Below are 57,671 nucleotides of genomic sequence, written 5' to 3' on the forward strand. Positions count from 1 at the left end.
TAAATATAGGTTCCAACCCACAGTAAGGAAAATTATACTTTCAGGGGCAAAAGGTCATACTATGGCATAACAAGCCATGGTATAAGGAGGATATGCCGTTACATGCATCCTGTAAAACCTCTTGCCCTGCTGCTTACGGTAAGCGTGGCGGTTTCTTCGTTTTGGCATCCGTCCCTTACCGCCGCAGCCCTATCCCACATTACGTTCGATCAGAGGAGGCTCTCCATGAGTGAAATTGTAAAACGCGCTGATGCGCCAGTGGAAAATACATGGAAACTGGAAGACCTGTTCCCCAACCGCAAGGCATGGGATCAAGAATACGAAGAAGTCAAACAATTGGCCAAAAAGGCTGCTCAATTCCAAGGCAAGCTCAATTCAGCCGAAGCGATTGGCAACTGCTTCAAACTCGAAGATGAGCTGTCACTTAAAACCGAGCGTGTATATGTGTATGCCCATCTTCACCATGATGAAGATACGGCTGAACCTACATATCAGGGTCTTTCGCAAAAAGCTAAAAAACTAGGCGTGGAAGTCAGCGAGTCTCTTTCATTCGTGACACCTGAAATTTTGGCGCTGCCCGATCATCAGCTTGATGCCTTCATTGAAGATCCGAAGCTTTCGGATTATAAGTTTACACTTCAAGAAATGAAGCGGGAAAAAGCACATATTTTAGGCAAAACAGAAGAAGCACTGCTCGCTCAGGTTGGCAATCTGGCTCAAGCCCCGCAAACAATTTTCGGGATGCTTAACAACGCGGATCTGAAGTTTCCGAAAATCAAGGATGAGCATGGCAAAGAGGTCGAGCTGACTCATGGTAGCTACATCCAATTTCTCGAAAGTCCACACCGCGAAGTACGTGAACGTGCTTTTAAAGCGGTTTATGACACATATGCCAAAAATAAAAATACGATTGCCTCTACATTGAGTGCTAATGTGAACAAAAATATTTTTTATTCTCGTGTTCGCAAATACCCTTCCGTACTGGAAATGTCACTATACGGTGATAATATTCCGAAAGAAGTGTATACGAATCTTATTGATACGATTCATGAAAGCTTGCCCCTGCTTCACCGTTATATCAAGCTGCGTAAGAAGCTGTTAGGTGTGGATGAGCTTCATATGTATGATTTATTCGCTCCGCTTGTGGACGAATACAAGATGGACATTACGTATGAAGACGCCAAAAAGCAAACCAAAGAAGGCCTTAAGCCTCTGGGCGAGGACTATCTGGCTTCATTGCAAAAAGGCTACGATGAGCGCTGGATTGACGTATACGAAAATGAAAATAAGCGTACAGGCGCCTATAGCTGGGGAGCTTATGGCACCCACCCTTATGTGCTCCTGAACCATAAAGATAACCTGAACAGCATGTTCACGCTTGCGCATGAAATGGGGCATGCGCTGCATTCGTACTATTCAGACAACGCATTGAAGTACCGGGATGCACAGTATACCATTTTCCTGGCTGAAGTGGCTTCCACTACTAATGAAGCCTTGCTGATGGATTATTTGCTGAACAAGTCTACCGATCCAAAAGAGAAAATGTACCTTCTCACCTACTATGCGGACCAATTCCGTACAACAGTATTCCGTCAAACGATGTTTGCAGAATTTGAGAAGATTGTACATGAGCGTGCTGAACAGGGAGAATCCCTTACACCGCAGCTTTTGTCGGAGATTTACTATGATTTGAATGTGAAATATCACGGACCTGGCATGAAGGTAGACAAAGACATAGAAATGGAATGGGCACGAATCCCTCATTTCTATAACAGCTTCTATGTTTACAAATATGCTACCGGCTTCTCGGCAGCAACCAGTTTTTCGAAACAGATTCTGGAAGAAGGCCAGCCAGCCGTTGACCGTTACTTAGGCTTCCTAAAGAGCGGTGGCAGTGATTATTCAATCAATATTTTGAAGAAAGCTGGCGTTGACATGTCCTCTCCGCAGCCGATTCGCGAAGCCATGAGCGTATTTGAAGAAGTCATTACAGAAATGGAAAAGCTAACTGAAGGAAAGTAAAACCGTGCACACTTCGAATCCCGCATAAAAAAGATGCACGGATAAATCCCTTGTCCATGGCGGACAAGGGATTTTATAATGTAACGGGAGGAGGTGGCATTTTGAAAACACAATGGTCTTTGATTGCAGCACTTGTTATAGCTTTGTTAACAGCTGTTTTTGCTGTTATTAATGTCAATTCGGTTCAAGTGAACCTTCTGTTTAGCAGGGTCAGCATTCCTTTGATTCTGCTTATTCTCGGTTGCACTCTTTTAGGTGGACTTATAGTCGGTTCTTTCGGAATCTTCCGTCAATATAGGCTTCAGAGAGAGATCAAGCGTCTGACTAATCAGCTTCATACACTACAAGAAGAGCACACATCGGCAGTGGAAGCATACGCGAATGTGTCCAATGACACGACTGGTTCTTCCAGCACGGTGTCTACATCCGACCCAGGTATAGAGCAACCGTCCTCTAACCCTGATCGGTTGTCCAAATGAGGAGGAGCAACAAATGACAATTCAATTCAATGAAAACTATATCATGAGCTTTTTAAATCAGCTTTTGAACACGCCCAGTCCTAGCGGATATACACATCATGTGATGGAGCTGATTCGTAAGGAAGCCGAAAAGCTAGGGGTACCCATCGAATGGAATGCAAAAGGTGGTGCTATCCTGACTCTGGAAGGTGAAGAAACGGACCATACAGTGGCGCTTAGCGCGCATGTGGATACATTGGGGGCGATGGTTCGTTCGATTACAGCGCAAGGTACCCTACGCCTGACATCTGTGGGTGGCTTCATGATGAACAGCATTGAGAACGAATACTGCCTTATTCATACCAGAAGCGGACAAACGTATACGGGCACTATTCTGTCCAGTCACCCATCCGTACACGTCTATGATGATGCACGAAGCTTTGAGCGCAAGGAGAGCCATATGGAGGTACGGATTGACGAGCTTGTCGAGTCGAAAGAAGACGTGCTTCAGCTCGGTATTTCGGTGGGCGATTTTATTTCGTTCGAAGCGCGCCCAGTCGTAACGCCCAGTGGCTTTATCAAGTCGCGGCACTTGGATGATAAAGCCAGCGTAGCGGCACTGTTTGGTTTATTAGAATCATCTGTACATGGAGGCTGGAAGCCTCGACATACTGTTAAATTGCTCATTTCCAACTATGAGGAAGTGGGGCACGGGGCGGCCTACATACCTGAAGGAATCAGTGAGATGATTGCTGTCGACATGGGCTGCATAGGTGAAGATCTGAGCTGCAAGGAAACGGACGTTTCCATCTGTGCCAAAGACTCCTCAGGCCCTTACGACTATAACATGACGACCCGTCTGATTGAGCTGGCCAAGGAGCTGAATATTCCGTATGCGGTAGATATTTATCCGCACTATGGTTCAGACGCTTCGGCTGCGCTTAAAGCAGGCAATAACATTCGTGCCGCACTGATCGGACCTGGTGTACACGCCTCTCACGCAATGGAGCGCACGCATAAGCAGGCCGTATTAAACACTGCCCGTCTGCTTGCGGCTTATGTAACAGCCTAACCATTTTATGCTGCATGGAAAACAGGTGCACATACTTCTACTTCTACAAAAAAGCAAGCCTCCATCTAAATGGAGACTTGCTTTTATTTTTAAGATTTACTTTGTTCAATTTGCTCGGCTAGCTCATTCAAATAGGTCCAACGTTCCATTTGGTACTCTAGATGCTGTTCAGCCTTCGCTTGCTCAGCCATCAGCTCCTGCAACCGTGCCGAATCGCTGAAAGATTCCTCCATCTGTCGCTGAATGTCGGCCAATTTCTGTTCGGCTTGTTCAATCAGCTCATCAATCTGCTCATATTCCCGCTGTTCCTTAAAGGTAAATTTAAGCTTGGGTTTATTTGCCCCATTGACTGATTCGGAAGGACCCGCAGACTTAGGTGCAGAAGACCGATTCGAGGAAGCTGTACCCGGCGAGACAGACGTATTTGCAGAAAGCTGTGCATTTTTACTGATCCATTCTGCATACTCGCTATAGTCGCCTACATGTACACGTACCTGTCCATTCCCTTCGAATGCCAGTATTTTGTCCACGGTCCGATCCAGGAAATAACGATCATGGGAAACGATAAAAACTACGCCTGGGAATTCATCCAGATAGTCTTCCAAAACGGAAAGAGTCTGAATATCGAGATCATTTGTCGGTTCATCCAGCAATAGTACATTTGGTGCGGACATAAGGACACGCAGCAGATACAAGCGACGTTTTTCGCCTCCGGACAAACGAGAAATAACCGTCCATTGCGCACTTGGTGCAAACAGAAAACGCTCCAGCATCTGCGCAGCTGTAATCGTCGAACCGTCTGCCGTACGAATCACTTCCGCTTCTTCCTTAATATATTCAATGACACGCAAGGATTCGTCCATTTCCTGATGTTCTTGAGTAAAATAACCGAGCTTCACAGTTGGTCCCAATACAACACTGCCGGAATCTGGTTCTACACGCTGGGCAATCATTTGGAGCAGAGTGGATTTTCCACTACCGTTAGGTCCCAGGATGCCCACACGATCACCAGGAACCGCAATGTAACTCAAATCCTGAATCAGCTTACGGGAATCTACCGATTTGGACAAATGCTCGATCTCCAATATCTTTTTACCCAGACGTGTGGAGGCCACGGACATATCTACAGATCCAGAACGAGCTTCCGGTTGCTGATCCCTAAGCTGCTCATATCGGTCAATACGCGCTTTCTGCTTGGTCGAACGTGCCTTTGCTCCTCGACGAATCCAGGCCAGCTCATTACGCAGCAGGTTCTTCCTTTTTTGTTCCGAAGATGCTTCCCGCTCCTCGCGTTCTGCCTTCAGCTCCAGAAAACGGGTATAGTTAGCCTCATAACGGAAAAGGCGACCATGATCCAGCTCTAACATGACATTAGCAACTCTATCCAGAAAATAGCGATCATGCGTGATCATTAACAACGCACCACGTCTCTTTTGCAAATATTGCTCCAACCACGCAACGGAATCATTATCAATATGGTTGGTAGGCTCGTCCAAAATGAGCAGCTCACAAGGTTGGATCAAAGCCGCAGCCAAAGCAACCCGTTTACGCTGACCACCAGAGAGAACTCCCATACGAGACTCAAACTGAGTGATTCCCAGTCGGGTAAGTATATTTTTGGCCTCGCTCTCCAGCTGCCATGCTTGGAACGTATCCATTTGCTGACTTGCTCGCAGCAGGCGGTTTTGGAGCTCCTCGCTACCCGGATTCAATTCCAGTAATTCCATCGTTTCTGTATATTCACGCACTGCTTTCATTTCAGGCTGGTTGCCATGAAAAATATGCTGGAGTACCTTCATTTCAGGATCAAACTCCGGATTTTGTGCCAGATACTGAATTCGCACATCGTTGTTCACTGCAATATTACCGTCATCTGGCGGCTCTAGGCCGGAAATTACACGTAAAAACGTTGATTTTCCAGTACCATTTACACCAACAACCCCTATTTTGTCGCGCTCATCCATACCAAAGGAAACATCCTCGAACAACATTTTCTCGCCGTAGCTTTTGGTTATATGTTCAACGGTCATAATATTCATTACAGATTCCCTACTCTTCCCCAATTTTGTGATGCATCTTGTTTATTTTAACACAGACACAGCCAATGATTAAAAAACCGTTAGCTGAACAAAGCCAGTACGGTTTTAAAAGACCACATGTCAGAATTTTTGTACTCCGGCCTCACAGCCATGCATAAATAAATTAGCTGCCAATGCAGCCGTCTGATCCACGTCACATGCACGGAAATCTTGATTCAACAAAATATCCATTTTTAGGCGTTCCATCATACCAATGAATGCCTTGGCATGAAATTCGGGCTGCGGCACACCCTCTGACGCCAGTTTATTTTTGACCAGATCGGTATAGTCCTGAATAAATCCCCGCATAAACTCCATAAGATCAGGGTCACTATTCGGAGTCATAAAAAATAATTTAGTATGCTGCTTGCGTTTGTAATAATAGTGGAGATGCAAATTCGCCATCCGCAGCAGTCCCTCTCCCAAAGTACGATTGACCAATGCACCTTGCATTTCGGATAGATATTGTTCGCAATCTCTACGTGTGACTGCTGTAAATAACTGCTCTTTACTTTTAAAGTACAAGTATACCGTGCCTTTAGCAACACCCGCTTGTTCTGCAATTTCGGAAATTTTGCTTTCATAAAAGCCTTTGGTGCCGAAGACAGTGTAAGCGGCGTCCAAAATAGCTTCATATTTATCTCCGTGCATATCCCCCATCTTTGCACCTCCTGAAACAATGATTGAAGCACGCAGTTATTCTCTAGAACGATCTCCAGCCTGGCTCATAGCATAAAGAAGATACCTGCAAGAGCGACCAATCCTCCGAAAATAGAGCTGATGCTATTCACCCGATCATTGCTCATCCAATGCCAGCCTCGTAGATAGACTGTCGTTTGCCCACAATGCGAGTCTACCTCTACTTCCCGTTTGCAAACTGGGCAGAAACGCATCAACTGCACTGTAGCACCAAGATAGGAATCAGCGAAGGCTCCAGCACTGCCAGATAACCCTCCGATCAGTGCCCACAGCCATATTGGCAATTCCGGCATACCAACGACGTGTCCAAAACCCCATGCGCCTATACCGATCAGTATGCCACCGGCCAAGGCCGCAGCCGTTCCCAATACAGATACTCCTCCCGAGGTTCCGGGTGCCAGCACCTTCCCGGTAAGCACCGAACGAGGCGGCTTACGACTCAGGCTTCCAAATTCCGTTGCCCACGTATCAGCTGTGACTGTAGCCATAACACCGACAAATGCCAGTTGCCAAGCAACATGAGGCCATATCGCATGACCTAGACATAGCAGCATGCCTAATCCCCCATTGGCCCACACTTGTCCTGCATCCCGGTTACCGGTTTTGGCATATGACTTTTCGAGCTCAGCCTTGCGCTCCTTTTTGAACTTCGACAATAGAGTGGACGTGATAAAAAATAAGAGCAATGTGCCGAACCAAAACAGGTTGCCCGCCCCATAATACACAGTTCCCATCAGTACAGCCGCAGCAAAGCCGGATAAGGTTAAGGATTTTTTATAAAATGCAGCCCCCGCCACTACAGCAGCGGAAAGTAATCCGATGATCCAGTCCATGATATACCCCCGCATTTGAGATGAATCTCTGTTTTTCGCTTTTAGTTCTGTATATCATTGTACAATGCTATACGCTTATATAAAAGCCGTGCCCCATGCTTTCGCACAGGACACGGCCTTCACAAGGCTTTTTAAATCATCTTCATTAATGCCGTCTGTAGATTTAGCCGATGATGAAGCTTCCCTGACGGTCACTCCCCCAATAAAGCTCAAAGCGGTCCCCGCTCGCTGTAGGCCCTACACCCGCCGGAGTGCCTGTAAAAATAATGTCACCCTCACCCAGTCCATATTGAGTCGCTATATATTCAACGATGTGCTGGATGGAAAAGATCATGTCCTTGATATGCCCACGCTGCACCTCTTGTCCATTTTTAAGCAAGGAAAAATCCTTCTGCTCCAGCATGTCCAAGCTCTCTAAAGGCAAGAACGGTGTCACAGGTGCAGACGATTTAAAGCCTTTGGCAGCAGTCCATGGATGACCTTTTTTCTTGAGCGTACTTTGTACATCACGCAGGGTAAAATCAATGCCAAACGCAAAAGCGTTCAGACACGCATCTGCGGTCATGCCTGGTTCGTAGTTACGTCCTACAGCCACCACCAGTTCAGTTTCAAAATGAATATCTCCCTTACCCTGAGGAAGCTCCAGCTTAGCACCATCCAATGGCACAACCGCATGAGATGGTTTCAAGAAAATCATCGGTTCTGAGGGAACATCATTCCCCAGTTCCTCCGCATGCAACTTATAATTGCGTCCGACACAATAAACATTACGAATTTCCACATTCATTACGATCCGTCACCCTTTCTGCGTATGTAGTCCAATTGATTAACGAATAAGTTTACGTATATAGTGCCACAACCGGGGCTTGGAAAGCAAAAAAACCTGCTCCCAGCGATTCGGCCAGTTGGTACAGATCATCAATTCAGGATGTAATGAGGATAATCTCCGCATGATACGCCGGTCATCCACCGTCCATGCCATGACCGTAATCCCCCGCCCGATCAGATCTTTCAAGAGCTTTCGATCTAACCGTGGATAGCCAATAGACAAAAAAGAACATTGTAAATTTTCTAATTGCTTTGCCAAATCGTCTGGACGGGCATCGATAATCAGTCCAGTACGGATTTCAGGTGCAAGTTCTTTTGCTCGGCGCAAGGCCGCACGCTCAAAAGAGGTTAAAACCACCTCACCCTCCATCCCCCTCATTATAATTTCACGAAGGACGGCTTTCTCTAGTCCCGGATACATATCACCAGCAGTTTTGAGCTCAATATTGAGCGATACACGTCCCTGGCACAAATCAAGCACTTGGGCGAGGGACGGAATAGGTTCCCCATGATATTGTGCATTTTTCCAGCTACCTGCATCGAGTCGTTGTAAGTCTTTCCAGTCTGCATCCTTTACTCGTCCCGTACCGTTCGTCGTTCGCTCCAGCGTAAAATCATGAAAGACCACCGGAACACCGTCCTTTGACAGCTGTACATCCAGTTCAATCCAGTGCACAAAAGGCTGTTCCAGTGCAAGCTTAAAGGCTGCCATCGTGTTCTCGGGAGCAATTCCCGAGAAGCCGCGGTGAGCCACGCACATATGATTCATCCCGTTATGACCTCCATTCACAAAGGAGTCGCTCATACGATCGTTCCGTCCATGTCCATATTAACAATTTCTTTCTTACTGCTACTGAACGCTTACCATACCATCCACACCTATCGAGACATTGCTTGGTGACAGTGCCGCTACTTTCTGCAAAATTTTGCTGGCCTCCGCATCCTTCAATGGAATCGGTTGACCCAGGTCCGCTCGGTAAGGGGTCAGCTTCATCTTACAGTCCCCGTTCCGGGTACAGGTGGCCTGAAATATCGCTGTATCCCAAGTGGCTGGCACCGTTGATTTAGAAAAAATAAAATTGCCTGTGCTGTATGCAATCCATTTGCCTTTATATTGCTCCATCCCTTGCAGCACATGAGGATGCCCGCCAATGACCAAATCGGCCCCAGCATCAATAAAAGCGTGAGATAACTCCGTTTGATGAGGTTCAAGTGTAGTTACCCGCTCCTTGCCCCAATGGGCAACCACAATCACCAAATCAGCCTGATTTCGTGCCTCACGAATGGACTTTACGATAGCGGTCGAATCATAAGCCCCTGCTACACCGGGCTGTTTGGCACTCGCATTCCAGTTGGCTTCAGGCATGACACGTGTAGCCCCCAACAACGCAATTTTAATCCCGTTACGCTCAAAATAATGCGGCGCATACGCTTCTTTAGCATTGCGCCCAGCTCCAGCATGGGCTATACCCTTTTCATCCAAATATTTCAGGGTATCCAGTAATCCGCTTGTCCCCTGATCCAAAATATGATTGTTGGCCAAATTTACAGCATTGACCCCTGCCGCTGCCATTGCAGTTAGCGCCTTGGGCGAAGATTTATACACATACGTTTTATTTAACGCACCAACGCCATTAGTGGTCACCGGTGTTTCCAAATTGGCAATCGTTAGATCGTCTTTATGGAACAAGCTCCCGAGATATTGGTATGGAAAATCAAACCCATTCTGCTCCAACCTCTGCTCAACTTTACCAGAGAACTGCACATCCCCTATGAAGTGAAGTGTAACTGCTGGAGAATTGGCATCATCGTTGTTTGCATCCTTTTTTGGCGAATTCTCCTGTGCTTGCCTGTCTTTCTCCGAAGATGATTTTGCTTCTGAAGAGCTGCCTTCGGAGGCATTGGTGTCGGGCGTTGTCACGGGAGAACTGCTTGTGTCTGGAACGGTAGATTCCTTCGTTTCATTAACTTCTTCACTTCCTGAGGGAGTAGGGTACTCATCATCATTAGCAGACCCCGTTTGGATGTTCTTTTCAGTTTGCGAATACTGGGCGTTTTCCGCAAGAGAAGCACTACTATCGCGTTCAAATATGTAATAATAACCGAAAAGACCTACGATCATTAGCAGCAAGACTAGATTCGTAATGATCCAAGCCTTGCCTATTTTTGGTTTTCTCGCTTTCTTTCGACCTTCATTTCTCTGTGACCTGGGAGGGTACATTCTTCACTCCTTCTATGCTACTACATATGCATGAATTCCTTATTAGCTGGCGAATTTTACACCTTCTCCATTATATATCAAATTTCTATATAAATAGAACCCCTCGCCTGGATCGCGAAGGGTTCATTATCGAACATTTATACCTGTACCTTAACGGCTTCCTGCTGTGCCGCTTGAACAGCATGGGAAGCCCATTCCTTGGCCTGACGGATACAGTCCGGCAAACCGATCGCATCATAGCCAGCGCCCAAAACGTACACACCTGGCATCACACTGCGCAGCTCTTCCCGCAGATCAGCTATAGCCTGTGGGTGCCCCACCGGATATTGCGGCATGGAATGACGAAGTCGCGTAATTTCTGTGAATAGCGGAGTTGCTGTAACTCCCATCATCTCTTTCAAATCCTTACGTACCACCGCAATCAGCTCATTATCCGGTAATTCTACTGTTTCTTCAGCACCTGCTCGCCCTACATAACAACGCAACAGTACCTTATCGTCCGGGCTGGTATGTAGCCATTTGGCGGACGTCCACGTACATGCAGTCACGCTACGTCCTTCCTTGCGAGGAACCAGGAAACCGGAGCCGTCAAAGACGTTTTCAATATCTGTTTTATCAAAGGCCATGACTACGTTCGCTACAGATACATATTTTACAGCTTCCAGTGCAGTCACATTTACATGATCTCGCAGTAGCGGCGCAGCAGCGAAGTTAGGAGTCGTTACAAAAATATCGTCTGCCTCCAGCGTCTCTCCATTGTCCAACATAACGCGATAGGAACTTCCTTCATTTTCAGTCGTCTTTGTGAATTCGGTAACAGCAATTCCGGTGCATAAATCACAGTCATACAAATCATTCAGCAATGCATGCACCAAACTTTGCAAGCCTTGACGGAAGGTCAAAAAAGCGCTTTTCTTGGTACCTGTATGCGTTTCAGCAGGTTTTCGACCTGTCATCATTCCGTGAATGAGGCTTCCATATTGCTGCTCCACCTCAGCAAACTGTGGAAAAGTAGCCTGCAAACTTAGCGTCTTCATGTTGGCAGCATAGATTCCCGCCAGCAGTGGCTCGGTTACATTCTCCAGCACTTCTTTGCCCAGTCGGCGTTCAATAAAATCACCCAACGCCTCGTCTCCCGGTTCACGACGAGGCGGAATGACAAAATCCATCATAGCCCGCATTTTTCCACCTAAAGAGATCAAGCCACTACGTAAAAAGGGTTTCAGTTCTGTTGGAATACCCAGCACCAGCCCAGGAGGCATCGGATGAAGCCGACCTTCATGCAAAATATATGTCTTTTTAGCTTCAGGATTCGTGCTTACCAGTTCATGATCCAGCTCCAGCTCTTTTGCCAGGTCGATCATGGCCGTTTTACGGGCCAGAAAAGAATCTGGCCCCTTTTCAATGACAAAACCATCTTTATGCAATGTTTCAATTTTTCCGCCCAGCACGGAAGCTTTCTCCACCAGCGTAATTCGAGGTGTGTAGCCAGCTTCTTTGTACATTTTCCGTGTATAAAAAGCAGTGCTAAGCCCGGTCAAGCCTCCGCCTACAATTACAATATTACGTACCTTTTGCTCCATTATGTCCTCATCCCTTTTTCCATTGGTCTATGATGACATCACTAAGCGTCTCCATATACAGTGGGTCACTGTTGAGTGAATCAATACGCTGAAAACGCATATCCAGTTCCTTTGCCAAAGCCTGTGCTTCAATATCCAGGTCGTATAACACCTCTAAGTGATCAGAAACAAAGCCGACTGGCGCAGCCAGCACATACTCCACTTGCTCTTCCTTCAGACTGTGCATGGTATCCAAAATATCTGGTCCCAGCCATGGTTCTGCTGTACGGCCGGCACTTTGCCACGTAAACTGCCAGTTGGTAATTCCCGCCTTATCCGCGACAGCCTGCGAAGTAGCCATTAATTGCTCCACATAAGGATCACCCATAGCCAAAATCCGCTCAGGCAAGCTGTGCGCACTGAACAGAACACGAACTTCGTCCCGCTTGGCTCCCGCTTCTTCAAAAAGCGCCAGTTTCGCATTCACACGCTCAGTCAGCGTCTTGATTAGCTTTGGATGAAGATAATAGCTCTCCACAAACGATATGGCCAGATCCAGTTCCTGTGCCTTAGCCTGTGCACGCTTGATATAAGAGCCTACACTCATAACGGAATAATGCGGAGCCAGCACGACACCCACCGCCGTACGAATGCCATCTTGCACCATCGCTTCGACACCGTCCTCAATAAACGGCTTGGCGTGTTTGAGCCCCTGATAACAGACAAATTCTATGTCCGGGTTGCGATTTTCCTGGTTTAAGGTTTCCTGCAGGTTGTGAACCTGTCGATCTGTGTTCTGACGCAACGGAAACACGCCGCCCACAATGGCTTCGTAGCGATCTTTTAATTCTTTCAACTGCTCCGGTGAGGGAGCATGACCACGGCGAATATGTGTATAATACGCTTCAACCTGGTCCAGATTCTCCGGCGTCCCGTAGGACATGACCAGTACACCCACTTTGGTTTTCATTGGCAGATCCCTCTTATCTTTTCTAGTTGTATTTAGTTCTTTGACAAAACAGAGCGAGAATACTCATGTACATAATCGGTAAGCTCTCTTAGCTTATCTAGCGAGGCTTCAGGAAATAAGCCGTGACCAAGATTAAAAATGTAGCCCGGCTCCAGAATGCCTTCATCTACAATTTTTTTTGCATACTGCTTGATCACATTCATCGGCGCAGTAAGTACATAAGGGTCCAAATTGCCCTGCACTCCAAAACTGTTACCCAAGCGACGACGGCCTTCAGGTATACTTACCCGCCAGTCCAGTCCAATCACATCGGCTTTTACCCCGCTCAAATGCGGAAGCAATTCACCAGAGCTTACGCCCGGAAAATAAATTTTAGGCACATTCAGATCAGATAACTCATGGAAAATACGTACAATGGTCGGCAACACAAAAGTTTGAAAATCATAAGGCGAGAGTGCACCTACCCAGCTATCAAACAATTGAAAAGCCTTACCACCGTTAGCGATATGGGCCCGCACGTATGTAATAACCATATCCCCTAGCTTATCCATCAAACGACGCCACAGTTCAGGCTCTCCATACATCATCGCTTTGGTGCGAATATATCCCTTGGAGGGTCTTCCTTCTATTAAATAGCTGGCAATAGTAAAAGGCGCTCCAGCAAACGTGATCAATGGCACGTTCAACTCACGGTCTAAAATACGGATGGTTTCCAAAATATGACCCAAATCGCGTTCTACATCAATCGGACGCAAGTTGTCTACGTCTGCATCTGACCGGATCGGATTATCAATAACCGGGCCAATATTTTTGACAATATCAAAACCAACCCCTAGCGAGGCTACCGGATTCATAATATCAGAATATAAAATTGCAGCGTCCACCCCAAGCTTGCGGACGGGCATCAACGTCACTTCTGCGGCCAACTCAGGCTGGCGACAAATTTCAAGCAGCGTATATTTTTCCTTAATTTTGCGATACTCAGGGTCATACCTTCCGGCCTGCCGCATGTACCATACGGGAATATGATCCACAGCTTGCTTGCGGCAAGCGCGGATAAAAGTATCATTGTAGGTCATGACTTCAGCCTCCAGTTCGAATCATAAATACTATATTTTATTATGCCCTTTTTCAAGAGTCGTAACAACCGCCGCTCTCAAACAAACCATGACAAACCCATGACATTTGGATAAAGTTTCAATGAAGTGTGCTATACTAGAGAAATGGCTTTTTTAAAGCTCCGGGTAAGTTATACATGAATAAGTACCTTTACAACAGGATGAGAATGGCAGAAAGGAAGTGAAAGCACATTGAAAACGTGGGAGACGTGGAAAATCAATCTCATTGTGCTTTGGTTCGGTCAGTTTCTGGTCAATGCGGGAATTACAATGATTACTCCGTTCCTTGCCCTGTATTTGGCTCAAGACCTCCATGTGAAGGGCGAGCACGATATAGGACTGTGGGCAGGAGTTATTTTTGCAGCTAACTTTTTGACCTCGTTTATATTTCAGCCATTATGGGGCAAGCTGGCCGACCGATATGGACGTAAAGTCATGCTGCTTCGCTCAGGCTTTGGTATGGCTCTGGTCATCGGGTGTATGGGTTTGGTCACCCACCCATGGCAACTGCTGGCGCTTCGCCTGCTAAACGGTACAATTTCGGGTTTCAACCCGGCTTCTATTTCCCTAGTGTCGGGTACCACTCCCAAAGAGCGAACCGGCTTTGCTATGGGAATTATGCAGTCCGGTCAAATGGCTGGCACAATTCTCGGCCCTTTGCTAGGCGGATTTTTGGCTGACTGGGTCGGGTTCAGACCGATCTTTTACATTACAGGAGCTCTTATTTTCCTAGCCTCTCTAATGGCAATGTTTTTGGTTAAAGAAAATTTCAGCAAAGCGGAGGCCGCGCGAATTCCACAAATTTCGGTTCTTGCCGGATTAAAGGAGCTAAGCCATACGCCCCAGCTTCCGGCTTTGTTCACCGTGACATTCTTACTCCAGTTTGCCATGATCAGTACAGTTTCTCTGCTACCTTTGTATGTGCAAAAGCTATATGGCTCGGCAGAAGGAATTGCACTGGTTGCCGGGTTCGTTACCGCTATTACAGGCGTATCCAATATGGTAGCCGCACCGCTCCTTGGACGATTAAGTGACAAAATAGGAGCACACAAGATCTTGACCATTGCACTACTTGGAACGGCGATTATGCTCATTCCGCAAGCTTTTGTCAATGAAGTATGGCAGCTTGTCATTATCCGTTTTTTCATGGGTGTGTTTATGGGCGGTCTGCTACCAAGCGTAAATGCGCTGATTCGCACCTATACACCTGAAGGAATGGAAAGCCGCTCTTTCGGATTCAATACCAGTTCGCTGGCGCTCGGGAATATGCTGGGTGCGGTCATTGGCGGAGTGCTTTCCGGATTTATCGGCATCGAAGGACTGTTCATTATGTCTGGTGTGCTGCTGATCGTCAATATCATCTGGGTACGTATGAAGCTTTTTGATCGTAAGGCTACGCCTCATTTCAGGTAAGACAACCTTCAGGTAGGACAGCCTGCCTTAACAGACAAGAACCTCCGCTCCACGTTACTGTGGATAAGGAGGTTCTTTTGGTATAGCTTCACTTAGGGACGCCCGTTACTTCACTCGTGCCAATGCCAATCCATCATAAGCTGGCAAAAGCGTACTGACTAGCCGTGTATCCGTCGCTATCGTTTCGTTAAAACGTCTCACGGCCTGCACGGCAGGTCCGTTCTTGTCTGTGTTCAGTGTCCGTCCCCGAAGAAAACAGTTATCTCCGGCAATTATAGCGCCTGGATTGGCCAGTGCAATCGCATACTCTAGATACACTGGGTAATTTTCCTTATCCGCATCAATGAAGAAAAAATCAAAAGTCTTTCCTTCTTCCTGAAGCTTCTTCAGGCTGTCCACTGCGGGTCCAATACGATACTCGACACGATCACCGTAGCCATTGTTTTTCAGATGTTGATGAGCCAGCGCTGCATACGCCTCTTTTAGCTCCAGAGACACGATGCGACCTTTCTCTCCCAGCCCACGGGCTAGGCATAATCCACTGTATCCTCCTAATGCTCCGATCTCCAGTACCTGCTGTGCACCAGAGACTTCAATGAGAAAGGTCAACAACTTTCCATAGGGATGAGCAACCGATACCTCCGGCATCCCTTCTTTAACAATAGCCTCCCTAATGTTGCGCAGCGCTTCATCTTCCTGTACCAGCTGGTCTACATATTGTTCAGGTGTCATATTAGGTGTGATTTCCACGTTTCATCTCTCCTTCTTGCTTTATCATAACGCAGGTTGGACGCGGTGTCCTTCGTAAATTATTTGCCTTAACGATTTGTCTCTTCGAGTACAATGACCTATACTATAGGGATTGAACCAAGCTTACATGATTATGAGACGGAGTGAATACGTTTAATGACTCAACTGCAACTAATTGCAACTGCGCCGATGGGACTGGAAGCCGTTGTGGCCCGAGAACTCAGAGAACTGGGGTACACGGATCTGACCGTCGAGAATGGCCGCGTCGTTTTTTCCGGAGATTATAAGGATATATGCCGATGCAACCTGTGGCTTCGCACATCTGACCGCGTTCTTATTAAAATGGGCGAATTTGCTGCTACTACCTTCGACGAGCTGTTCGAGGGTACCAAAGCATTGCCTTGGCAGGATTGGATTCCTGTAGATGGTGAATTTCCTGTAGAGGGACGTTCACACAAATCACAGCTTAGTAGCGTACCAGCCAGTCAAGGAATCGTCAAGAAGGCGATTGTAGAAAAGCTCAAGGAAACCTACCATACAGACTGGTTTGCTGAAGATGGTCCTCGTTACGTCATTGAGGTCATCCTATTGAATGACCGTGCGCTGATAACGCTGGACACAACTGGTCCAGGACTTCACAAACGAGGCTACCGCAAGCTTGTTACAGAGGCGCCTCTCAAAGAAACAATGGCTTCCGCTCTTATTCAGCTTAGTCGCTGGAGCCCGGATCGACCCTTCTATGACCCATGCTGCGGTTCCGGTACTTTATTGGTCGAAGCTGCTATGCAAGCCTGGAACATTGCTCCAGGCCTGAGACGTACCTTTAACTCGGAAGACTGGCCTGTCATTGGCAGAGAATTATGGAATCAGGCTCGCGACGAGGCGATGGATCTGACTCGTGATGACATTCCTTTTGAGATTGCAGGTAGCGATATCGACCCTAGCGCTATACAAGTTGCTGAAGCAGCTGTAAAAGCAGCAGGCTTTGCTAAAGACATCTCACTAAAGGTACTGCCTGCCAGCAAGGTTAGGCTTGAGGGCCAGTATGGTGTGATGATTACAAATCCACCTTACGGCGAAAGACTGAGCGAGCAAGCCGAGGTGGAAAAGCTGATCCGTACACTTGCACGCACGGCAGCCGAAATGAAGACTTGGTCCTTCTTTGCCATCAGCTCCACCAAGCAATTTGAGCATTATTGGGGCCGCAAAGCCGACAAGCGCCGTAAGCTGTTTAACGGCCGAATTGAATGCCAATACTATCAGTATCTGGGTCCTCTGCCTCCGCGCCGCAAAGATACTTCACCGTTGCAGTCCTAAATGTTCGAGCTATAGGCCAGGAAACGAACCCTTTGTTCGTTGTCCTGGCCTCATTTGTGCTGTATTTTCTTTACTTAATCATTGAAATGCGCAGGATGAGCGCTATAATAATTAAAGGCATTTCGGTTTTAACATTACGTTAATGTGTAGTTTATACTAGCCGAACATTTCTGCCGGAGGGGGTAAAGTGTTGGTTATTCGCACGACCAGTGCAAGACGCACTGGTAACATGTTCAGCAGACTGCTGCTGTCTCAATATTTCGGTTTAGTTCTGTTTTTTGTACTTATGATTGGCAAGCTTGTACTGATTCACTATAACCTGCATGCCCAAAATATCGACATGAATCCGCTGGATTATGTCATTGCTATTGGGTCGCTGTTGCTTGTAAGCTTCTGGACCTTGTGGTTGCCACGTCGCGGACGTTTGATTGCTCTTGTGGTGCTCGATATATTGCTCACCGCGCTCATTTATTCCGACATGGTTTATTATCGGTATTTCCAGGATTTCATTACGATTCCCGTTTTGCTTCAAGCTGGACAAGTTGATTCTCTGGGTGGAAGCATCGCATCCCTTATGTACTGGTGGGATATTTTCTTTTTTGCAGACTGGATTTTATTCATTCCGTATGTCATATTCGTGGCTTCGTTACGGCGTCGGTTTACAACGAATGATCATTACTTGGAAGCATCACGAAGCTCTTTCACAAAAAAATTTCTGTTTCGCTTCTCCAAGGGGGCATTGGCTTTCCTGATTGGCTATGTTTTGACATTTGGACCGATCAAAATATATACCTCTACTTGGGCAACCGGCATATTTGTCGGCAACTGGTGGTCAATGGCCTTGTACAACGTAACCGGATTGATCGGATTTCATGGATATGATATCTACCGCTACGGTCAGGACCATCTTGGGCCACAGCCTACATTGGCTCAGGTGGAATCCGATAAAGATAAAGAATGGTTCAATCAACACCAGAAATTACTTCAGGTAAAAAATGATCTCTACGGCAAGTATAAGGGCAAAAATGTGATGGTCATCCAAGCTGAAGCGTTCATGAACTTTTTTATCGGCAAACAGATCAACGGTCAAGCAATTACGCCTAACTTTGACAAACTGACGAAAGAAAGTATGTATTTCAATAATTATTTCCATCAAACTGCACAGGGTCGTACATCGGACGCAGACTTCTCTACCCACGCTTCGCTGCATCCGCTCCCTACGGGTTCTGTATTTATCCGTTATGCGGACCATAAATTCGATACGTTGCCTTCCATCTTGAAGGATACAGGTTATAGTCCTAATGCGTTTCACGTGTACGACAGCAGCTTCTGGAACCGTTACACAATGTATAAGGCGATGAACTATGACAAGTTCTACAGTAAAAAGGATTTTAAAATAGATGAGCCCCTCGGCTGGTCCCTGGGAGACAAATCCTTTTTTAGACAAACGCTCAACGATCTCACAACCGAAGTGAAGCAGCCGTTCTACGCCTATATGGTCGGTATTTCGAGCCATCATCCGTACAACCTGTCACCTGACGCTGTAGATTTGGATGTTGGCGAGTTTGAAGGTACGATGTTCGGAGACTATCTGAAATCCGTCCATTACGTGGATGAGGCTTTGGGTGAATTGGTAGATCAGATGAAGAAAGACGGATTGTGGGATAATACGATCCTGATGTTCTATGGGGATCACGACAATTCCATTAAAGACAAAGCACTGTATGAAAAGTTTTTGGGCAAGCCACTTACAGATTTGGACATGCAGAAAATCATGAATCAGGTGCCATTACTTGTGCATCTTCCTGACGGAAGTCAGGCGGGCACGTATACAGAACCGGCAGGACAGCTGGATCTAACGCCTTCTGTAATGCATCTACTTGGGATTTCTACAAAACCATATCATTTTATGGGTAACGATTTGTTTAGCGGAAAACCTCGTATGGTTGTGCTGCGTACTGGTGCTTTCACGGATGGACGAGTGTATTACATTCCATCTGAGGATGGTACATTCTCCAAGGGAACCTGTTACAATCTGAGCACAGGACAACCTACAGATGTGAACGCCTGCGGGCCGGGCTATACTGAGGCTCTCAATCGATTGAACATATCCGATCAGGTCATCACATATGATCTTATTCGCGAATGGGAGACTGAAGCCAAGAAATAACAAAAATCCCGATCCATCAGCTTGTTAGGGCTGTGGATCGGGATTTTTGTATTGACAGTCATTGGACTGCGCTTGTTACCATTAACAAATACTCAGGAACGCAACGTTTTTTTAGCCTGATCAAGACGTTGTACCTCTTCACCAAGCATTTCCTCAGCAACTTCTACTGCATCGTCACCAAGGCTATCCTTTGCCTGCTGTATAGCATGCTCTGCATGAGTGCGAGATTGCTCCGCTTGCTCAATCAGCTGCTCAGCCGGATGTGACAATGCCTGAGACACGGCATTATGGAGCTTGTCCACCGAGTTTTGTGTTTGAGCCTCGACACTGTGATTGTCGAGATTGGAATCATATTGGGCCATGATTCACTCCTCCTTCTGGGCATGGTCTACATCCATTAGCATGGATCAGAAGGAGGGGAACTATTCAAAAGATAAAACGCTGCGCACTCTAACTATTTTATAAAGCGTGCAGCCTTCTCTAATACTTCATCCTCTGTGGCCGCACTCACATAACGTCCATTTACATACACAAACGCCCGTTTTCCACAAGGACCGCAATACGATTTGCAACCGATCTTGATCTCGGCATCGGGTGCCATCTTTTTCAACTTAGGCAAGATCGTTTTTAAGCGGATATGATTGCACTCATCACATACGCGAATATCATTGGCCATCTGTCATCCCTCCGAACTCCGGCTTAGTGGTCGCCGTGATTACCTTGGGAAGGGTTAGTAATAACAAATCCTTCTTCGGGGAAGTACAAGTAATCAATTTTCACACCATCCAGCAACGGCTGACCGCTTTCCAAAATTACATCAATGCCTTTATCTGTAGATACAACAGTATCTGTTTCCTTAGGCGTGTCCAAATCTAGCCCATAATGAGCATGATCTCCATGAGCATGAGTAATAACAACGCGCAGGCTCTTCCCTTGGTTCTCTTCTTTATCCAATTCAAGCTTCAATACTTTAGCTGCATTACGAGTAATTTTGCAGTTCATTAAACTTCATCTCCTTCATATTCATTAAATGAAATGTGGTTCGATGGAAATATATCCACACCACACAACCTAGCGGATAAAATCAACAATTCCAAAAATTAGCCCCTCTCCTTGATGAAAAGAAGTTGTGCAGCATAGCACAAGGCAATATTCCTATTGTAAAGAAAATCGCAAAAAATCGCAATCACGAAAATCATAAGTTTACATCTATCGAACACGTACGTGCTGTTTTTCAATCACATCAGGATATTTTCGTTCAGCACGGGTGACGAACCAATTCATAAGCAATAACGTCACACCAATGTCGTCGATGGGCATAAATGGCATGACATCAGGCAGTATCCAATAAAGCAATACAGGCACCGCAAAAAGTAGTTTTTCACCCAAAGGAATCCTCGAAGAGGTAATCAATCGGGGGATACGACGAAATACATGTGACCACTGACGGAGAGATAGTAGTTTTTTCCACTTCATAGGTTGTTCACTCCATTTCCAATGCTCCTAAGTATATATACCCTATGGAAGGGACAAGTAAAGAGGAACACGTGTAAAAAACGTGCTCCTCCTAATACGTGTAAATGATGCAATACGTTTCAGCAGGCCCGATCTGTTACCATGACAGCACCGTCGCCATTAACATGCCAACTTCTGCTGCAATATCCTCATAATCACGCATAGGCAGCGGATTTACGCCCAGACCGACTTCAACGGTAAATCCCGGTTTACCAAACCGCTGTATAAACCAATCCTTATACCCTGCATCGCTTCCCCCCAGCTTTACCGCCCGATACCCTGTTGCGGCAGCCAGCTGCAATGCCCAATCTCGGCTCTCCTTAGGCTCTAGATCTCGATAATTCCAATAGATTTCCTGTCCCTGGCTGTGTATGGATAATACCATGTCGAACTGTTCGCGCTCCGTTAGATCGGCAAGGGCCTTGGACTCTGGCTCAGACAAAGGTGCAGGTCCTGCATAGTCTCGTCGAGACGGACCTGTTTTACCGCGTCTGCGCACCTCCTCCTCCCAATACGCCGGAAACTGATCGTTGAGGTCAACACCGCGAATATTGGCCTTCCAGCCACGAAAATCAGCACGTCCTTCATTCCATTTTCTGAGTTCATGATACAGCGGATGAGTTGGGAGTACACCCTGTTGCACCAGCTCCACTCCATCTGGATTGACCATTGGTACCCCCCACAAGGATGTATGCTCCATTAAATCCTGCGGAGAGCCTCCATACACCCATGGATTTCCTGTCGGTTTCCTCCATTCATCGTGAAGTTGCTCAGCATCCCGTCCTTCAGCCCCATCAATCCCTCGTGCATATTGTTCTATAAAACGCAGCAAACAAGGTGTCGTCAACCATTCGTTAGCATGTACAGAAGCGTTGGCATGAATTTTCCTCGTTCCCTGCCCAATCCGTATATAAGGGATATCCTTCCCCATGACACTGGTGCCAATGCTGCCAATTTCAATAAACGGAAATCTGTGGACCAATGCCTTCAGGTCTTCCATTAAATCTTCATAGCTATACTCTCCACGTAACCGTACAATCTGATCCCGATGGTCTTCAGGAATGATAATTATCTTTCCTTCCACGAAATTATGCTCCGCAAGTCCCGAATTAGCGAGCCGCAGCTCATCAAGCTCTACACCGAACTGTTTGGCAATCTGTCTTGCATTCTCCCCAGGCTGAATAACGTATTTGCGATCCGTAGACGGACGAATATATAGCAATTGACCACAAATCAGATAGGGTTGCGTGGCGGCCCACGGATTATCTGCGATCAAAGTATCCGCCGATAGTTTAAAAGCCGAGGCGACCCGGTGCAATGTATCTCCTTTTTGAACGATATATTCCCTCATCTTACTACGCCCCTTCCATCTGCCTTACTGCATGTTATGCAGACGCTGCGTGTCTTGATGTAGCGAAAAGCAAAACAACCAACTTCTTTTGTCCAATGACAAAAAAGTTGGTTGTCTCGTTAATCCAGATGAGTGACTTGCCAGACAACAGGCGTTTGCCGAATCTGCTCCCCAAGCCACTGTGCGGCAATGCGCTGGAACAACTCTGGATCGCCGGAACAAAAAAGCTGATGCACTGGCGTTTCGTCCCCGGCCTCCAATTTGCCCTTGTTATACAAAATGGTACTTGTCTCTCGCGCTGTTTCATCTGCCGAGCTAATGAGCTTCACCGCAGGACCCATGACTTCCTGAATCGTTTCCTTCAAAAAAGGATAATGCGTACACCCAAGAATCAGACAATCAATCGGATACGTTTGAATAGGTCTCAATGATTCCTCCACAACCTGCGATGTTGTCTCGGAGCGGAACAACCCTTGTTCCACCAAAGGCACAAGTGCAGGGCAAGCGTGGCTCACCACGTCTACATAGGGAGACAACTGCTTGAGCGCAGTTGTATATGCTCCGCTTCGAATCGTACCGACAGTTCCGATCACCCCGACATACCCGGTAGCGGTCGCGCTGATCGCAGCACGAGCCCCAGGGTGGATAACTCCGATCACCGGAATGGATACCTTTTGGCTTATATACTCTAATGCCGCAGCCGTTGCTGTGTTACAAGCAATAATAATGACTTTCGGATTAAACTGAATCAGAAAATCAACCATTTGCTCTGTAAATTTTTTAACCTCTTCCGATGGTCGGGGACCATACGGGGTGCGCGCAGTGTCTCCAAAATAAATGATTTTTTCCCGCGGAAGCTGACGCATGACTTCTTTAACAACCGTCAGACCTCCTACACCGGAATCCAATATTGCAATCGCTTGCTGCACGTACACACCGCTTCCTTTTTTGGTTTAAATATGAGTTATTTCATCTCAGAAATCTATCCGTTGCTACATACTTTATGTCGTATTGGCGTAAAAGGTACCCCCAAAGATTACCCTAAAACGAGGAAGCGATCAACAAAAAGGCTTCATCCCAACGGGAGAAGCCACAAACTCAAGTTATAGTCAGTTGTTTCACCTACGATATACGGACAGTTACAAAGCATCCTCTTCCGTATTCTCTTGATCAGGCACGGATGAAATGCTAACCTCTGGAACAATATTACTCTTTTTACGCCATTGACCTATTTCGTGAATGACGGCTGAGGCTGTTTCCTTAATTTTGTCAGTATACTCCATGGAGGTGTCTGAAATTCTCCCTGCAAGCTCCTGCCCCTTGTCACTCACGTGACGCGCCTGGTCTGTAATATCCTGACGCAGCTCGCGACCTGACTTAGGAGCAAATAACAACGCAGCAACCGAACCAGCAATGCTGCCTGCCAACGCGCCACGGATAAAGCTTTTGTAGTTCTCCTTCATATTCATCTCTCCCTTGTGCCCGGGCGAATGCCCATCTGTTAATGCATTATAAGCATGGAGAGCCTGTCATGATACAGAGAACAAGCCAGAAAAATTTCTACTTATTTTTGGAGCGGATACGATACAAGCAGCAACGGCCTCCATCCGCCAAACAATCCTCACGGACAACCTCGGCATCAAGCAGCTCCTCAAACATTTGCTGTTCGCACTCACAAGCCTTGCGGTAACGATTGGCAATCTGAGAGATAGGACAATTGTACTCCATAATAGAGTAACTTCCATCCTCTTCCTCACGCCACTCTGCCATATAACCTGAAGCGTTCTGGATGCCCGAAAGCTTTTCTACACGTGAAGCTAGTGTAGACTCACTCTCGATGTGAGGGGCGTAGCGCTTCATCATTTTACGTTTTCTACCATCAAATAATGAGTGTACAGCTTCCATTCCCTGCTTTTCATCCAGCTCCTCTAACAGTTCCAGTAATAGATGATCATAATTACGAGGAAACTGCTCGCTTCCCTGATCGCTCAGGCTGTACAAAAACGTCGGACGTCCCATCGCCTGTCTCAGGATCGTAGCCACAATCAGACCATCCTGCTCCATTAATTTGAGATGCCTGCGCACCCCCATTTCGGTAATGCCCAATTGAGCTGCCAAGCTTCCGACGCCCACAGGTCCCTGGGTTTTCAATAGTGTCAAGATCATGCGCCTAGTGGGCATTTCGGGTACGATATACTTATCCGTCACTTTTGCCTTTACACTCCCTCAGGACCCAATTCCTTATTTAAATAATCGTGCACGCTAGATACAAAAAGCTCCAGCAACCCAGGCAGCTTAGGTGTGAGTGGGTGAAGGCTTGTCCGGTCCCAATGAAAATACTCCTGTACTAAGGGTTTGCGCAAGGCTACCAGCTCTAATAGTGAATGAAATACGGTATCATCCAATACACCTTCCTCATGAATGATACCGATAATGTCCTCATAGCTACTGGCGTCACGCATAATAAACCCGTCGATGATATAGCTCCCTACGTCCGTTACCGTCTCAATGGCCAGATGAAGACACCGCTCCTGCACTAGCCCCTGCAACAGATCGCCTTTCCAGGCGGCGGATGTCTGGCGAAGGCCGTCGACAATGTCGGGAACAGCCCCTAGTCGAAGCTCAATTTGTTCCCGGTTGACATAATACAAAGTTCTGCACCTCCAGTAACCGCTTTAGATTTCATAATCAACTGCGATAGATACATCCTTCACTTCATTCATGTGTACAATAATTTCCTGATGAACAGGGTGTACCTGATACGTTTGCAAGTCTTCCAGTGTTTCTACCACAGCGGTAAGGGAAATATCATAAGAACGTTCCGAACGAATCACATCCGTACCTACTTCAAGTGACAGCAGCTCCTTGATCTTGCCAGTCATGCTGCGCAAAATAGATGCCGTATGTTCAATGCTTTCAGGGGAGCGGTCTTTCAATTTGAACAAAACAATATGTTTAATCATGCGTATAGGCTCCTTATCTTAAAAATGTTCTCTTGAAAATTTTATCATAACGCCCCACATACGGAAAGAAACTTTGTAATCTTAGCGATCTTTTCCACCATTTTTACCATCAGACTCCTTGTCCTTTAGTAGGGCAAAAAAATTCTTAAGCTTCGGTGGCAGCGGCAGACCCATTCGTGAACAGTTTTCCGTAATCGAGATCAATTCGTTGGATAAATAAAAATACGTTGCCGCCCCCTTCATGATTTCCGTACCCATCAGAAGATCCATATGATGCGCCAAAGAAATCACCATGAGCATTAAAGCCTTTCTCGCCAACCCCCAAAAGCCAGCTTTACTGCTTAACCCTTGTCCAGTCTTCACGGCAGCAGCGACTCCAGTTACATAATCAACAGCCATGGCAACCGTGAATAGCACCATAAGCTGATTCCAGCCGCCAAAGGCAAACGTAATAATGGCTCCTGCGGTGGCACAAATCATACTAAACATACTCGGATTAATATTCATACCTGCTCCTCCTCTCGGGGCGGTTATTGTAATATATGCAGCGACGTCGTCACCCGTAAAGTCATATGACCTGTGCATAGATATCAATTCATAGATTCATATAAAACAAGCTGTGAAATTCACCATTTCCGAGCAAATACAATAAAAGCACCTTCAAAGCCCCTATAAAGGAGCGATAAAGGTGCCTTACTTATTTTTTGAGGGAATATAACAATTGTGCATCTACTTTATCCATAACGCTTTGTTTCTGCTTATCGTTATATAAAAAACAGGCTACCCCTCTCAAAAAATTGAAGTAGGGCAGCCTGCTTTCCTTTCAAATTTATTCAATTAACGGTGATCATTCCAAAAATTAAGCGGAGTCAGGTTATCATTTAACGGCTCGAACGAATATCCTTCTTTCTGCAAAGCCGCCATGATTTGTGGAAGCACCTTGATCGTAGATGGCTTATCATGCATAAGAACGACTGGTGTTCTGCCTTGCTTTTTCAATCTCTTAATATCACTGAGGACAGTCTGTACAAAATGCTCTGGATTTTTAGTATAACGCCAATCATTCGAATCTATGTTCCAGTCCCAAATATGATAGCCTGCACCCGTCAGTTGATCGCGGTATGCTTTCTTCAAATAGGGTTTGCTGCCATAAGGTGTACGAATCAAAGAAGTGCGTTTCCCTGTGGCCTTAAATAAAATCTCATTATCCTGATTCATCTCTGCCAATGCCGCTGCCGGGGATGCATAGATCTTTTTCACCTGGTGTGTCATCCCATGCAGGCCCAAGCCATGCCCCGCGTCTACCATTCTCTTCATTACTGCGCTATGTTGGCGAATTTCAGGCCCTAGCATGAAGAACGTAGCCTTGGCATTATATTTGTCCAGAATATCCAGCAGCTGCGACGTGTGCGCCGTTGGACCATCATCAAAGCTCAAATAGATTGTACGGCTGGAAGGCTTGGCATTTTCCGTGCTGCCTGTATTGCTAGTTTTGCCTGGCTTAACAGCTGCATACTGTTTAATTTCTGCCGCAAATGTATTCAAGAACTGAGCATCAGACAAACTAGCGTTTGCATTCTGAATTCGATACACATTACTCGTAGGAATCGTAATAGTGAAGCCAAACGCATCGGTCAAAGTGCGGATTGGCACCATCGTACGTCCTCCACGTTCAAACACATCACCCTTGTTCAAATCCAGCGTAAAGCTGCGATTATGCCCAGTCAGCACCAATGTATTTCCATTGGCCGAAGTAGAAATGCCCATCTTTTGCCCCAGTGTCACGATAGGAACATACAACTTATCATTTTCCATTACGGGCTTAATTGTATTCGAATCTAGCAACACATCATTGACCCCAAGTAAAGGAGCCTTCGCTTGTGCACTCACTGTATTCGTATGTATACTACCCAGCAACCCCAAACAACAGATTGCCATCAAGCATACAGCCATCCATTTTACTTTTAAAAGCTTCATCATTACACCATCCTGTGCTGTATTTTATAATGTGCGGGAGCTATCTCTAGCTTGTCTATGAAGTTATACAGACATGACGATATAGACATGGCAATATAGACATTCACTCAACATATAGAACATAAACGCATCTCAACCGACTGAACCGGACGTCTTTTGGCCCCCTATACATATTAATAGATTACCAGACTATAGTAGGTAAATATAGTAAAACAATTTGAAAACAATCTCGCAATCCATCTTACCAAATAAGTTACAAAGTTGTGAATAAATCGACTGAGTTTAGAAGAATAAAAGTGGTAGTAGATTCTTTTGATGGAGCCTAGAGCCTACTGGAAGGAAATGAATGTAAGGTGCTTGGAGCAAAATAGCAGTGGTATCTGAGGGTATTGTATATCTAATAGAATATGGAGTGTCGTAGAGGAGTATCATTTAACCCGTTTACTTGGTACTAGGTATTGATATAAAGAATACCTTGAGGATTGTCGTCCTCAAGGTCTCTCCAGTTGCCTATTCTATTAATGGTACTTCAAATCTCTTTTCAACTTCATCCAGATAATTGTCAAGAAATAAATTCTTATTTGTAAAGCCTAAATAATATTCATAGTCTCCCTCATCAATAGATGAATAATATTCCTGATGAAATAGTACGTTTGAATATTGTTCGAAACTTTCACCCCTCTTAATAACAATACATCTAAATAAATTATCAATCTCAATTGCTTTAATCATATCTTCTTTTTTTTAATATAGAGTACCATTTTTATCATTCTCATCAGTCTTCAATATATCAGTTCTATATTGCTTTCCTTCTTTAAGACCCTTATCTTTCAACCAGTCTTTTTGAGACCCTACACTAGTCCATTTCTTGTACTTACTAACATCCACAACCTCGCAACCCGTATTATGCACCCAAATGCCCAATCCGTTACATAATACGTATGGTAGTCCACTACCGTAAAGTTGTAAACCGTAACTGGCTCTTCAAGTTTGAAAGATATTCAAGTTCTCGTGTGGAGGGTTTCCACTTCAGCCATTTATTATAGACAGATCTGGCGACGTTAGCAAGCTTACATAACGCTATGATGGCATAGCCCTTCTCCGTGTGTAGTTCTTGAATCGCTTGATACAAGTCTACATGTCGAACGAGGGTTAGCGTGTATTTCTTCGCCGGATCTCTGCCAACTTTTTTTCAAGGGCATTCTCCATTTCTAAGTACTCGTTGCGCGCTTCTAGTTCTTTAATCCGAAGTTTAAGACGCTCATTCTCATCAGGTTCTTCCGCAGGCTTGCTACGGCCACGATGATCCCTAAGCGCCTCCTCCTTGCCAGATTGATATTTGCGAACCCAAGCGTACACCTGCTGGTAGGAAACATCGTATTTCTTTATGAATCCCTGATAATCCAGCTGGTTTGCAATGGTATACTGTGCAATTTCAATGCGCTCTTCAAAAGTAGTTTTGCGTCCTTTATTCATTCGAGATTTCCCTTTACGAGTAGGTTTTATTTCTCACCTACAAGTATACTTTGAAATCCAATTCGTTAATACACTGTTACTCGAGATGTGGTGGTATTTTGTCGCTTCTCGTATAGAATAATTTCCGGATAACACATCTCTAATCGCAGCCTGCTTGAGCTCCTGTGAGTATGCTTTCCAGACTCTGGATTCTTTTAATCCTTCATAACCCTCTGTTTCATATTTTCTTATCCAATCTTTAACTGTTTCTTTGTCAACACCAAGTTGTTTCGCTTCATAATGAGGATTTGAATCCTGCTGAAGACATCTTTTTACAACGTGTAATTTTACATCTAATGAAATTGGACTCCTTTTTGACATGACAAATACTCCCATCATTGTAGCAGTAGAAGTTTTTGTTTTTTCTACTGTCTACTATGATGGGAGCATTCACTCCATTTCTTTTGAACTTTCACATATATCAGATCACTAACACGAAGAGTTTTATTTCCATCTGCTTAAACTCACAATCTAGGACGTTCACTATAATCTCTTCGTTACAGGAGTCTCTACAAGGCTTATATTGTAGTTTAGACACGCTCTCCTGCTCTTTCGCTTCGTAGTAGAAGTTCTCTTTTGCGATTTGTAGGACACCGTACATTGCTAATACCGAGTATTTATCACGGTATTTTAGATGATAGCTACTTTCGTCCCATGATCAGCGGGCTTATTTTAGAATGTCATTCTCCCCCTTTCTTCTTAAAGGGGGCTATTCGTCTAATCCACAGGTTTAAAGCGGAAGTGGTAAGAATCTTCCTCAATAATCACTAACCAAGATCTCTTATTTGCATAAAACTGAACGATTTGTCTTTAAACTCTGTTGTGAACGTACGTCATTGTTGTTAAGGGTTCGCTCCTTTGCTCAATAATTTCATTCTATAATCCCTTATTTTTCTTTTTAACTTAGTTAGCCGAGCAAGTTATTCAAATAACATTTCAAGTTCTTCCTGAGAAAGACTAACACTATCAAAATCAGAAGGTGTAAACAACTGAAGTTCTTTTCCACTACAATGTTTAATTATATCTCTAAGGCGATCTATAAAGCTGGAAAGAAAGTGATTCATCTCAGCCTCAATAAAGCTATTACTTGAAAAGCTAATTGATATTTGCAGTTGTCCCCCCAAGACCATAGCTACAATATTTATAACTGATGTTAGTTCATTCTCTACTGCCACATCATGTCCAGTTAGTGCTGAATCGACAATTTCAAATGTGTCATCATATAGCTTCTGATCAAACTGACCTAAATAATTAAACCGAATATTTTTATTTTTTGGAGATGAAAGCAATGGTGTTAGGTAACGTAGGACGCCAAAGTTTATCCCATTGTTAGGTATCTTTCTTAATTTTTCTTTAACAGCTACAATTTGTTGGTCCAATGCTTGATTTTTTAGTTCAAACAGGACTGGAAAGATTGATGTAAACCATCCTACTGTACGGGTAACATCGATATGCTGAGCAATCTCTTCTCTTCCATGGCCTTCCATTTCTATAACAATTTTATCTTGTTCAGTGAAACAAGAAATACTTTTTACTAGAGCCGTAACTAGCAGTTCTAGCGGTCTTGTGTTATACGCTACATTTGCTGATGTTAACAGCAGGTCTGTTTCCTCTGCAGAAATGCTGTTAGTTACAATGAGCTTTTCTGAAGTGCAGTCTAAGGATTCATTCGTGTTAGAACGAATAAACGAGAAATCAGTTGCAATTTCATTTTCCCAATACAATAATTCATCAGCAAAATCATTGTTTTTATATTCATTTAAAGTGTTAGCCCACCGTTGGACTGAGTGAGTTTTTAATGGAAGCTGGAGAGATTGATTGGTTTCAAATTGCTTCAAGAGCGTGGAAAAGTCCTCCAATATAACTCGCCAAGACATAGCATCAATAATGAAATGATGTGCTGTCATTAATACATAGGTTCCCTTTTCATAACCACAATCAAATAAACAAGCTTTAAATAATACACTTGATTCAATATCGAAACTTGCTTTAGTGATATTTCCTATGCGTTGAATATTACCCTTCTGCTGGATTTCATCATAAGCTGATAAGTCATAGTAGTGAACAACTTCTGCTGGCACCAAATACTTTGGATTATAATACAGATTTCCTGAATTAGAATTATAATTCATTCTTAGTCCATCATGATGTTGAAATAGCTTCTTAACAACTAGCTCCAGTATAGAAACATTCAAGTTTTTTTTCATTTTTAAAAATACCGATTGATTCCAATGATGCACATTACTCAACTTCTGCTCCAAAAACCAACAAATGATTGGAAGAGGTTTAATCTCTCCTTCACTCATTTTCTGAGGAACGACTACTCCCTCACCTTCCTTTATTTTTGTGCTCAATTGCTTAATTGTGGGATGGGTCATAATATCCTGTACTTTTACATCATAATTCAGCTCGCGGAGCTTCGAAGTAACCTGAATTGCTTTGATTGAATCTCCACCTATGCGATAAAAGTGATCATTAACGCCTACTTCATTTATATTTAATATTTTTTTGTAAATTTCTATAATGACGAGTTCTGTAGGATCAACAGTGCTCTCCTCATTTACATCCTGTATTATAAGCTGTTCATTTAATTTAATACGATTTACTTTACCATTTGCTGTAAGCGGTATTTTATCAATAAACTTATAAATCATAGGTACCATATAATAAGGGACTCGTTCAGCTAGATAGCGATTTAGCTCGTTTATTGCAATTTCTTCTTTTGCTACAATGAAAGCAACTAGGTAATTTCTTTCTGCTTCGTTATGTGTAGTAACAATCGCATCAGCTACCTTCTCATGTTCTAGTAAATGATGCTCAACTTCTCCTGTCTCAATCCGATAGCCATTTATTTTAACTTGTTGATCTATTCTGCCTAGATACTCGATTAAGCCATTGTCTAGAAATTTTCCCAAATCTCCCGTCTTATACAATAGTAGTTCTTCACGAAATGGACTAGAGATGAATTTTTCAGCTGTCAGTTCCTCTTGCCCTAGATATCCACATGCTACTCCTAATCCAGAAATGTATATTTCCCCCTGAGCTCCTTTTGGAACCAATTTCATATTACAATCCAATACATAAATTTGCATATTGTTAATGGGGCTTCCAATCGGTACGGTGATTCTAGTATCCAATTCAGGATCGAAGCGATGAATCATGCAGCCTACAGTCGCTTCAGTAGGGCCGTATTCATTATATATATCTATTTTTCTATTAAACACATCATAAATTTGACGTGATATGTTTGTTCTCAGCTCTTCCCCTCCAACAATGATGCATCGAATCGCTGAGTTATCGACCTTCAAATTCGCTAACAGTGCTAGGTGTGCAGGGGTTACCTTTATGATGTTAGTCCGATTGTCATGTACAATACGTTCAAGTACATGTTCTTGGGTACTTTTTTTATAAATAACAATGGTATTGCCATTTATTAAAGGAGTAAAAATAGAGGTGGCTGTCAAATCAAAAGCAATCGATGAATGAAAAGCAAAGGTTTCGCTTGTATTATGAATATATTGTTCTTTTGCCCATGTAATATAGTTTACTACGCCCCGATGGGGAACCATGACTCCCTTGGGCATACCAGTTGTACCAGAGGTGTAAATAATGTAAGCCAGGGCATCTGGGTTAATTGGTAAATGTAGATTGGCGAAATCCCCTTCGTAAGTACTTCCTTCATTGATGTAAATAATTTCACCTGTATATTTCAATTCAGGATCATATACATTGTCTGCAAGTATTACAGTTACATTCGCATCATTCAAAATATACTCAATTCGTTCTCTCGGATACTCAGGATCAAGTGGGACATAACAAGCGCCAGCCTTGAGCACAGCCAGCATGGAAATAATAATTTCCTGACAATGATCACCGATTATTGCTACATGGCAACCTGGCCCAATATACTTGTTTGTTAATAACCGTGCTAATTGATTTGCCTTTTCATTTAAAGCTTTGTACGTCATGCTTTTCTCTTCAAAGGATATGGCCACATTATCTGGAGTTTTTGCTGCTTGTTCTTCAAATAATTGATGAATAGACTTGCTATGGATATCATCCATCACAATATTTGGATTCCATTCATATAACAAATGTCTTTCCTCTTCTAAAGATAATAAAGATATTTCTGATACCTTCAGTTGATCATTACTAACAATCTGTTCCAAAATTAAAATCATGTAATGATGCATTTGATTAATCTCATAATCCTGATAATCATTTTTTTTGTAATCATAATGAAGCGTGAATATATGTTGGTCTGACCATTCTGTTATGACCATTTGCAACGAGTACAGCTGATCACCAGTATGCAACTCTTCATTTTCTAAAGTCATACCTGCCATTGTATTTACAAGATTAGTATTATAATAATTGACACAAATATTAAATAAATAATCTCTACCTTTTTTTTGTAGTTCAAGATCCTGCACTAATAAATCAAAGGGATACTTCTGATTAGCAAAACAAGATAAAAGCTCCTTATTGGCCATTTGTAAGAAACTCATCAAACTATCCTCAGTAGTTAACTCTAAACGAAATGGCATTGTACTAGTAAACATACCCACCATTTTTCGTTCTGCTTGCCCCGATCTATTAAGTACAGGCGAGCCAATAATAATATCGACTTGCTGGGTCATCTTATGGATGTATAGAATCATCAAAGCATTGAAAAAAGCATTAAGCGAAATTTGCTTTCGTTGTGAAAAATCCTTTAGCTTATTAGACAACTCAAGTCCCAATTCAAAGGACATACGTTGTCCTTCTACTTCATTGCCTACTTTTTCACTCGAATATTCTGGAAGCTTCTTGAATCTTTCTTTCCAAAAAATCCGATTTTTGTAAAATCGTTTGGAATTCAAATAAATTTGTTCATTATCAATATAATCCAAATAAGAAGGTTGGCATTCATTCACTATTTCATTATTCTTTATTAGCTGGGTATACCAATCACATATTTGCTGAGTCAAAATATGAGTCGTCCAACCATCTGAAATAATATGGTGCAGTTTAATGAGATAACCATATTGATGTTCATTTAATTTACAAATTGCAAAATAGTATAACGGATTATTTAGAAAAGTAAATGGTTCTGCCATTTTTGCTTTTGCCCACTGCTTGCATACTACTTCTACATCATTATGATGCTCGATGCTAAAATCAATATAATCAATTTGATCCTTCACTGTTTGACTTATGTGTTGATATGGCTGCCCATTCAACTCCGTTATTTCTAGACGCAGCCCATCATGCTTATCAATGCATAATTGAATGGCTTGTTTTAATATTGCGATATCAGGCACGCCATGGATCTTTATTAACCCACCAAGAAGATGAATGGAGGTATGTGGATATTGCTGTTCAATGAACCAAATTCTTTTTTGAGCATGAGTAAGAGGGTATAGAGATTCATATTTATTCATTCAGATCCAATCCTCCTATAACTAAATTAAAAGTGTTCTATTAACAAGTTGTGTAACCTCGTTTGGAAACTTCGTAAGAAAAAAATGATCTCCTTCAAAAAATTCAAATTTAGGAGCTACATCAAAGCACTCTTTCCAAGTTAAAACATCATCTATACTGCATTCTTCTTGAGTGCCATGCAAAATAGTTGCAGGAACCGTTATTTTCTTTGCTTTAAACTGGTGAGAAAAAAGTCACTTCTAATAATTGGAATAAACGTTTCGATAAAGCCTTTATCTTGTAAAGCTTCGATCGGGGTTCCACCTAGCTTCATAAGTATGTGTATCATTTCCTCTTCTGTTTCATATTTCATTTCTAATCAAATAGGGTGGTCTACATCCAGATATAAAAAGATGCTCCACATTAAAGGAGCATAATCTCTCTATAACCTCATAAATAACACCGCTCCCCATACTACATCCTAAAAGGGCAAAGGGGCTAGGCCAATTCAAGAGGAATCAATTCAATGTCCTTATTCAATATTTTTTCCAGTTATAATATATTAATGAAGATCCACCCGTATAAGGAATACAAAACATCTTCACTATCCCCCCTCCTTCCTACTCAGTAGCTTGCAGCAATAACATCTTTCCTCTTTCAAGCTTAATTAAGCTATCAGCCATATGAAAATATCGATCATCATGTGTGATTGCAATAATACATTTTCCACGAGCCTTCAGTTCTGGTAAAATATCATGATAAAAATACCCTCGAAACTCGGGATCCTGATCAGCTGCCCATTCATCAAACAAACAAATTGGTCGATTCTCCAGATAGGTGACTAATAAAGCCAAACGTTTTTTCTGGCCTGTAGATAACATTGTAGTAGAAAAAGCCCCATCTTGTATGGTGACCTTATCATCCAATTGAAAGCGCTGTAACAATAATTTAATTTGATCTTCTTTACCAGTGCAATCTATGCCATATAAACGCTGAAACAAATAATAATCACTAAATATAACCGAAAAGAGGCTACTTAACTCTTCCGAGGATATTGCTTTTTTGTTTAAATATATCTCTCCACTAACGGGTGCATACAACCCTGTAAGCAACTTGGCGAGGGTTGTTTTTCCGCTTCCATTCCCACCTGTTATGAAGGAAATTGTCCCTGAACGAAATGAAATATCAAAGGGTCCGACTGTAAAATCTTCATTTGATCCGTAGTTATATCTCAAATCGCAGATGGATAATTCAAACTGAGACTCTACGATGTTAGGTGCTTCAATTAACTTTTCAGTGACCTGCAGTTCCTCTATTTCATCTGAAAGATCCTTAATTCGTTTCCATGAAATACGACATCGAAGTAAAGTTGGATATGCATCCAAGATTACATTTACTGGTCCTGTCATGTATAGAAATACAAACACATAGGTTTGAATAGTAGAAGAAAGCAGATGCGGAAACAGGACAGGAAATAAAAACGCTACTACTCCTATTACAAAGGTGAACAACAGTTCACCCGCTACATTAACATTAGCAAATCTTACATCTGCCTTTGTTCTTTTTATTCGGTATAGATTCGAACTGCTGTTCATATGATTTTCAAAATCCTGTTTTTTCCTTTGGTTCAATTTAAGCTCTTTAAAACCTTTGAGCATGTCTCCAATCAGACGAAAAAATACATTTTGAATATCACGGGATTCCTCCCACAGCTTCTCTGCTGTATTCCCAAGCAAATAAAACAAGCCTGCAACAATAACAATAACTGCAATTGAAATGACCAGTGCATAAAGGTTAAGTATGCCAAGATAAATAAAACAGCATATCAGGGTGACTAATGAAATAGCACCTGAAATAATGACATTAATAGATCTGCTAACCTCTTCCGTATCATTATTTAACACGGTATGCACTTTTCCTTCTTCCATATTCTCCAGTTTTTGATAGGGCATATTTAGTATTTTACCAACAATTTCAATACGCTTTTCATAAACCATATTATTCGTTGAGGCAACTAGCTTCGTACTAATATAACGTTGACCATAAGCATACATTAAAATTCCAAAAGCAAAATAAAAAAGAAGGCCATTAGATAAGTTATCTTCTCTACCAAATGATTGATTAATTATAAATATGATGAATGCATTTCCAAACCCGCTTATTAATCCAAAGGCAATCAATGAAATGTTTCTTCGTTCCTTCTCCAACACATACAATTGAGTAAGGATATGATAAAGGGCATATATAACGCCCAGCATCGCTACAGCGATAACTGCAGGAATCAATGTAAATGGACTCCATACATACAATGCCACCCAAGGCAGCTTCTCAAGTGCAACTACGGGGAGGTAATATAAAGCAACTAAAAAAAGACATAAAATAAGAAGCGTATTACTTAACTTAACAAGCTTCCATTTGTGTATTTTAACTCGGTGCCTTTTTCCTTTGATTATATCTACGATAGTGCACAAAATTAAACATAATAATGCGAGGATGGCTAAACAGCCTATAACAAGAATGACCGTCGCTATTTGATCCAGTCTATTATAAGTGTCAGGCACAGGCTCGACTGGTGTTCTTCCTCGTAATATGGACATAATTCCTTGGGCTATTGTCTCCGTATGATCCGAGTTCAAATTGGCCATAACAGCCACTCCAAGTTCCTGATCCTTGCGCATCGTGATAAAAGATGAAAAGTTTGGATTACTCCCACCATGTGCCAATTCTCCATCACCTGACTGATAGATCGACCATCCTGCTGCATAAGAAGATCCGTCATAATTAGGAGGAACTGTCTTATCTGGTTCATGTGACTTTTCAATAATGGATGAACTTATTTCTGCGGGTTTAATATTTCCAAGCTGAATTTTCATCCATGTAGCAATATCTGTTGGAGTTGAATTTATATAACCGGCTGGTACATTACCACGGTATCGGGGAGCTTCATAGGCAATAGGCTTAAAAAAGCCTAACTTATATCCAGTTGCAAGCCCCTTTTCAACTGCATCTTCATGCTGCATAAAAGTACTCTTCAAACCAAGTGGTTGTATAACTTTTTGTTGCATATAGTCTTCATAGGATAGATGGCTTACTTTCTCAATAATAAGCCCTAATATATCGTAATTCACAGTAGCATAGTTAAAAAATTCACCCTGACGTAGCTTCTTATGATGCATGATCTCATGTCCCACCAGCATCCGAACTGTTTGCTCCAAAGCATCATCGCTATTGAGTGCGGGTATCTCTCCAATCGTTTCTGTTGGAATACCTGAAGTCTGATATAGTAGTTGACTAATGGTTACATCTATTTTTTCTCCTTGATCCTTCAAATAAAACCAAGGCACATACTTGCTTACAGGATCATTCAAACTTATTAAGCCTTCATCCTCCAATTGTAAAATAGCTAAGCCTGTAAACGCTTTTGAATTGGATCCAATTTCAAATATAGTTTCTGACGTAACGTGTTTTTGTTGTTCAACATCGCTATACCCTGAATAATACTCATATACTTCATTGCCACCTTCAACAACAACTACAGCCAAGCCTGGGATCTTTGCGACCTTTTGTTTTTCTTGAATATAGCCATCTAGTTTACTGTAGACAGATTCATTATTCGCTAAAACCAGTGGGGTGAATGGGCTCAGCAAAGAACTAAATAATAGTAATAGGATCAAAGAAGAAAGTCTCCATTTAGATAACATCTGATTCATTCTCCCTTAAAAGTTTTAGTAAACAAAAAAGAACCGAGTCTAGCCGTTAGTAAAAACCACTAACCGTTGACATTAGTTCTTTTTTGATCAATTTTTCAGTTCAACTGATCCGCTTTATGTTTTATACCTCCAAGCTCATTGCAAAAACATGAACATTAGGGGAGTTAGGCAACTGTATTGAAGACACTTCATTTTCTGAATTTAAGTTAAACTTTGTTAGAAATAAGTAGGCGTCTTTGGTGTTTAGCGATTCCTTTAATACGCATTTCACAGGAAGTGCTATCCTTTCGTTAAATTGTGGCTGTAAACTCATATCTGAAAGGGAAAAGCCATGCCGATTGGATTGTCCATTGCTATAATTTATTGTTATATAGCCAGCACTATCCCCCCATTCAGAGCACCACATTAATATCACTTTTTTATAGCTATTTTGGGGAAATAAAATCATCTGTCCAGTACATGATACATTATCATATTTAGACTGAGCTATTTCAGGAAAAAATAGTGGTATTTCATCTATAAATAAGTTATTATTCATTGGCTTATCCATCAACAAATACTCTCCTGCCCCAGTCAGATCTGCCTCAACTGTTGCTGATAACAAATAAGAAAATCCCTTATTATTTAAATACGATTGTAAATTTATTTGAACATAATCACAAGGCTTATTGTTTTTTTTCTCTAAATCTACTTTAGATGATAATGAATCTCTTGGACTTGCATTCTCAATTATTTTTTGAGCAAGACTCGTTTCCAATTGGGCCGCTTCACTTATTTTGGCTACAATATTTTCTTTTAAGCCTTGCTTCTGATTTACTAAGAATGCTGACTTCGTTAGCATGTTAATAAACATTTCCCAAAAATTGATTATAAATGTGTACTCGTCGATAAGATCATCAAGTAGTTTAGAAGGGCTTCTTTTTTTATAAAAATCAATGATTGTAATAAACTTATGTCTCTTCAAAATAATTTGGTTCTTGAATGTCTGATAAAAATCTGAGACCCAAAAATCCCTTTCATTCGTTCTATCCCACAAAAATGAAAGATCATCACTCCATTGATCACTGATGTCTGAAATGAATGCCTTCATTCCATTATCACGGATAAAATCTTCACTTTTCGAAATTAATAATTTTTCTAAATCAATAGTCGGGTTATTGTCTAATAGTTTGATTAATCCATAATATTCAGAAGCACGTTCAAGTATTTGAAAAGGTACTTCCTCATTCACCTTTTCAAAATAAGGATCAGTGATATAAACTGTTTTATTCTTCTTGTTTATCCCCGTAATCAGACACGCATGTTTATTGTGCAGTTTGTTATAAAAAGGATCCCAGCTGTTGTAATAGGAATCGAACATTGTGATAACTGGGTAACCATTGCTTATTTCGTCCTCAGAGATTTCTAGCAGCTCATTTAGTTTAATGCTTTCATGATATTCTATACGTATTCCGTGATATTTTTCTAAAAGATCCAACTCTCCATTTAGGTCTCCACTAAATCTTTGAGCAAAAGATATATCAGCATTTTTAGTGTAGTTAAACTGCCACATGTTTGAATACATAAGATGATAATCTCGATTAAAATAACACGAAATAGTAGCAATTATATCATCAATACAACTCTGAAACGCCCCTTTAGGCAAATGTGGAAATGCATGATATGGTTGTATATTTAATGGCATTACATTCCCCCCTCTACCTATGCCAATAAGACTACCTTAATATGCTTTCATTAATAAGCATTTCTCACTAACAACAATCTCTTGAATGTATTCCAGCACTTTTCTTGGGTTATTAACTCTCCCAGAATACATATATCTCGCAATTAAAGACCTAATTATTGTCCATTTCTCATGAATATTTTTTGACTCTATACACTGAGCTGATAGTTCACCATACAATATTCGATTTATATATACTTCTGCACTCTTAAAGTTACTAATATCATTAAAACCAGTAATAACATCATCGTAATTATCAATTGCTTGTGCTTCTAAAAGTACTACAAATCTCTCAGCAAAATCCTCCAATACATGATGACCATTGCTAAACTGCTCAGAGTATAATGCGAGATTGCAATTGTAAGTTTCAATAATTGTATTATGTGATACCTTTGATACATTGCCTGTCCTTTTAACTACAAATACAGTGTCTAATGAATCTTCTAAAAAGAAATCAAAACCTCCGTAATAACTTTGTATTAAAGTAGACATAGATACTCGTCTAAAACCATAGTTAATCCCATCCGAAACTTCCTGATCCATAACCGTAAATTCAGATTGTTGAGAATGAAAGCCGCAGATAAGAATGTAATGTTTATTATGATCTTTTAAATAATCCTTATGACCTGGCCAATAATAGGTATCAATACGGATAATTACAGGTGTATCCTCTTCTATCGACTTGCTAATTGTATCCGTAATATCATCGTCTCTTTTCTGAGAACACATGGTAAGCCCCTGTTTATTCAATAAATCCGGAATCAATTCCACCTGAATATAATCCATATAAACACTACACCGGCCATTTTCAGAATAACATTGATAGGGTGCAACTATACTTACTAAAAACCAAAACATGTTACCTTCATAATAATTAACTACTGGTAAAAATACGCTATAGAAACAGGAATGAAAAAACAAATCTGATAAAGGAGTAATATTATCTAATTCTTTGTTCAAAGATATCATTTAATAGTGTCAGCTCCCCTTAACATCAGTCATATTTTTTTATCCAAGAAGGATTGACACCTTTACGTGAAAAACCAAGTGACTTATATAATTCAATTTCTGAAGCTACATATACATTTTCAGCGCCTAACTCTCTACATCTTTTCATTCCTTCTATAAGTGCCATTTTTGCGAGGCCTTGACCACGATAATCTGGATCTACGCATACAGGTTCTACATAGGCTACTTTATTGAAATCATCATACCAAAGTCCAGCGTATGCTACGAAATTGCCTTCTGTATTTTGAATAACCATATTTAAAGAAGGACTATAACCTGGTGCACTCTGCATGTAATCTGACATCCATAAATCCTTAGGATCTGGCTCACCTTCATGATCAAATCCCCGCCATAATATCCGTAATCTTTGTTCATCATCTTTCTTTTTTTGAATATTTCTCATAATTAATCCTTCAGGAAGATCAAAATTAGATAGATCATCAGAAAGTGAACGACCAGAATACACTTCATAAATGGATGAATGCAGTACATATCCTCGTTCATGTAATAAATTCTTTAATTCTTCATGAGTTTCAGGAACATGGAATTCAATGCACTTCTGCCCGTCTTCCTTCACTTCATATAAATTTTCTTCAGCATATTTAATCATCTCCTGATAAAGGAATGTATACTCAGGATCAACATCTAAATATACTTCTCCTAGTTCACTTTCAAAATGAGCAACGCCTACAATCTCGCCGTCTTTTTCCCATATACCAATGTGACCAAATCCACCTTCATTTTTTAATGGCACCATGTTAGGATGATGAACAATATACTCCCATCTAGATGGTAAAAACACATAACCTACAGACCATTTTCCAAATATACTTGTAAGAAAATCCTTTACGCTTGTAAAATCCTCATCTTTATAGTTTCTGCAGCTTATCTCCATGTTCAAAATCCTCCTAAATGATTTTTTATTTATGCTTGGTTACGACATCCCATATAATATATTCTTCAACATATCTGCAATCGGCTCGATTTCTGAGCTATTCAGAAAAAGATGATCATAGGTTAAAATGATTTCTTTGCTGTGATAGTTAAGTATAAAACCTATATCAAAATGATTGAGCCTTTGATCAAGACTATGATTTGAAATTGCAATACTCAACTCTGTCAGTGGACTTCTCAGTTGATTAATATTTTCATGCAATAATGATAATATGCCCTCAAAATCTGTCATTTTGGGAACGATTGAATTCCATTCATACTCGTCCTCAAGGAATGTCACAGCTACTTGGGAAGATTCCACAAAATGACTCACAATGACAATCACCAGAGTTCCTATAAAACGAATTCTCGAAACTTTGTAATGACTACATAAGTCATCCAGTGAAGTAATCACTTCATCAGATAGCGAGATTACTGTGTTTGCCTTATTCACTTGTCTACCAGTTCCTGTAAAGAAACGTGATGGTAAGCGATTTATATCTGTTATTATTGGTTGAGTTATTCCTGAATCAATATATTCGCTAATAGAATTGATCGTGGTGTATTTAAAATAATCCATCAATTCAATTCCTGAATAATACTGTTCTATCTTATTATGCAACTGTAGGAGCAATATTGAATTTCCACCCACATCAAAAAAACTATCATTTAAATCAATATTATTTATATTTAGGATTTCCTCCCAAATGATCCTGATTGTTTCTTGGGTCTCATTTATTTCTGTGCTAAATACTGTTTTCTCGCCTCTACCTCCTTCATCTGCCAAGGAAGATAGTAAGCTTTCATCCACTTTACCACTAGTGAGGATCGGCATCTGTTTTAAAGGGATCACTTTATCTGGCACCATATGCAAAGGTAATTTTCTTCTTGCATAAGACAAAATAGTCTGAGTAAGCCCTTCATCCATTTCTTGAGAAATGACACATACTATAATTTGCTCATTCCGCAAAAAGGCATATACCGATTGCAAAGGTAAACCATTCAAAAGACAAGCTTCAATCTCTTCAAACTCAACCCTGTAGCCCCTAACCTTTTTTTGCGTATCTTTGCGTCCAGTATAAACAATATTTCCATTATTTAGATAATAACCATAATCACCTGTACGATACATCCGACAGCTCTGGTTATCATCGATGGAAATTTCCACAAACTTCTCAGTCGTAATACCTGAATTAGTATACCCATCAGCTAGTCCAACACCTGTGATATATAGTTCACCTTCAACGCCTGGAAGACAGATTTGATTATGCTTATCAAGAAGATAAACATTCATATTATCAATGGCTGTGCCTATTGGAACTATCTGCTGAGAGTCCTCAGGTAAATATTCATAGATCATACATCCAACAGTTGCTTCAGTTGGACCGTATTCATTGAAAAGTTGAACCCTAGGAATACGTATAGAATCACATAAAGATTTATTAAGCTGTTCGCCACCTACAATAATTTTTTTAATATTCGTTTCCTGAAGGTTAATGGCAGCAACGATCTTTAAATGAGTTGGGGTCAGTTTAACAATCTCCGCCTGACTTTCACAGAAAATTTTGATTATGCTCTTTATGTCATTAGAATACATTTCAATTGTGTTCCCACTTAGCAAAGGAACAAATATTGAGGTAACTGTAAGATCAACCGAAGGTGATGTAAACATCGGAAAATAAAGTGGGTTATCTCCATTAAAATCAGTAATATATTGCTTTATCGCCCACTCTATATAATTGATTACGCCCTCCTGCTTGAGCCTACAGCCTTTAGGAATTCCTGTTGATCCTGATGTATAAATAACGTAACACAGATCACTTATATTGCCTTTAACAAAATTAAAATTATCATCAACAATTTCCGTAGTCATTATTGAGGACATAGATATTACTGATTTAAACTCAATAAAGTCTGTTCTTTCTGTGATAATATGATCAATATTAGAATCCTGTATAATAAATGTTACTCTGTCCAGAGGTGTACTAATGTCAATTGGAATATAACATGCACCAAGCTTGAGTACGGCTAGAATAGAAATAATAAGCTCTGGTGTGTTATCAAGTATAATACCCACATTACTTCTTTGTCCTACCCCTTTAGATTGCAGTAATGCTGCTGCACAATTAGAATAATAATCTAGTTCAGTGTAGGACAGTTTCCGCTCTCCAGATTGGATTGCTACTCTTTCAGGATATTTCTGAACGATTTTGGCGAATTTCTGTTGTATCGTTGTTATCTCTTTAGAATCCTGTACATATTTAGGTTCCTTAAATAATGAATCTTTCTCATCATCCATTAATAAATCCCATTGAAATACTGGGGCTGACAATTCAGTATCATCTAAGTTACATAATATTTTCTGGAATCTTTCCATATATTTTCGAATACTTTCCTGTTCAAATAAGTCAGTACAATACTCAAATTCTACTGTCTGAATATTTTCATAAACAAATAAAGACAAATCAACTTTGGCTGCATTAGGTTTATAAGAAATATGTTGAAGTTGAGTTCCCTCTATATTTAGATCCATATCCAAATCTATATCTTCGTTATTAAACGTATACAAAATATTAAAAAGTGGATTGTAATCCAGTTTTCTATCTAACTGTAAATCATCTATAATTTCATCCACAGGGCAGTCCTGATTTTTCAGCAAGTCCAATACCTTAGAATGAACGTAACGAATTACCTCTTCACCCGTCAAGTTATCTTGAAGACAGATATAAAGAGGTAACGTATTGATCATTGGACCAATTATATCTTTGGTCTTCCTACCTGTTCTACCTGATACAACTACACCAATGAAAAATTCCTTGTAGCCACTCTGTCTATAAATTAATATTGACAATGCTGACAAAAGAATAATAGATGGTGTAGTTTTATAGTAGGCTGCACTATGCTGTAAAGTAAGCCTGTCATATTTTCTACTAATCGTACTACCGTTAAATGTAAATATTTGTGGTCTTGGAAAATCTGTCTTTAGCGGCAGACTATCTGGTATAGTCTTCAATTCATTTAACCAATATTTTTTCTGTTCTTCGTTTTGTAGTTCCCTATCTCTAGAAAAATTTAAATATTGGGTTTCTCTCATTAACTCATTGCCTGAAGAAGAAAATAAGCTATTAAATTGACGAAGCAGTAAAGAAAGTGAAATTCCATCTGCAATAACATGACTAATATCTGCTACAAAAAAGGTTGAAGCAGTATCTCTAGTAGAAATCATATACAATCGCAATAAAGGAGCTTGTTCTAGTTCAAAACCGTGAGACAATAAATCAATGGTCTGCTTAAGATCATGTTCATGTTCAATCGCTTTTTCCTCTATCGTTACCTTACAGTTATCATCAACCTCAGCAACAACTTCTTGATCCTTAATATAGTAAGAAGTACGCAAAATATCATGCTGGTCTAAGAAAGCATTAAATAAGCCTTCAACCTTACTTTTATCAAACTGACCTATTACTTTATATACACCAGTAATGTTATAAGCTTTATTATTATTTAGCTTAGAAAGAAAATAGAGTCTACGTTGTGTTGCATTGACCACATATGTTTTCTCTCGTTTTTGAGGATAATTACGTTCTTCCTCAAATGAAATAGGATTGAACTGCTCAGATTTTAGAGCTTGTATCTGCTGTTCGATCGTAGGATATTGAAATATTTTATTGATGTCCCAATCACAGTCAAATACCTCATTCATTTCTGCGATCAGATAAATCGCCTTTAGGGAGTCCCCACCAACGGCAAAAAAGTCCATGTCTGACTGATGAATACCTTTACCTAACACTCGACTCCATAGATGATATAGCTGCAGCTCTGTTTCTGTTACACTTGTAGCAGACACTTCATCTAGAGAGCTTGTTATATCTATATTCATTAATGATTGTATGTCTGTTTTTCCATTCGCATTAACGGGAAGTTTTTTCAAAACAATAAAATGTTCTGGAATCATGTAGCTTAATAATTGTTGACTTAATTCATCCTTAAGTACATCAACGGTTGTCGCATTATTCTTTGGTACAATAAAGGCAATGAGTATTGCTTGTCCATGCTGATCATTTTTCAGCACAACCTCAGCATCATTAATTTCTTCTGAGTCCATTATAGCAGTCTTAATCTCATCTAACTCTATGCGATACCCCCGCAATTTTACCTGTCTATCCATTCTTCCACAGAAAACAATCTCTTTGTTTTCCTTAAAATATACACAGTCTCCTGTCTTGTACATACACTCATTCAGCGCGTGATGAAAGATAAATTTTTCTTTAGTTAGTTCTGGCTGGTTAAGATACCCCTCCGCTAAAGCAAGCCCAGAAATGACTAACTGTCCTTTTATACCAGGCGGCAAAATTCTATCAAAGAGATCTATTGAACTTAATCCTACATTATGGATTGCCTTCCCGATAGGAATAGGATCAGTCTCTACTGTGTGACATTCATAATAGGATACGTCCACAGCCGCTTCTGTCGGACCATATAAATTCAAAATTTTAATTTGACCATCCTCATTAAAATTAGAATTAAACTCTTGAACATGCTGCGCATTCAGATTCTCCCCAGACGAAAAAACATACCGAAGTGATTTCACATTTTTCATTTGCTTATCTTTAAAATAATAGGCAAATGCTTTAAGCATAGATGGAACAAAATGGACAATACTCACATTGTTTTCTATCATTGCTCTCATCATTGCCTGTGGGTCTCTATGCCCCCCTTCGTGTAAAATACAAATATTACATCCACACAATGACCACAGCAATAATTCAATTAAAGATACATCAAAAGTATACGGTGTCTTTAACATAAGTGTATCTGCTTCTGTAATTTCACAGTATTCACGAATCCAAAGTAGCCTATTATAAATTGCCTTATGACTTACCATTACACCTTTAGGTTTACCCGTAGAGCCTGATGTATAAATGATATAAGCAATATCAACGCTTGTAGCACGCACATCCAATAACTCAGAACAAGTTACTGAATTGTCTAGTAGGCATTTTGCCGATATAGTATTGACTTCGTGATGCTTGTATCCTGTATTTGTTATAATCAGCTTACTCCCAGAATCTTGTAATATATAATTAATTCGCTCTTCTGGACATTCTGGGTCAAGAGGTAAATAAGTGCCTCCCGATTTTAGAACTGCATGAATGACCAGCATCATTTCTACAGAGCGCTCCATTAATAAAATCACAATTGGTCGTTCCGTAGAGTAGATATCAGAAATTAAATAATTCGCAATTTTATTGACCTGATTAGTGAACCAGGAATAGCTATAATGTACTTGCTCATAAATCAATGCTGATTTGGATTCATTCTGAATAAATCGATCCGTATTTAAATAGAACAGCTCGTTTTCGAGCATGCCATCATATACCGTTTCCTTCACTTCAATCTCTTGTTTGAATTGTATATCCTTTATTTTCAAATGCTGATCATTCATAACTTGCTGTAGTATTTGTTGGATCATTGTTGAAAACGCAGATACTTCTTCATTCAAAAACAAGTTTTCATTCCATAAGAAACGATATGCAATTTGAGAATCACTTTTTCTTATGACTTGAAATATGATATCTGAAGGACATTGATATGAATAATATGATTCATCTGGTCCATCAATGGTCACCGGATACGTTGACTGTATCTCCGTGACCAGTGATTCATCGATAATTGTCACTACACTACGAAGCCATAGACTCTCTTTCATATATTGGCAAACATCATAAATATCTATCTGCTGATTCTCTCTTGTATCTATTGAGTCATAGATGTACTCCATAATATCGGAAACGAAAATGTCTCCCTCACACGTAAAAAGAAGCGGAATAATATTGGTGAAATTACCAACCGCATGTTTCTCAATTCCTCTTTGGTTATTAACTACTCCCATTAATACGGTTTTATTATTCGTATAAGATTGCTGGACTGTTCCCCAAGCAAATAACATCATTTTATTGAGTTGATGCAGATCCAAATCACTAGTGCAGTCAAGATAATTCCATTCAGAGGACTTTAATATATCAGAATTACCGAGACTTTTTGAAAAGAGGTCATTGTTCTCTTCTTTGTAAAATGTATCTTGAAATAGTTTGGATCCGCTTTCAACATTTTTTAAATACGTATTATAATATTTTTGATAGACTTTCATATTCATTTCTTCAATGTGATCTGCTGAAAAATAGAAGTGTAATAGTGCTTGCAAAATATTTATAACACTAGGTAAATCAAATATTGCTTGATGCCACAAAAAGAATATTTCATTATTCTGTTCATCAACAATGACCCTCCAACTTCTATGATTGAAATTTACCAGTGTCTTGTTTTTAAAATCTAGTGGTTCAACAAACTTTTCTTCCATAGAAGAGAGGATCATCTGTACCATTTTATCTGAATCTTTATCATAAATAACTGACTGCAAGACATCATAATGATGAATTGTTTTGCTCACAGCAGCACATATTTTTTCACAACTGATAGTTTGGTGGAATTCTACTCTAATCTTACCGAATTTTCCTGCATTTGAAGCATTAGATGACAATCTCTTCTGTGCTCCAGTCATCGGAACGATCCGTTTAATATTGCTTATGTCCATTGTTTTATTCATATATTCACACCTCCCTTCATTTCCGATGTATTGCAACAAATCCTTGCTTCACTAATTTCATGGCAGCTCTTTTAACTACATCTATACTGTACTGCTGATATTGTTCGACCAAGTTTTCAATCGTTATATTGTCCTGCTGCATTGAAATTGCCTGTAATACCTGCCAAGCTACACCCGTTTCAAGCAAAGCCTCTTCTTCTTCATAATGATTAACATAGGAGAGTTTACCCTCTATGATCTCTTTGCCTTCCTCTGTTATTAATAGCTCACTGTCAACATCTATGATTTCGCTAACATATACATTAAAATCCTGAAAATAATGAGGCTCCAAAAATGAAATTAAACCTGATTCCTTTGCTTGATTGTTCATTTTTTCTATGTGGCTTAGTTCTTCCCAAAGCGCATCATATTGATCGACAACATGCTTCCATTGATATAATGACAAGGCACGTTCTCGTGAATTTTCTCCCATTTGACGTTTCAAATCAGGATTATCAATGAGTAGCTGAATCCGACTTTCATAACAATCTAAATCGAGCGCCACAGACTGTGCTGTCAGCAAATGATGAAATACAAGTCGATGTTCCATATCACATGGTAAAAGTCCAGCAGTCTGTATATCCGTATCACATTTCGTCCAAACAGTAGGTATCTTGAAGCCTGTTACCCCTTCACAGACTGTATCTTTATATCCGTCAAAATCCGATACAACCTGTGGAATCCCACATGCCATCGCTTCAATTGGTGTCAGACCAAATGTTTCTTGTAAATTATCAATCGGTGATGTGAATATATCAGCAGCACTAAATATTACATTACGTTTCATCACATTGTAATCCTGCATAAACACAACATGCTCTGTAATTCCTAATTCATCAACATATTGTTTTAATGAAGGTAAATGTGGATTAGCAGTTCTGTCATGCCCTGCCAAAACAAGCAGTAAATCATTATTTTTCTTTAATAGTCTACGGAATACAATTAAAAGCGGATATAAATCAGCCTTATCAAAGGCAGATAAACGACCCAGCCAAAGCATGACAAATTTATTTGGTGGAATATTCAACTGCTGTCTTGCTTCCATTTGATCCATAGGTTTGAAATGATCTGTATCCACTCCTAAAGGAATAACATCAAGCCTACCATTATAAGACAATTTAATTTGCTTTTTCTCCAATAAATCCAAGCTCATTCTTTCTAAAATATTTTGCACCACTTTCTTCACACTAGTGGATGTGCAAATTAATGAATCGTAGGGCTGTACTGGTGCTAACAATTGCATGAGATAAAAGTTTTGGATATATTCGGGATAGCTAGCGCCATGAATTGTATAGGTAATAGGTGGCGTATTCAACATACAGCGATCTCTGTAATTATATAAAGGCAAAAAATCCATACTAATACTATGCAGCACATCAACTGTTGTCTTTTCACCTTTCCATACAGCATCATACTCCGAAATCATATGTGTTTTTAAATTTTCCCGAGAGATCGCACGCAGTTTTCGTTTAATAGCCATTTCCTGAAATTGTCCAGGTTCATAGAGGCAAAGAAACTCCTTTGCTTTACTATAAGTAAGTATAGATTTATATGCTTCATCAACAGCAATATCGAATCCATAAACAGCATTCATTCCCATAACTGAACGAAATGCATTTCCCATCAAGGCAACTTTATTTATCATCTTAATATTCTCTCCTTCTATCCTTGTAGGGCCTTCCATACTTGATCATTTATAACATGGTAACGCTCAAGTATCCTTTTCAATATTAAATAATCTTTTTGCTGTGTAATATCAAACTCCCGTAATTCGGGCATATTCATATAGAGATTTAATTGTGTCTCATTCAAGTCAAAAGGATTATACTGAAGCTTTAGCAGCTCCTTCTCCGCATCCGTGATCTCCAATGCAAAATTCAACCTTTTCTTTGGCATAACTTCAGGAAATTGCTCATGATGTTGTAATTCTAGACGTATTTTATTTACGTAAATTACACGAATTTTTTTTCTTAAAGCAAAATTAAAGCACTCTTCTAATGTGTTAATAATTGGTTCTCCTGCATCGTTTAATGAAGTATTACAAATAATAGGTACGCCCGTATGTTGATGAAATATATTTAATAAATGATATAAATCAGGATTACTTTCTGGACTGACCGTTTGGAGCCTTGCTGAGTTATCTAGATGCAGAGCTGCTGGTATGAGATTTTTTTTATCCGGTAGAGCCTCATAAGTAAATAGCATATATTGTGATTGAAATTGTGAACCAAACCACTCATTCTGTAATTCTTCCTTAATTACAGGAGCTACAGGTCTCCACCATTGCCGCTTTTTCACATCATTTAATATATCTTTTGTTTTCTCTGCTCTAGGATCTCCTAATATACTTCTAGCCCCTAAAGCCCTTGGCCCTACCTCTGAGCGACCATTAAACCAAATTACTGGTTCCCGGACTATATCATCCACAAATTGATCTTCATCAAAACCGCTACTTGAGTGTATATAGTTTTCATACCCTTTTATATTTAGTTGCTCAAAATCCCCATAGTATGCGCTTTCAAATTTAAAATCTATTTTCTTCATACGACTATAAAATTCAAAAAGTCCCATGCCTAAGCCGATTCCTGTATCACTTACACACGGACATGATATAAATGATTGGAAGTTATATTTATTCATTAAGTATGAATTAGTAGGACAATTTAATGTAAAACCTCCCGACATACTTAAGTGAACCTCTGCTGCGTCTAATCCAAATTTTTCTAGAGAGTTCTCTACCAAATGATCTAGCATATCTATAGAAATTTTCTGAATGATGTTTGCAATGATTCCAATTCGATTATCCTGCTCAGAAAATCTGGTATCAAAATCTATTATTTCTTCTACATCAATACCTTCCACAGCTTGTGCTATTGAATTAAACCACTCAAAGGCATGATTAATATCATTGCTTCCATATATGATTGGATAATCATTCATTAGTGTCTCTTGATTAGGAATTGTACTATTTACAGCACTTCCAAGTGCCATTAACGAGCCCTCTTCTAAAGCGTAACGTAATTTCATAAACATCCATAACACGCCAGGTGATGGAACAGAAAAGTATTGTGTAACCCCCTTGTCTGAATAAGCCCCCAAATAAAAATCTTTCTCTCTTGCTCGGTGATCTATTACATTATCAGGGCCTCCGTCCAAAGCAAACGCCAAAATCTTTTGTGAATAAAAAACATTGCAATCTGTCATCATTCCCGAGAATAAGTGACACAAGCTGTGGTAAGCATAAGGTTCCTCTGCTGAGAATGAAGAAATTGTTGTACCTGTTTCTAATCCTGGTGTTCCCCAAACTTCTACCATATCCGCTAGAGACAGGTCATACTCTTTTAACATCTGGTTTATCGCTGATTTACACGATTTAACATCTATAAATGAAAGATTATGTTTTTTGCGACCTGATCGTCGCTCAAATTCCCAATAATGGACCAATTCTATTTTAGAATCTTGTTTACTCCACAAAGCGATATGATGATCATGTCTTAAATCAATTTGATACAGATGTGAGATAGGATGTATATGTGTGTATGTTGATAAATAGTAGCCATTTTTCAAGTTATATCCACCTACTTTCCTTTGTCTGTAATAATCCAGACTCTTGCCTAATACGAGTCACAATCTCTTTAATTTGCTTATCACGATAGCCCTTTGATTTCAATAGTAATGAAATTTTATTGAACGCTTGCCGAACTAGGTCATCTGAATAAAATGCAGAGCTAACCTGCTCCTGTAATTCCCACAATTCTTGATATAAGTGGGAAGCACCTTCCATTTCCAAGTTTGGAGTTAAAGTTGGTGTGCTTACTGCTGCACATAAGCATAGTGTGATTAACTCACACAATTTATGCTTTGGTGCCTTCTGCCTGCTCAACACTTTTTCTAGCCTATTTCGATCCTCTATTGCATCTAAATCATAAGCTTTGCATTTTCTTCTATCTTTTTTTATTAGATTTTTCAATATTCCATTTGGCCCAGCATCAACGATCATATCTACAAAATGTGATTCAAAATATTGAATGATACGATCCCATTGAACTGTATGTATCATTTGCATACTCAGTAGTTCAATCACATCGTGTTTATTAGCATATTGTCGTGCAGTCACATTACAAATTACTGGTATCTGAGGCGTCTGAATCTCAATCGTTTGGAGAAACTGTTTAAAGGTAGCGCTTGCCTCCTTCATAAATTGTGAATGAAATGCTCCGATTGTGTTTAGACGCTTTATACGAACTCCCCGACTAGTAAAATAATTTTCTAGTAATTCTATTTCTTGCAGGCTCCCTGAGAGTACGATCTGTGATCGTGAATTTAATGCTGCTACCGCAATTTGTTCTGAGTCTCGCTGCCCACAATAAGCTTTCACAGCATCCAAATCACATTGAGAGACAGAAGTCATTACGCCCGGATATTTTCTACACCCTTCCTTCATAAGCTGACCACGCTTATCTACCATGCGTATGCCATCCGCAAAGCGATATGTGCCTGAAGCTGCCAGTGCAGTTATCTCGCCTAAACTATGCCCAGCCATATATGCTGGGACACATTCATATGTTTGTTTAAAATACTCATACGCAATAAATCCGTTTACAAATAGTGCTGGCTGTATATCCTCATCCCTGACTAGAAAGTTGTCTCTATCACCAAAGACAGCTGCATAAAGATTTCTCCCTAAAATATCGCTGGCTTCATCATAATACTTTTTCAGTTCAGGCATTTCCTTTATATAATGTTCACCCATTCGATATGTTTGTGAGCCCTGCCCAGGAAATACAAATGCGATCACCCATATCACCTCATTTCTATCTCTCTTTATTGTGCTGTTTTGATTTATATTTTTCGCTCAATCGTTGTAACGATTTCTTCCAACGAACTGAACAATTCAAAGTTAAGCTCCATATCCTCAAAAACAATATTAAATTCTTCTTCAATTAACACAATTATTTTAACAAAGGTTAATGAATTAATTCCTAGAGTAGTTAAGCCTTTTTCATCAATGGACGGAATATCGCTCTCCTTAATTAAATTGTTCTCCTGCAACAGATTTAATAATCGTTGTTTAGTTTCACTCATATTATGATCTCCTTCTCTATCACTCAACGCTATTCGCTAATTTTGTTATCGTATCTATCAAATTCGCAACAAGGGTTTTCACATGCTCTTCATTATAAGCATAATGATTATATCGACAGATAAATTCAAGTGATTCCTTTACTTCAATATAAATACGAAGAGGTACATTTAAATTGCTGCTTTCTTCCTTACCTACTAACCTAATTTCACTTGTAGATTCATTTTCCTCAGGAAAATTTAGTAATACTAAAGTTTTACTTTCCACAGCTTGCTGTAAAGTCTCCATTGGCACATCAGCATACTCAGCGATATCATAGACTGTAACGTTTTCATGATCCATAATCTGTAGAATCTTATGATTCATTTCCGTAATATATTGTTTGGTATAACATATCTGTTCAGCTTTAATCCTCAATGGCAGAATATTAGTAAATAAACCTACAGATTCTGAAATATTAGGTATCATATTGTTTCTTCCTGAAGTTACTACACCAATGATTACCTCATCCTGTTGCATAATTTGTTGCTGCAATATTGCCCAAGCTGCTTGAATCAATGCATATATAGATACTTTGTTGGCACTAGCAAATTGTTTTAACTTCGAAAAGTGTGGCTCATCTACAGATTGCGTAAATACTCTTTCTGAATTTTCATATATTTTTTGTTGCTCCTGTTTTCCAGCTTTCATTACAAAGTCTACAAACTCTTGTTTCCAGAACTCCTTCTGAGCAAGTCGGTCTGCTTGATATGTTTGAAGTGCATATTGTATATAGCTATCGTCCGTATCTTCTAACATGGACCTATTCTGCAATCTTTTTTCATAGTTAGTTATAATCTGGCTAAATAAATTATTGGAGCTCCAGCCATCAAATAATGAGTTCAAATAGAACAAGCAAAGCTCATATCGTTTCTCAGCTAGCTTAATTAAGACAAATTCAATCTTTGAAATTTTGTCATTAAAGCCAGCTTTTTTTATGTCATCTTTTATTTTTTGTAGCAATAATTTTTTTTCATTTTCTATAAGATGAGTAGCATCTATAAAGTTATAATTACAATCCTCCACATAATACGTAATCTGAGCGGGATGGGATAGCTTTCTCCATCTATATTCACTTCTTAATACTGGATTACGCTTTACAGTTGCTGTACATGCCTTTTGCAAACAGTCACTATCTATATTCCCTTCTATTGAAAAAATCTCAAATGATACATCGTTGCCATTACGTCTTCCATTTATATTTTGTGCAATCATCAAGTTTTGCATCGGTGTAACAGGTGTAATAAACTCTATATTATTATCACTCCAAAGTGATTTAAGTTTATCAGCATCACCGTGAGGAAAATATTGCATTATTTCATCTTCATAAATCAGCTCCGCCATTAGCTGCTCTCTTAGTTGTTCCAAAATTAGCGTTTGAAACTTTGAATCGGCATTTATACAGCTTCGTTCTGCAAGTAACTGTAGGTTTTTTAGTACAGTCACAACTAATTCAGCAATATCTTCATCAGAATGAACATCGGATAAATAGCATGTCCCGCCCTCCCAAATGTAGATATCGCTATACAGCATCATATAATACAAAAATCTCATTAGCGTAGGATCTGGTGAACTAAAAATAAATTGCGAGCCTCCTACACTAATGTGCAACGCAATATTATTTTCAGTAAAAATCCGGTTCATAAATTCAGCCATTACTTTTGTTTTAAAGTTAAGTCTTTTTTGAAGACGCCCTTTATCTTTTACTAAATAGTTCAATACAACCTTAGCAGCTTTCATGCTCAACGGATGATGGCAGAATGTCCCTCCAGTCTGAATAACTGCCCTGTATGGGGTTAACATATTTTCAGCATTCCATACACCGCCATCTACAGCAGCCATATACTCGGCTTTTCCTCCAAATATTCCTATAGGGAGACCACCTCCAATAACTTTTCCGTAAGCGACTAAATCTGCTTCAACATTATAGTACTGCTGGCTTCCGCCCAACGCTAATCTAAAACCTGTAATGATTTCATCAAATGCATACAATACATGATGATCCCTAGTGATACTTCTTAATTTTTGTAAAAATAGCTTTGGCTGAAGATCAGGATTTCTACTTTGTATCGGCTCAACCAATACAAGAGCAACTCGATCTGCATTTTCTGTGATATAGTCAAATACTTCACTATTTCCATACTCAAATACTTTTACATGCTGAACCATAGATTGTAAGGTACCCAAACTAAGTGGAATAGCATCTATCCCAGAATTTGATACATAAATTCCATCAAATGTCCCATGATATGAATTTTTAAAAATAATAATTTCACTTTTTTCAGTAACAGACCTAGCAATTCTAATTAAATTCATAATAGCTTCTGTACCAGAGTTGCAATAAGCTAATCGCTCTACTCCTGTTGCCTTTTTTATAAGCGCTGATACTTCAGCTGCATCTGCTGTTAGTGGGCCAAGAATCAAACTCTTATCCATTTCACTGCTAATCGCTTCATGAATCATAGGATGATTGTAGCCAAACAAATTCACACCAAAGCCCATACAAAAATCAATAAAGGTATTCCCATCTATATCCTTCATTCTTATACCATTTGCTTCATCTGCAAATATTGGAATTACAATATTCTCCCATGTTTTGCTATAACCTTGACTAAACCGTCCATTTGCCCATACTTCCTTATTTTCTTGAAGGAAATCTTTTGAGGTTTTAAATTTTCGGTTGAATTTCGGAATTAATTCATTAAGAAATACTTGCTGTTGTTCGGTCAAACTTGAATTATTTTTCACAAGAAAACGACTTGAATATGTGTCCGTCTGCTGTAGAGCAACTTTGGGAGTCGATTTGGAAGTTTGTGTAGTTGGAATACGTGATTGTGGGACTTCCTTTTCAATATAGGACATTGTCTTTATTTGCTCTTGAATAATGTCAAGTTGTCTATTAAACAAATCTATAACAGATTGATTAGATGATGGAATCAAGCCATTAGTATTGAATTGCTCTTTAGATTGTTGCTCTCTAGGCTCCTCAGCTAGTGGCTCTGGTAGAGACTCCAGCACCACCTTGGGTGCAATATGCTCAGATAATTTTTCAATTGTATTCAGCTCAGTGAAAAGTGCATCAAGTGGTATATCAACGCCATACATGGTCTGGAGTTCCCGTTTAAGTTGAACAATGGTTATCGAATCAAAACCAAACTCAAGTAAATCATCACCAATCGGTACTGACTCTTGGGCTACACCAAAAATTTTAGATACGACTAGTTGTAGTTTATTTTGCAACTCTACTACTTCCATTTTTTTCATCACCTTCTTCATAGGTAGCTCAGGAATTAAATTTTTATTACCCATTGTGCTCAGCCAAACACTTTTTTGCTCAAAACCATAGGTTGGGAGTGAGATGCAATGGGCATGTCCTTGACTATCCCAGTTTACTATTTGAAATGATAAATAATTTTTTATGAGTCTAATCATTTCAGATGTCACATGCTCAGACTGCAAGTTCTCTCCTATATCTTCACCTTGGATATTGCCTGGATATAGTCTGCTCACCTGACCATCCAGCTTCGTCAGTTCCTCACAACACTGTAATAATTTTTTTATTAGATCCTCGTAAGAATCAAATAAAATGACTATCCTATTCATGTAATGATTTCTTCGCAATTGAGCTGTATAGCAGAGATCTTCCAATGAAACTTCCGACTCATTTTCTAAAAATTCAATATAACCTTTGACAACTTCCACTAAAGACGCATGTGTTTTAGCTGATAGTGGGAGTAAATACATAAAATTATCTGTCCGCTCGCAATATTTATCAACAATATGTTCTTCTAGTATAACATGACAATTGGTCCCACTTAATCCAAATGAACTAATCGCACACAACTTAGGTTTAGAGAGTGTAGGGACCCATTGTTCAGATTGATCAATGACAAAAAAAGGAGAATTTAGAAAATCAAATTTTCGATTTGGAATTATAAAATTGGTATTTGGGTACCATCGCTTATTTTTCAAACTTATCAAACATTTTAAAATCCCTACAATTCCTGCTGCAGAATCTGTATGTCCAAATACTGTTTTAGTAGAACCAATCGCACAAAATTGATTCTTATTTGTATAGCTACGAAATGCATCAGTCAATGCACTTAATTCAATTGGATCCCCCAGTTCTGTTCCTGTACCATGAGCCTCAATATAACTAATATCCGCTGGCTTAATTCCCGCTTTCCTCCATGTCTCAGTCACAACGTCTTTTTGAGCGCTCCTATTTGGAGCTGTAAGTCCTAGGGATTTTCCATCATTATTCATATGAATGCCTTTTATGACAGCATAAATA

43 protein-coding genes (2 of these 43 only partly in view) are annotated in these 57,671 nt (G+C 40.4%); 7 read left to right on the plus strand and 36 right to left on the minus strand.

The genetic code is table 11. The features are described from left to right. The 4 genes from G9G57_RS17245 to G9G57_RS17260 all read left to right on the plus strand — a co-directional run. Positions 1–26 carry the final stretch of a hypothetical protein gene (locus G9G57_RS17245; protein ID WP_016819720.1) on the plus strand. 163 nt of this gene lie to the left of the window's left edge, so 26 of the gene's 189 nt are visible here — the last part of the coding sequence; its start codon lies off the left edge, out of view; its stop codon occupies positions 24–26. Positions 27–225: 199 nt separating this feature from the next. After that, on the plus strand, positions 226–2,022 hold the full coding sequence (pepF, locus tag G9G57_RS17250) for an oligoendopeptidase F (RefSeq protein WP_017425846.1): 1,797 nt from the start codon (positions 226–228) through the stop codon (positions 2,020–2,022). Positions 2,023–2,078: 56 nt separating this feature from the next. Next, entirely contained in the window at positions 2,079–2,501 is a 423-nt protein-coding gene (locus G9G57_RS17255) for a LapA family protein (RefSeq protein ID WP_164965297.1), read from the plus strand. A 13-nt stretch (positions 2,502–2,514) separates the two neighbouring features. After that, complete coding sequence (locus tag G9G57_RS17260) at positions 2,515–3,552, plus strand: M42 family metallopeptidase (RefSeq protein ID WP_017425848.1); 1,038 nt, start codon at positions 2,515–2,517, stop codon at positions 3,550–3,552. Between the two features lie 89 nt (positions 3,553–3,641). Here the strand turns inward: G9G57_RS17260 and G9G57_RS17265 are convergent, their stop codons facing one another. The 9 genes from G9G57_RS17265 to hemE all read right to left on the minus strand — a co-directional run bounded on the left by G9G57_RS17265 (position 3,642) and on the right by hemE (position 13,822). Continuing rightward, positions 3,642–5,591 carry an ABC-F family ATP-binding cassette domain-containing protein gene (locus G9G57_RS17265; RefSeq protein ID WP_039277004.1) on the minus strand — a complete coding sequence of 650 codons (1,950 nt, stop codon included), beginning with the start codon at positions 5,589–5,591 and terminating at the stop codon, positions 3,642–3,644. Positions 5,592–5,711: 120 nt separating this feature from the next. After that, the gene (locus G9G57_RS17270; RefSeq protein WP_017425849.1) at positions 5,712–6,290 is read right to left on the minus strand and encodes a TetR/AcrR family transcriptional regulator; all 579 of its coding nucleotides are present in this window, start codon (positions 6,288–6,290) and stop codon (positions 5,712–5,714) included. A gap of 65 nt (positions 6,291–6,355) precedes the next feature. Then, positions 6,356–7,162 carry a DUF92 domain-containing protein gene (locus G9G57_RS17275; protein WP_019686901.1) on the minus strand — a complete coding sequence of 269 codons (807 nt, stop codon included), beginning with the start codon at positions 7,160–7,162 and terminating at the stop codon, positions 6,356–6,358. A gap of 163 nt (positions 7,163–7,325) precedes the next feature. Next, positions 7,326–7,949 (minus strand): fumarylacetoacetate hydrolase family protein, encoded by a 624-nt coding sequence (locus tag G9G57_RS17280; RefSeq protein ID WP_019686900.1) that lies wholly within the window; start codon positions 7,947–7,949, stop codon positions 7,326–7,328. 39 nt (positions 7,950–7,988) lie between these two features. Then, entirely contained in the window at positions 7,989–8,759 is a 771-nt protein-coding gene (locus G9G57_RS17285; protein ID WP_045243904.1) for a glycerophosphodiester phosphodiesterase, read from the minus strand. A gap of 81 nt (positions 8,760–8,840) precedes the next feature. Next, positions 8,841–10,211 carry a CapA family protein gene (locus tag G9G57_RS17290; RefSeq protein ID WP_164965298.1) on the minus strand — a complete coding sequence of 457 codons (1,371 nt, stop codon included), beginning with the start codon at positions 10,209–10,211 and terminating at the stop codon, positions 8,841–8,843. Between the two features lie 137 nt (positions 10,212–10,348). Further along, positions 10,349–11,794 (minus strand): protoporphyrinogen oxidase, encoded by a 1,446-nt coding sequence (gene hemY / locus G9G57_RS17295; RefSeq protein ID WP_164965299.1) that lies wholly within the window; start codon positions 11,792–11,794, stop codon positions 10,349–10,351. A 7-nt stretch (positions 11,795–11,801) separates the two neighbouring features. Continuing rightward, positions 11,802–12,743, minus strand: a complete 942-nt coding sequence (gene hemH / locus G9G57_RS17300) for a ferrochelatase (RefSeq protein ID WP_164965300.1) — start codon at positions 12,741–12,743, stop codon at positions 11,802–11,804. Positions 12,744–12,775: 32 nt separating this feature from the next. Then, entirely contained in the window at positions 12,776–13,822 is a 1,047-nt protein-coding gene (gene hemE / locus G9G57_RS17305; protein ID WP_164965301.1) for a uroporphyrinogen decarboxylase, read from the minus strand. Positions 13,823–14,053: 231 nt separating this feature from the next. Between hemE and G9G57_RS17310 the strand changes: the two genes are divergently transcribed. After that, positions 14,054–15,274 carry an MFS transporter gene (locus tag G9G57_RS17310; RefSeq protein WP_013370468.1) on the plus strand — a complete coding sequence of 407 codons (1,221 nt, stop codon included), beginning with the start codon at positions 14,054–14,056 and terminating at the stop codon, positions 15,272–15,274. 105 nt (positions 15,275–15,379) lie between these two features. Here the strand turns inward: G9G57_RS17310 and G9G57_RS17315 are convergent, their stop codons facing one another. Beyond that, positions 15,380–16,024, minus strand: a complete 645-nt coding sequence (locus G9G57_RS17315; protein WP_016819706.1) for an O-methyltransferase — start codon at positions 16,022–16,024, stop codon at positions 15,380–15,382. A 156-nt stretch (positions 16,025–16,180) separates the two neighbouring features. Between G9G57_RS17315 and G9G57_RS17320 the strand changes: the two genes are divergently transcribed. Continuing rightward, complete coding sequence (locus tag G9G57_RS17320) at positions 16,181–17,341, plus strand: THUMP domain-containing class I SAM-dependent RNA methyltransferase (RefSeq protein WP_013370466.1); 1,161 nt, start codon at positions 16,181–16,183, stop codon at positions 17,339–17,341. 187 nt (positions 17,342–17,528) lie between these two features. After that, entirely contained in the window at positions 17,529–19,511 is a 1,983-nt protein-coding gene (locus G9G57_RS17325; protein ID WP_019686893.1) for an LTA synthase family protein, read from the plus strand. 92 nt (positions 19,512–19,603) lie between these two features. Here G9G57_RS17325 and G9G57_RS17330 read toward each other — a convergent pair whose 3' ends face one another. From G9G57_RS17330 to G9G57_RS17455, 26 genes are all read right to left on the minus strand, one after another. Further along, positions 19,604–19,873 carry a hypothetical protein gene (locus G9G57_RS17330; RefSeq protein WP_013370464.1) on the minus strand — a complete coding sequence of 90 codons (270 nt, stop codon included), beginning with the start codon at positions 19,871–19,873 and terminating at the stop codon, positions 19,604–19,606. A gap of 92 nt (positions 19,874–19,965) precedes the next feature. After that, positions 19,966–20,187 carry a DUF1450 domain-containing protein gene (locus G9G57_RS17335; protein ID WP_013370463.1) on the minus strand — a complete coding sequence of 74 codons (222 nt, stop codon included), beginning with the start codon at positions 20,185–20,187 and terminating at the stop codon, positions 19,966–19,968. A 23-nt stretch (positions 20,188–20,210) separates the two neighbouring features. Beyond that, a complete protein-coding gene (locus G9G57_RS17340; protein WP_013370462.1) occupies positions 20,211–20,513 on the minus strand; it encodes a heme biosynthesis protein HemY in 303 nt (100 codons plus the stop codon). Positions 20,514–20,720: 207 nt separating this feature from the next. Then, positions 20,721–20,987, minus strand: coding sequence for a hypothetical protein (locus G9G57_RS17345; protein ID WP_017425861.1), 267 nt, complete (start codon positions 20,985–20,987; stop codon positions 20,721–20,723). Positions 20,988–21,123: 136 nt separating this feature from the next. Then, entirely contained in the window at positions 21,124–22,377 is a 1,254-nt protein-coding gene (locus G9G57_RS17350; protein WP_164965302.1) for a M14 family metallopeptidase, read from the minus strand. A 119-nt stretch (positions 22,378–22,496) separates the two neighbouring features. Then, entirely contained in the window at positions 22,497–23,306 is an 810-nt protein-coding gene (gene racE / locus G9G57_RS17355) for a glutamate racemase (RefSeq protein ID WP_044785484.1), read from the minus strand. A gap of 210 nt (positions 23,307–23,516) precedes the next feature. Next, positions 23,517–23,840 (minus strand): YtxH domain-containing protein, encoded by a 324-nt coding sequence (locus G9G57_RS17360; protein ID WP_164965303.1) that lies wholly within the window; start codon positions 23,838–23,840, stop codon positions 23,517–23,519. A gap of 97 nt (positions 23,841–23,937) precedes the next feature. Continuing rightward, positions 23,938–24,585 (minus strand): helix-turn-helix transcriptional regulator, encoded by a 648-nt coding sequence (locus G9G57_RS17365; RefSeq protein ID WP_164965304.1) that lies wholly within the window; start codon positions 24,583–24,585, stop codon positions 23,938–23,940. Positions 24,586–24,593: 8 nt separating this feature from the next. After that, the gene (locus G9G57_RS17370) at positions 24,594–25,028 is read right to left on the minus strand and encodes a DUF86 domain-containing protein (RefSeq protein ID WP_102997816.1); all 435 of its coding nucleotides are present in this window, start codon (positions 25,026–25,028) and stop codon (positions 24,594–24,596) included. A 24-nt stretch (positions 25,029–25,052) separates the two neighbouring features. Next, positions 25,053–25,340 (minus strand): Dabb family protein, encoded by a 288-nt coding sequence (locus G9G57_RS17375; RefSeq protein WP_017425864.1) that lies wholly within the window; start codon positions 25,338–25,340, stop codon positions 25,053–25,055. An 81-nt stretch (positions 25,341–25,421) separates the two neighbouring features. Continuing rightward, positions 25,422–25,847: a phage holin family protein gene (locus G9G57_RS17380; RefSeq protein WP_016819695.1), complete on the minus strand. Its 426-nt coding sequence runs from the start codon at positions 25,845–25,847 to the stop codon at positions 25,422–25,424. A gap of 330 nt (positions 25,848–26,177) precedes the next feature. Next, complete coding sequence (locus G9G57_RS17385; RefSeq protein ID WP_017425866.1) at positions 26,178–27,317, minus strand: polysaccharide deacetylase; 1,140 nt, start codon at positions 27,315–27,317, stop codon at positions 26,178–26,180. 510 nt (positions 27,318–27,827) lie between these two features. Continuing rightward, the gene (locus tag G9G57_RS17390) at positions 27,828–28,049 is read right to left on the minus strand and encodes a hypothetical protein (RefSeq protein WP_164965305.1); all 222 of its coding nucleotides are present in this window, start codon (positions 28,047–28,049) and stop codon (positions 27,828–27,830) included. A 420-nt stretch (positions 28,050–28,469) separates the two neighbouring features. Further along, on the minus strand, positions 28,470–28,793 hold the full coding sequence (locus G9G57_RS17395) for a helix-turn-helix domain-containing protein (RefSeq protein ID WP_164965306.1): 324 nt from the start codon (positions 28,791–28,793) through the stop codon (positions 28,470–28,472). Positions 28,794–28,826: 33 nt separating this feature from the next. After that, positions 28,827–29,153: a helix-turn-helix domain-containing protein gene (locus G9G57_RS17400; RefSeq protein ID WP_164965307.1), complete on the minus strand. Its 327-nt coding sequence runs from the start codon at positions 29,151–29,153 to the stop codon at positions 28,827–28,829. Positions 29,154–29,752: 599 nt separating this feature from the next. Continuing rightward, positions 29,753–34,255 carry a non-ribosomal peptide synthetase gene (locus G9G57_RS17405; protein ID WP_164965308.1) on the minus strand — a complete coding sequence of 1,501 codons (4,503 nt, stop codon included), beginning with the start codon at positions 34,253–34,255 and terminating at the stop codon, positions 29,753–29,755. A 600-nt stretch (positions 34,256–34,855) separates the two neighbouring features. Further along, the gene (locus G9G57_RS17410) at positions 34,856–37,936 is read right to left on the minus strand and encodes a cyclic peptide export ABC transporter (protein WP_164965309.1); all 3,081 of its coding nucleotides are present in this window, start codon (positions 37,934–37,936) and stop codon (positions 34,856–34,858) included. 130 nt (positions 37,937–38,066) lie between these two features. Next, the gene (locus G9G57_RS17415; protein ID WP_164965310.1) at positions 38,067–39,629 is read right to left on the minus strand and encodes a C39 family peptidase; all 1,563 of its coding nucleotides are present in this window, start codon (positions 39,627–39,629) and stop codon (positions 38,067–38,069) included. A 36-nt stretch (positions 39,630–39,665) separates the two neighbouring features. Continuing rightward, positions 39,666–40,637, minus strand: a complete 972-nt coding sequence (locus tag G9G57_RS17420; protein WP_164965311.1) for a BtrH N-terminal domain-containing protein — start codon at positions 40,635–40,637, stop codon at positions 39,666–39,668. Positions 40,638–40,662: 25 nt separating this feature from the next. Further along, positions 40,663–41,571 carry a GNAT family N-acetyltransferase gene (locus G9G57_RS17425; RefSeq protein WP_164965312.1) on the minus strand — a complete coding sequence of 303 codons (909 nt, stop codon included), beginning with the start codon at positions 41,569–41,571 and terminating at the stop codon, positions 40,663–40,665. Between the two features lie 39 nt (positions 41,572–41,610). Then, the gene (locus G9G57_RS17430) at positions 41,611–48,216 is read right to left on the minus strand and encodes a non-ribosomal peptide synthetase (RefSeq protein WP_164965313.1); all 6,606 of its coding nucleotides are present in this window, start codon (positions 48,214–48,216) and stop codon (positions 41,611–41,613) included. A 16-nt stretch (positions 48,217–48,232) separates the two neighbouring features. Continuing rightward, positions 48,233–49,900 (minus strand): glycosyltransferase family 4 protein, encoded by a 1,668-nt coding sequence (locus tag G9G57_RS17435; RefSeq protein WP_164965314.1) that lies wholly within the window; start codon positions 49,898–49,900, stop codon positions 48,233–48,235. 17 nt (positions 49,901–49,917) lie between these two features. Beyond that, positions 49,918–51,822 (minus strand): carbamoyltransferase C-terminal domain-containing protein, encoded by a 1,905-nt coding sequence (locus G9G57_RS17440; RefSeq protein WP_164965315.1) that lies wholly within the window; start codon positions 51,820–51,822, stop codon positions 49,918–49,920. Position 51,823: 1 nt separating this feature from the next. Further along, positions 51,824–53,053, minus strand: coding sequence for an ACP S-malonyltransferase (locus tag G9G57_RS17445; protein WP_164965316.1), 1,230 nt, complete (start codon positions 53,051–53,053; stop codon positions 51,824–51,826). Between the two features lie 44 nt (positions 53,054–53,097). Further along, complete coding sequence (locus G9G57_RS17450) at positions 53,098–53,340, minus strand: phosphopantetheine-binding protein (RefSeq protein WP_164965317.1); 243 nt, start codon at positions 53,338–53,340, stop codon at positions 53,098–53,100. A gap of 19 nt (positions 53,341–53,359) precedes the next feature. Then, a protein-coding gene (locus tag G9G57_RS17455; RefSeq protein WP_164965318.1) for an aminotransferase class III-fold pyridoxal phosphate-dependent enzyme crosses the window boundary here: on the minus strand, positions 53,360–57,671 show its 3' portion. Its footprint extends 827 nt past the window's final position; 4,312 of the gene's 5,139 nt are visible here — the last part of the coding sequence; its start codon lies beyond the right edge, outside the window; the stop codon is at positions 53,360–53,362.

It is taken from the genome of Paenibacillus sp. EKM211P (genome assembly GCF_011066175.1).
GTDB lineage: Bacteria > Bacillota > Bacilli > Paenibacillales > Paenibacillaceae > Paenibacillus > Paenibacillus polymyxa.

What these genes read in the sequence shown, in the direction of transcription:
- pepF (WP_017425846.1), top strand. Translation starts at nt 226, where the DNA reads ATGAGTGAAATTGTAAAACGCGCTGATGCGCCAGTGGAAAATACATGG.
- G9G57_RS17255 (WP_164965297.1), top strand. Translation starts at nt 2,079, where the DNA reads ATGGCGGACAAGGGATTTTATAATGTAACGGGAGGAGGTGGCATTTTG.
- G9G57_RS17260 (WP_017425848.1), top strand. Translation starts at nt 2,515, where the DNA reads ATGACAATTCAATTCAATGAAAACTATATCATGAGCTTTTTAAATCAG.
- G9G57_RS17265 (WP_039277004.1), bottom strand. Translation starts at nt 5,591, where the DNA reads ATGAATATTATGACCGTTGAACATATAACCAAAAGCTACGGCGAGAAA.
- G9G57_RS17270 (WP_017425849.1), bottom strand. Translation starts at nt 6,290, where the DNA reads ATGGGGGATATGCACGGAGATAAATATGAAGCTATTTTGGACGCCGCT.
- G9G57_RS17275 (WP_019686901.1), bottom strand. Translation starts at nt 7,162, where the DNA reads ATGGACTGGATCATCGGATTACTTTCCGCTGCTGTAGTGGCGGGGGCT.
- G9G57_RS17280 (WP_019686900.1), bottom strand. Translation starts at nt 7,949, where the DNA reads ATGAATGTGGAAATTCGTAATGTTTATTGTGTCGGACGCAATTATAAG.
- G9G57_RS17285 (WP_045243904.1), bottom strand. Translation starts at nt 8,759, where the DNA reads ATGAATCATATGTGCGTGGCTCACCGCGGCTTCTCGGGAATTGCTCCC.
- G9G57_RS17290 (WP_164965298.1), bottom strand. Translation starts at nt 10,211, where the DNA reads ATGTACCCTCCCAGGTCACAGAGAAATGAAGGTCGAAAGAAAGCGAGA.
- hemY (WP_164965299.1), bottom strand. Translation starts at nt 11,794, where the DNA reads ATGGAGCAAAAGGTACGTAATATTGTAATTGTAGGCGGAGGCTTGACC.
- hemH (WP_164965300.1), bottom strand. Translation starts at nt 12,743, where the DNA reads ATGAAAACCAAAGTGGGTGTACTGGTCATGTCCTACGGGACGCCGGAG.
- hemE (WP_164965301.1), bottom strand. Translation starts at nt 13,822, where the DNA reads ATGACCTACAATGATACTTTTATCCGCGCTTGCCGCAAGCAAGCTGTG.
- G9G57_RS17320 (WP_013370466.1), top strand. Translation starts at nt 16,181, where the DNA reads ATGACTCAACTGCAACTAATTGCAACTGCGCCGATGGGACTGGAAGCC.
- G9G57_RS17330 (WP_013370464.1), bottom strand. Translation starts at nt 19,873, where the DNA reads ATGGCCCAATATGATTCCAATCTCGACAATCACAGTGTCGAGGCTCAA.
- G9G57_RS17335 (WP_013370463.1), bottom strand. Translation starts at nt 20,187, where the DNA reads ATGGCCAATGATATTCGCGTATGTGATGAGTGCAATCATATCCGCTTA.
- G9G57_RS17340 (WP_013370462.1), bottom strand. Translation starts at nt 20,513, where the DNA reads ATGAACTGCAAAATTACTCGTAATGCAGCTAAAGTATTGAAGCTTGAA.
- G9G57_RS17345 (WP_017425861.1), bottom strand. Translation starts at nt 20,987, where the DNA reads ATGAAGTGGAAAAAACTACTATCTCTCCGTCAGTGGTCACATGTATTT.
- G9G57_RS17350 (WP_164965302.1), bottom strand. Translation starts at nt 22,377, where the DNA reads ATGAGGGAATATATCGTTCAAAAAGGAGATACATTGCACCGGGTCGCC.
- G9G57_RS17360 (WP_164965303.1), bottom strand. Translation starts at nt 23,840, where the DNA reads ATGAAGGAGAACTACAAAAGCTTTATCCGTGGCGCGTTGGCAGGCAGC.
- G9G57_RS17375 (WP_017425864.1), bottom strand. Translation starts at nt 25,340, where the DNA reads ATGATTAAACATATTGTTTTGTTCAAATTGAAAGACCGCTCCCCTGAA.
- G9G57_RS17380 (WP_016819695.1), bottom strand. Translation starts at nt 25,847, where the DNA reads ATGAATATTAATCCGAGTATGTTTAGTATGATTTGTGCCACCGCAGGA.
- G9G57_RS17385 (WP_017425866.1), bottom strand. Translation starts at nt 27,317, where the DNA reads ATGAAGCTTTTAAAAGTAAAATGGATGGCTGTATGCTTGATGGCAATC.
- G9G57_RS17390 (WP_164965305.1), bottom strand. Translation starts at nt 28,049, where the DNA reads ATGATTAAAGCAATTGAGATTGATAATTTATTTAGATGTATTGTTATT.
- G9G57_RS17395 (WP_164965306.1), bottom strand. Translation starts at nt 28,793, where the DNA reads ATGAATAAAGGACGCAAAACTACTTTTGAAGAGCGCATTGAAATTGCA.
- G9G57_RS17400 (WP_164965307.1), bottom strand. Translation starts at nt 29,153, where the DNA reads ATGTCAAAAAGGAGTCCAATTTCATTAGATGTAAAATTACACGTTGTA.
- G9G57_RS17405 (WP_164965308.1), bottom strand. Translation starts at nt 34,255, where the DNA reads ATGAATAAATATGAATCTCTATACCCTCTTACTCATGCTCAAAAAAGA.
- G9G57_RS17410 (WP_164965309.1), bottom strand. Translation starts at nt 37,936, where the DNA reads ATGTTATCTAAATGGAGACTTTCTTCTTTGATCCTATTACTATTATTT.
- G9G57_RS17415 (WP_164965310.1), bottom strand. Translation starts at nt 39,629, where the DNA reads ATGCCATTAAATATACAACCATATCATGCATTTCCACATTTGCCTAAA.
- G9G57_RS17420 (WP_164965311.1), bottom strand. Translation starts at nt 40,637, where the DNA reads ATGATATCTTTGAACAAAGAATTAGATAATATTACTCCTTTATCAGAT.
- G9G57_RS17425 (WP_164965312.1), bottom strand. Translation starts at nt 41,571, where the DNA reads ATGGAGATAAGCTGCAGAAACTATAAAGATGAGGATTTTACAAGCGTA.
- G9G57_RS17430 (WP_164965313.1), bottom strand. Translation starts at nt 48,216, where the DNA reads ATGAATAAAACAATGGACATAAGCAATATTAAACGGATCGTTCCGATG.
- G9G57_RS17435 (WP_164965314.1), bottom strand. Translation starts at nt 49,900, where the DNA reads ATGATAAATAAAGTTGCCTTGATGGGAAATGCATTTCGTTCAGTTATG.
- G9G57_RS17450 (WP_164965317.1), bottom strand. Translation starts at nt 53,340, where the DNA reads ATGAGTGAAACTAAACAACGATTATTAAATCTGTTGCAGGAGAACAAT.